Here is a 53,906-nt window from a genome sequence, read left to right as displayed (position 1 = left end):
CGGGGGAGGATCAAGTGAAAGTCGCCTCGGTCCTTATTCCCCTGCCGGTGCCGGAAGCCTTCGATTACGAGGTTCCCGAGGCGCTGACGTTGGCGCGTGGCGATCAGGTCGCCGTGCCGCTGGGGCCGCGCCTGATGCGAGGCATCGTGTCCGAGGTGTTCGAGACGACGGGGTCGAACCGGCGGCTGAAGGCGGTGGACAGTCTGCTGGACGATCCGGCCCTGCCGTCGCGCGTCGTGGATTTCGTCGAATGGGCCGGGCGCTGGACCCTGTCTCCGCCCGGCGAGATGGCGGCGACGGCGTTGAAGGGCCTGCGGGCGCCGAGGCCCCGGCCGGAACGTCGCGTGCGGCGTGTCGGCGACCGACTGCCGTCGCGGGCTACGCCGGCGCGAACGGGCGTGCTGGAGGCCCTGGGCGAGCGGTCGATGGCCAGCGCCGATCTGGCGCGGGCGGCGGGCGTGTCGTCCGGCGTGGTCAAGGGACTGATCGACGAAGGCGTGCTGGAGATCATCGAGATCGCGGCCGAGGCGGCGTTCGACGCACCCGATCCCGACCATGCGCCCGCATCGCTGAACGGCGATCAGGCGGCGGCGGCGACGGCCCTGGCGGCCGGGGTGACCGGCGGCGGCTTTCGTCCCTTCCTGCTGGACGGGGTGACGGGCTCGGGCAAGACCGAGGCCTATCTGGAGGCGATCGCGCGGGTGCTGCGCGCCGATCCGGCGGCGCAGATCCTGATCCTGCTGCCTGAGATCGCCCTGACCCAGGCCCTGATCGAGCGGATCACGGCCCGGTTCGGCGCCGCCCCGGCGGAATGGCATTCCGGCGTCGCCCCGCCGCGCCGTCGTCAGGTGTGGGAGGCGGTGGTCGCCGGCCGGTGCAATATCGTGGTCGGCGCCCGCTCGGCCCTGTTCCTGCCCTTCATCCATCTGCGGCTGATCGTGGTGGACGAGGAGCACGACAGTTCGTTCAAACAGGAAGAGGGTCTGGTCTATCACGGGCGCGACCTGGCGGTGGCGCGGGCGCGGATCGAGGGGGCGGCGGTGGTTCTAGCCTCGGCGACGCCGTCGCTGGAGACGTTATGGAACGCGCAGAGCGGGCGTTACGATTGGCTGAAGCTGGGCGCGCGGCACGGGACGGCGGTCTTGCCGGACATCGCCTTGCTGGATCTGCGTCAGAACACGCCCGATCCCCAGACCTGGCTGTCGCAGCCCCTGCGGCTGGCTATCGGCGAGACCTTGCTGCGGGGCGAGCAGACGCTGCTGTTTCTGAACCGGAGGGGGTATGCGCCCGTCGTCCTGTGCCGCGCCTGCGGGCATCGGCTGACGGCCCCGGACACGGACAGCTGGCTGGTCGAGCATCGCTATACCGGCCGGCTGGTCTGCCACCTGACCGGCTTTTCCATGGCGCGGCCCAAGCTGTGCCCGTCCTGCGGGGCCGAGGATTCGCTGGTCTCGGTCGGCCCCGGCGTCGAGCGGGTCGAGGAGGAGGTGCGCCAGCTGTTCCCCGAGGCGCGGACGGCGGTGTTCAGCTCCGACACCGCGCCGGACGCCAGGTCGGCGCGCGCCCTGATCCAGCGGATGACGGACGGCGAGATCGACATCCTTGTCGCGACCCAGGCCGCCGCCAAGGGCCACAACTTCCCGCGCCTGACGCTGGTGGGGGTGGTGGACGCGGACCTGGGGCTACGCGGCGGAGACCTGCGGGCGGCCGAACGGACCTATCAGCTGCTGGCCCAGGCGACGGGGCGGGCAGGGCGGGCGGATCGGCCGGGGCGAGCCATCTTGCAGACCTGGACGCCCGAGCATCCGGTGCTGATGGCGCTGGCGGCGGGCGACCGCGACGCCTTTGTCGAGGCGGAGATGGCCGAGCGCGAGGCGGCGTCGCTGCCGCCCTATGGCCGGCTGGCGGCGATCATCCTGTCCAGCGAGAATGCGGTTGCGGTGGAGAAGACGGCCAACGACCTGGCCCAGGCCATTCCCAACGCCGAACGGCTGGAGGTCTATGGACCCGCCGATGCGCCCCTTGCCTTGGTGCGGGGGCGACGGCGCAAGCGGTTGCTGGTGCGGGCCGACCGCGACGTGAATATCCAGGCCTTCCTTCGGGCCTGGCTGGCGCGGGTGAAGGTTCCGGCCTCGGTCCGTCTGACGGTGGACGTGGACCCCTATTCGTTTCTTTAGACCGCCATGACGGTGCCGAGCAGCACGCGGGCGCCGGGCCGGCCCAGGGTGGTGTTGGTCGCCGCCTGAAGTTCGGCCGACAGCTGGTCGATATTGGGCACGGCGCCTGGGCGGATGCCGTTGGCGAAGCGCTGGGCGGCGGTGTTGTAGGCGGCGCGAAGGCGCGGAGCGGACTGTTGGGCGCGGGTGCGAAGAGCCGCGTCGGGCACATCGACGCCGGTCTCGATGGTCAGGACGCCGCGACGGCCGCTGGCCTGGATAATCGAGGCGGTGATGACAGGCAGGCGGAAATAGGTGTCGGCGGACGGCGCGGCGCCTCCGCTCGACGAAGCGCGAGCGGTCGATGAGGCGGCGGCCGTCGCGACGACGGCGAGACCGAGAAGGGCGCGGCGTTCCATGAGATCGACCCTAGTCCCGACGGCTTAAGAAACCCTCACGCCGCGCGGCGGTGCGGGGAGCGGCCGTCATCGATCGAGGCCTCGAACCGGAAGCCCGCGATCTGACGCGCCAGGGTCTCGGCTTCTCCAGCCAGTTGGCGGCTGGCGGCGGTGGCCTGTTCGGTCATGGCGGCGTTCTGCTGGGTGATCTCGTCCAGCTGGACCAGGGCCTGGCGAACCTCGGACAGTCGGTCGGCCTGATGCCGCGAGGCCGAGGCCATGTCGCCGGCGAGGTCGTCCACCGACGCGACCCGTTCGCCGATCCGGTCCAGCGCCTGGCCTGCACGTTCGACCAGGTCCACGCCCCGCGCGACCTGGGCGGCCGAGGTGGCGATCAGGGTGCGTATCTCGCCGGAGGCTTCGGCGGAGCGCTGGGCCAGAGCGCGGACTTCGGAGGCGACGACGGCGAAGCCGCGGCCGGCCTCGCCTGCACGGGCAGCCTCGACCCCCGCGTTCAGGGCCAACAGATTGGTCTGGAAGGCGATCTCGTCGATCAGGGAGGTGAAGCGGGCGATCTCGACCGAAGACTCCTGAATGGCGGTCATGGCCTGGGTCGTTTCGCCGACCACGGCGCCGCCGTTCTCGACGTCGCGGCGCACGGCGGCGACGGCTTGGGCCGTGTTCTGCGCGCCCTTGGCGGTCTGTTCGACCCCGGCGGCGATCTCTTCGGTGGTGGCTGCGGTGCGCTCCAGCCCGGCGGCCTGGCGTTCGGTGCGGTTGGCCAGGTCGTCTGACGCGCTGGCCAGTTCGTCCGAGCCGGTCCGCACCGCCTCGGCGCTCTCGGCGACGGCGCCGAAGGCGCTCCGCAGGCTGGCTGCGGCGCTGTTGAAGTCGTCCTTCAGCGTGCGATACTCTTGGGGAAATTCGGACTGGATGGCGATGCTGAGGTCGCCGCTCGCCAGGGTTTTCAGGGCCTGTCCCAAGGCCGCCACCACCTCGGCCTGACGCGCATCGGCCTCGGCCTTGGCCGCGGCAGCGTTGTCCCGTTCTTGCTGAAGCGCGTCCAAATAGATCGAGATGGCCAGGTCCATGTCCAGCAGGGCGCGCTGGGTCAATTCGGCAAGGCCCTCGCCGGTTTCGCGGTCGTGGGCGGTGCCGGCGAACCGTTTGCGGGGCCGCGTCGCCACCGCCTTCATCACCTCGGCCAGCAGCACGCCGTAGCCCCCGATATACCAGCGCGGCTCCAGGCCGATGCGGGCGTGGGTCTGGCCGATGACGGTGACGGCGCGAGCATAGTCGGCGTCTGCGCGTCCTTCCACGATCGCATCCCAGTGGCCCACCTGGGCGGACTTGGCGCGGCCGATATGGGTTTCGTCACGGAAGAAGCGCCGGGTTTCGGGCGTGGCGCGGATGCGGTCGTAGAAGGCGTCGAGAGCGGCGGGCACGGCGCGGCGAATGGCGCCCTGGATCGCCGTGTAGGCGGACGACGGGCTGGACAGGCCGGCGAAGGTCGTTCGCTGCTGGATCGACGTCTCTGACATGCACGCAAGCCTCTTACTGAATGCCGGACGCCCCCGTCACGGTATTGTCCCCATAGTCTGTGTGGGTTTTCGAGGCGTTAACGCCGTCGCGTATCCAGATCGCATAAGGATATCTTTATGTGTTTGTTGATACTTGGCGCTCATCGGGCTAAGAGGCCCCAAACCTTCCTGCGGCTCGGAGCCCTGACATGACCGACTACATCGTTCGCGACATCACCCTGGCCGATTGGGGCAACAAGGAAATCGAGATCGCCGAAACCGAAATGCCGGGCCTGATGGCTCTGCGCGAGGAGTTCGGCGAGCAGCAGATCCTGAAGGGCGCCCGCATCGCCGGCAGCCTGCACATGACCATCCAGACGGCGGTCCTGATCCAGACGCTGGAAGCCCTGGGCGCCGAAGTGCGCTGGGCCTCGTGCAACATCTTCTCGACCCAGGACCACGCCGCCGCCGCCATCGCCGCGGCCGGCACGCCGGTCTTCGCCACCAAGGGCGAGACGCTGGAAGAATACTGGGACTACGCCCACAAGATCTTCGAATGGGCCGACGGCGGCTATCCGAACCTGATCCTGGACGACGGCGGCGATGCGACCCTGCTGACCGTGCTGGGCCCCAAGGCCGAGAAGGACATCTCGGTCCTGGCCAACCCGCAGAACGAAGAAGAGGAAGCCCTCTTCAAGGTGATGAAACGCTACATCGCCGAGAAGCCCGGCTTCTATTCGGCCATCCGCGACGCCATCGGCGGCGTGTCGGAAGAGACGACCACGGGCGTTCACCGCCTGTATCAGATGGCCGAAAAGGGCGAGCTGCCCTTCCCCGCCATCAACGTCAACGACAGCGTCACCAAGTCCAAGTTCGACAACCTGTACGGCTGCCGTGAATCGCTGGTCGATGCCATCCGTCGCGGCACCGACGTCATGCTGTCGGGCAAGGTCGCCGTGGTCTGCGGCTACGGCGACGTGGGCAAGGGCTCGGCCGCTTCGCTGCGCCAGGGCGGCGCGCGCGTGATCGTGACCGAAATCGACCCGATCTGCGCCCTGCAGGCCGCGATGGAAGGCTATGAGGTCCAGACGCTGGACGACACCGCCGGCCGCGCCGACATCTATGTGACCACGACCGGCAACAAGGACGTCATCACCGTCGACCACATGCGGCAGATGAAAAACAACGCCATCGTCTGCAACATCGGCCACTTTGACTCGGAGATTCAGGTCGCCGGCCTGAAGAACTTCAAGTGGGACGAGATCAAGCCGCAGGTCCACCATGTCGAGTTCCCGGACGGCAAGAAGATCATCCTGCTGTCGGAAGGCCGTCTGGTGAACCTGGGCAATGCGACGGGTCACCCCTCGTTCGTGATGTCGGCGTCCTTCACCAACCAGACCCTGGCCCAGATCGAGCTGTGGACCAACGCCAAGGCCTACGACAACAAGGTCTATACCCTGCCCAAGCATCTGGACGAGAAGGTCGCCATGCTGCACCTGGCCAAGCTGGGCGCCAAGCTGACCGTCCTGACCAAGGACCAGGCCGAATACATCAACGTGCCGGTCGAAGGCCCGTTCAAGACGGATCACTATCGTTACTAAGACCCTCGAATCGAGGGGCCTGTCATGACGAGGACGTCGGTCGACGTCCTCGTCATGGGGGCAGGCGCGGCCGGGATGATGGCCGCGATCGAAGCGGGACGACGCGGACGCCGGGTGCTGGTCGTCGATCACGCCGACCGGCCGGGCGAGAAGATCCGCATCTCGGGCGGCGGACGCTGCAACTTCACCAATCTGGGGTGCGGGCCGGCGAACTTCCTGGGCGAGAACCCCCGGTTCGCGACCTCGGCCCTGCTGCGCTATACCCAGCACGACTTCGTCAAACGTATCGACAAGGCCGGGATCGCCTGGCACGAAAAAACGCTGGGCCAGCTGTTCTGCGACGACAGCGCCAAGCAGATCGTCCGTATGCTGACGGATGACATGGCGGCGGCGGGCGCAGCCCTGAACATGAAGACCGGCGTGGAGCGGATCGTGCGCTCGGGCGACGGCTGGTCGGCGACCCTGTCGGACGGATCGCAGGTCGTGGCGGCGTCCCTGGTCGTGGCGACGGGCGGCAAGTCGATTCCCAAGATGGGGGCCACCGGCTGGGCCTATGAGGTCGCGCGCCAGTTCGACATTCGCGTCACCGAGACGCGGCCGGCCCTGGTGCCGCTGACGTTCGAGGCGGGGCTGCTGGAGACGCTGGTCCCGCTGGCGGGGGTGGCGTTGGACGCCTCGGTCGCCTCGGCGCCCGAAGGGGCCAAGGCGCGCAAGGCCAGCTTCAAGGAAGCGATGCTGTTCACCCATCGCGGCCTGAGCGGACCGGCCATTCTTCAGATCAGCTCCTACTGGCGCGAGGGCGAGGCCGTGGTGGCCAGCATGGCGCCCGGCCGCGACGTGTTCGAGGAGTTGAAGGCTGCCAAGGCGACGAACGGGCGTCAGGCCGTGCATACGGCGCTGGGCCATATCGTGCCGCGTCGCCTGGCCGAGAGCCTGTGCGTGCGCGAGGGCGCGTCGGGCAATCTGGCGGACCTGTCGGACAAGGTGCTGAGGCGGCTGGATCAGGCGGTGAACGCCTGGGCCGTCAAGCCGGTCGGGTCGGAAGGCTATCGCACAGCCGAGGTCACCCTGGGCGGGGTGGATACGGCGGCGCTGGATCAGCAGACGATGCAGGCCAAGGCCGTTCCCGGCCTGTATTTCATCGGCGAGGCGGTGGACGTGACCGGCTGGCTGGGCGGCTATAATTTCCAGTGGGCCTGGTCGTCGGGCTGGGCGGCCGGGCAGGTCTGCTAGGCGGACAGGTTTCAGACTCTGGCCGTGACAAAAACAGAGTGCACAGTGTGCACTTTCGAGGCCATGGATCTGTTTCCAAACGGTTTTCGTTCGAAAAAATTCAGACGGTCTCAACGCGAAACGAAAACAGTCCAGTCTGTTCCCGTCCGTTCCAATGGCGATGTCAAAGACCGAAGGGGGATCATAGCCCCTGTCGCTGGTGTGTATGGTCGATTGCCGCTGCCTGATTTCAAGTCGCTGTAAAAGCGACGCTTCATCACTGAAACCATGCCGGCTGGGGCAGGTGCGCCGCGAAATGCGACGCCTGCGGCCCCGCGACGCATGGCGGCGGGGCAGGGCGGCGCCTAGCTTGAGGGAGCGGAACGGGCCCCTCTGGCGTTGTTGCGGTCTGGCGTTCCCCCTTCCTTGCGCCGGGCTGTGCGACGCGATGTCGGACCGCACGGGTGCGTCGATGCGATGGGGCTTTTTCCCCTCCTGGCCCGTCGTATCGACCGCCCGATCCTGAATCTTTCGACCTGGAGCCCGAAATGCCTCTTCTGATGTGCCCCAACGACAATGCCGCCATGCAGACGCTGGAGCGCAACGGCGTCCAGTTCGACATGTGCCCCGACTGCCGGGGCGTCTGGCTGGATCGCGGCGAGCTGGAAAAACTGATGGCCGCCGCCGTCGAGGAAGGCCGCGCCTCTGCGCCGCCGCCCGCGCCCCAGGCCTATGCCCCGCCGGTTCAGCCGCAGCCGCACATGCAGGCCCCGCCTCAGCCGTGGGGCGGCGCGGCGCCGCAGCCGTATCGCGACGATCGGGGCTACAAGAGCGACAAATACCGCGACGGCCGCCACGGCGACGACGACTACCGCTACAAGAAAAAGAAGCGCGACAGCATCTTCGACATCTTCGACTGAGTAGCCCATAGACCCGTCACCCTCGGGACGAGCCCGAGGGTGACGGGTCTATGGGGGGATTTTACGCGGCGAGACCCGCCGCCTGCATCAGGCCTTTCAAGGCGGCGACGCTTTCCGGCGCGGCCGACAGGGCGGTGCGGACGTCCGGAGCGCGCAGCAGCTTGATGGCCTCGGACCGGGCGCGGTCGGCCGCCGGACCCAGAGGCCCCGCCTCGCCTGTCGCCAGTTTCAGCAGGGCCGCCAGCTTCTGGGGCGCCGAGACCTGAGCGCGGACGATCTGGGCGATCAGGTTGGCGTCGGCCTCCAGATTTCCGCCCACAGCGCCGATGGTCTCGGCGATCTGGGCCTGGTCGTGGTCGCCAAGATGGGCGGCGCGGACCGCGCGTTGCAGGCGCGCCAGGGTCGCCAGTTTCTGTGATGCGCTGGGGCCGCCGGGCACGGCCTGTCGCACCTCGGTCTCGAACCGCAGCGAGCCGATACAGGCGCTGAGCCAGCGGGCGGCGGCGCGCTTGTTGGCCCCGCCGGTGACGTTCTCGCACAGCCGGGTCAGTTGCTCGGCCTCGGCCAGGACGGTCGGGCAGGGGTTGACGTAGGCGCCGACGAAGTCCGCTGTGACCAGGCTCTTGGAGCGTTCGACGAAGGCGGTCTGAACCTCTTCCAGCGTCAGCAGACGACCGGCCGAGGCGGTCAGGGCCATGGCCAGAAGCCGCAGAATGTCGATCTCGCCCACCGGATCGGCGGGGCGAAGCCGGCGCGGGCTGGTCAGTTCGCGCGTCACCAGACGGGCCAGGGACGCGGCCAGCAGCGGAAGCTCGCCGGCCGCCAGATGCACGCCCAGACGCGCGGCCGGGCCGTCCACATCGGGCATCATCAAAGCGAGGCGCGGGTCCATGCGCAGAAGGCTGTCCATCTCGGCCGGCGCCACCATCCGCACGATGGCCGCCAGATTGGCGCCCTGATCCAGAGATGGGCCGAGGATTTCGGTCAGATTGGTGCGCACCGCCAGCATTTCGGCGACGATCTGTTCGATTGCGACCACGACGAGGGCGCGCGGCGGGCCGTCGGCCGGAGCTGCGTCCATCAGGTCCATCAGCGCGCCCAGCCGCTCGCGCGCGCCGCGTCTGTCCTTCAGGGCGCCGGCGACGACGCCGCCCATGCTGAAGGCGCGATCCGAAGACCCGGCCAGACGGTGCGCCAGATCGGCGATCGAGCGACCTTCCAGGGCGGGGAAACGGCCGTCGCGTGCGGCCTTGCGCAGGCGCGCCATGCCCTGTTCGACCAGCTTCTGATAATGGCGCACGACGCCGTGCACGTCCTGGCCCGTGGCCTGGCTCTCGGGGACGGCGACCTTCTGGATCGCGTGCTGAAGCTCGACGCCCGCCGCCTCCAGCCGTTCGGCCACGTCCGCGCGGTGCAGCAGTTCGAAGGCGGTGACGCCCTCGCGCTTCAGCCAGTCCTCCAGCACCCGGCCGATCAGGGCGCGGGCGTGGGGAGAATAGAACTCGGCCGGGCCGCCGCAGGCCGGGCGGATCGCCGGGTCGGCGACCTTCTTCTTTTTCTCTTCCGGCGCGCCCAGGGTCAGGATGGTCAGGGAGCTGAACTCCATCGTGTCGGGGTCCAGCGTCTCCTTGGTGACGCGCGAGGCGACGGCGAGGCGGTCGTGAAGCTGGTCCTCTGCGGTCTCGATGGCGTGTTTGCGGTCTTCGGTCGCGATCAGCAGGGTCCATGCGGACGGGGCGCTTTTGCGGACATAGACTTCGTAGTGGATCGGACCGGCCATGGCGTAACTCTGGCGGTCAAGGCTTTAAGGCGAGGTTTGCAGAGGCGAATTTGGCGCCGCGTTGAAATAGGCGGGGCGACGAACCATCTTGGGCGTTCGCGCGCTGTTGGAGATTGTGGATCGAATTCCCTTCTGCCCGCCGGGCTCCAGCCCTAATGTGACCGCGATCGAACGGTTACGCTTGTTGCGCGTTGTCGTTCGCGAGAACGCAAGTTCAGGAGAAGACAGACTTGGCCAACATCACCCTGATCGATGACGACGAGAACATCGTGGCGTCCGTGTCGCTGGCGCTGGAAAGCCATGGCCACAAGATCACCGCCTATCACGACGGCGCATCGGGCCTGGCCGCGCTGGAATCCTCGCCGCCCGATCTGGCGATCCTGGACGTGAAGATGCCGCGCATGGACGGGATGGAGGTGCTGCGTCGCCTGCGCCAGACCTCGCAGATCCCGGTCATCATGCTGACGTCCAAGGACGAGGAGATCGACGAGATCCTGGGCTTCAACCTGGGCGCCGACGACTATATCCACAAGCCGTTCAGCCAGCGTCTGCTGATCGAGCGGGTCAAGGCGCTGCTGCGTCGCACGGGCGCGGACGGCGGCGAGCCGGAGACGGCGGCCGAGGTCTCGGGACGCGCTATCAAGCGCGGCAAGCTGTCGATGGACCCTGCGCGTCACGAATCCACCTGGGACGGCAAGCCGGTCAAGCTGACGGTGACCGAGTTCCTGCTGCTGCAGGCCCTGGCCCAGCGGCCAGGCTTCGTGAAGAGCCGCGACAATCTGATGGACGCCGCCTACGACGATCAGGTCTATGTCGACGACCGCACCATCGACAGCCACGTGAAGCGGATGCGCAAGAAGTTCCGCGCCGTGGACAATGAGTTCGACGCGATCGAGACCCTGTATGGCGTCGGCTACCGCTACCGCGAGAGCTGATCTTCCGGGCGGGCGAGAGCCCGACGAGGAGCCTGTACGCCGGCCGTTGCTCCGCTTCGGCGGATCGCGGCTGGGCGGCTTCATCCTGGCCCTCAATCTGCTCAGCCTGCTGATCCTGTTCGGTGGGGCCTTGGCCCTGAACGAATGGCGTCAGGGGCTGATCGAGGCGCGCCAGGAATCGCTGAGCGTCCAGGCCGAGCTGCTGGCCAACGTCCTGCGTGAAGAAGGCGTCACGCGGGGCGAACCCACGCCCGAGCTGGACCCGATCCGTGCGTCGATCTGGCTGACGGACCGGTTCATTCCGGCGGGCCAGCGGGTGCGGCTGTACGACATCAACGGCCTGTTGCTGGTGGACAGCTATCAGGTGACCGAGGCCATCGGCGGACAGCCCTTGCCCGACGCCAATCCGGCCGGGGCGCCGACGCCCGACAGCGCGGCGGAGAGCCTCGTGTCAGAGCGCCGCGTCGCCCGCGCCGACAGCGAACTGGCCGCCGAGGTCACGGCCGCGCTGGAAGGCACGCCCCAGGCGACCCTGCGCCGCAACGAATCCGGCGACCGGGTGGTGTCCGTCTCCATTCCCGTGCGCCATGTGCGCCAGGTGCTGGGCGTGCTGACGGTCGAATCCGGTGATGTGGACGAAATTCTGAGCGCCCAGCGGCGCGCCCTGGTGCCGTTCGCCCTGGTGGCGCTGGGCGTCAATCTGCTGGCTTCGCTGCTGCTTCATCTGTTCGTGGCGCGGCCGATCATGCGGCTGTCGGCGGCGGCGGATCAGGTCAAGCTGCAACGCGCGCGCGCCATCTCCCTGCCCGATCTGGAGGATCGCAAGGACGAGATCGGCGACCTGGCCCGGTCGCTGGAATCCATGACCGACACCCTGTCGACGCGGATGGACGCCATCGAGCGGTTCGCGGCCGACGTGTCGCACGAGATCAAGAACCCCCTGACCTCGATCCGTTCGGCGCTGGAGACCCTGCCGCTGGTCAAGACGGATGCGCACCGCGAGAAGCTGACGGCCCTGCTGCAGCAGGACGTGCGGCGGCTGGATCGGCTGATCACCGACATTTCGAACGCGTCGCGGCTGGATGCGGAACTGTCGCGGGACCGGCCGCGCCCTGTGGACGTGAACCGGCTGCTGGCCGACATCGTCGGCATCTATGAGACGACGGCCAAGCCCGGCGACATTCCGGTGACCTTTACGGCGCCCGAGCAGGCGCTGCGGGTCATGGGGCGCGACGGGCCGTTGGGGCAGGTGTTCCGCAACCTGATCGACAACGCCCGCTCGTTCAGCCCGGCCGGCGGGGTGGTCAGGGTGACGCTGGAAGAGACGACCGACGACCTGCCGATCCGCGTGCGGGTCGAGGACCAGGGGCCGGGGATTCCGGCCGAGAACCTGGAGACGGTGTTCGAACGTTTCTACACCTCGCGGCCGAAAGGTGCGGCGTTCGGATCGAACTCGGGCCTGGGCCTGTCCATCGTGCGCCAGATCGCCGAGGCGCACGGGGGTCGCGTCCATGCCGAGAATCGTGCCGAGGGCGGCGCTCGGTTCGAGATCGTCTTCCCGGCGGTCGGCCGCAGGGCATGACGATGGAGCCGCCCGTCCACGCCACGACGGTCGCCGTTCGCAGACGGGGCGCGTGGCAGGGCGTGATGATCCTGGGGCCGTCGGGCGTGGGCAAGAGCGATCTGGCGCTGCGGTTGATCGCGCGGGGCTGGCGGCTGGTCAGCGACGACTACACCCAGGTCTGGGCGTCGGGCGGGGCGGTTCATGCCTCGGCGCCCGCCTCGATCAAGGGTCGGATCGAGGTTCGCGGGGTCGGAATCGTGTCCGCCGCGACACGCCCCCTGGCCCGAGTGGTGCTGGCCGTCGCCTGCGTGCCCGAGGCCGTCGAACGCCTTCCAGAGCCGCAGACACGGCGTTTCGCGGGGGTGGACCTGCCCCTTTTGGCGCTGGACCCCAGACCCGCCTCGGCCGTCGATGTGGTCGCAGTCGCGCTGGAGACGCTTTGAAACCCCGAAAGACGGGTCTATGACACGCCCCTTGCGGTCCAAAGAGGGCGGCGTCCGGCCTCCCTTGCCGGGCGGGGGAATGCCTGGGACGGTTCAGGGCGGGATGCGAGTGAAGTCCTCATGATCGGTCTGGTGATCGTCACCCACGGCGGGCTGGCGTCCGAATTTCTCTCCGCCATGGAGCATGTGGTCGGCCCGCAGCGCGGCGTCGCGGCCATCTGCATCGGGCCGGACGACGACATGGAGCGTCGGCGTCGCGACATCGTGGACGCTGCGGCGGCGGTGGACGACGGCGACGGCGTCATCCTGCTGACCGACATGTTCGGCGGCACGCCCTCTAACCTGGCGATTTCGGTAATGGAACAGACCCACGCCGAGGTGATCGCCGGGCTGAACCTGCCCATGCTGATCAAGCTGGCCAGCGTGCGCGGCCGCGAGACGCTGGAATCCTGCGTGGCCCATGCGCAGGACGCCGGCCGCAAATACATCTCCGTCGCGTCCTGGGTGCTCGCAGGCGAAAAATGACCGTCACCGCGACCCTGAACATCTGCAACACTCGGGGCCTGCACGCCCGCGCCTCGGCCAAGTTCGTCAAACTGGCCTCCAGCTTCGAGAGCGAAATCCACGTCACCCGCGACGGCGTGACGGTGGACGCCCGCTCGATCATGGGCCTGCTGATGCTGGGCGCCGGCATCGGCTGCAGCATCGACGTCTCCGCCGAAGGGCCGGACGCCGACGAGGCGATGGAAGCCCTGACCGACCTCGTCGCGCGGAAGTTCGACGAGGATCAGTAGTCGGTCGTCACCGTCGGGTTTGGGAGGCGAGAGGAGATGCAGATGGGTCTCGTTCATGACATTCCCTTCGAGGTTACGGACTTGCGGTCCTACGAGGTGGTCGGCGCCCCCGTGGTTTCCGCAAGTGGCGGCCTTGAATGGGGCGACACAGCGCCGCCGACGGGGCATGGCGATATGGGCGCCGATCAGTTCTCCTGGCTCCTGTGGGCCGACGATTATCGCATTGCGGGGCGTAGGCTGACGATCAACGTTCAGACGCACGCACCTTCGCTGTCTGCTGAAGGGGTCGGGCACATGACCAGCTTCCTGAGCGACATCGAAGCGAAGGACGCCGCGGTTCGGGGAGCGATCGTGGCAGGATTCGATGAGGTTTCGTCGCTCGCCGACTATTTGGTTCCGGAATTGCTGCGCAACGTCGAGGCGCCGTATCTGGCGATGTTGTTCGGCGACCGGCTGCGTGACGACGCGATCTCCGCCTAGGAGTTCCTTGGCGGCCTTACCCTGTGCGCCCTCGGCTATCACATAGAGGCGAGCGGGGTCGGAAGCTTCAAGATGGACTACAGACTCCTCGTGCCGTCATTGATTGACCCGGATATGCAGGATGCAGACAGGTATTTGGTTTTTGGCGGCCGCTACGACATCACCAACCAGGTCCTGGTCGCCAAATTCTCGGAGGCCGGCGAATTGCTCGATCTCTATGTCGAGAGTTGAGCCCGAACTCGACAGGGCGCGGTCCCGTCGTAGCTGAACCCATCTGATCGGCTGTTGTGGCGACGAAGCTTGGGATGCCTTGGTGAACTACCCAGATGGAACGCCGCTCAAAGTTGGAGACATCGTTGGCCTCGGCGAGGACCGAAACGGCGTGGTCGTCTGTTCGATAGACGATGACGTCTACACGGATAACTTCACCAGGGAGGATTGGGACCATCTGGAGCGGGGCGTGATGATCGCGTTCCCGATGTGGGGCCTCATCCATTACGAAGAGCCCGAGCCCGACTTGGAGTTCGTCGCGCGCGCGTGAGCGGTGTCTGCTGCCCGACCCGGAAATACATGCTGTCAGGCCCGACGGATGGCCGCCTCAGCGTTTACGGCTTTCCGGGAGTCGATGACGGCTATGCTTCAGACCAGGTCGCCCGCCCGATGGGACACATCGGTCTGGCGCTCGGTGCGCTCCAGATGCAGATAGTTCGACTCGAAGCAGGCTGCCTGTTTCAGGCGCGCGGGGTCGCGCACAAACAGCCGCTTGTTCGAGAAGTCGACCAAGCCTTCAGACCGCAGTCTTTGCAGCGTGCGATTGACGTGCACAGCCGTCATTCCGGTGGCTTCACCCAGTTGCGATTGCGTCGATGGAAACGGAAAGCTGTCGTCATCGGCCATGCCGACCAGTCGGTAGCGGATCAGCATCTCGTAGAAGAGGTGGGAAAGTCGCTCATAGCCATCCCGACAGCCCTGATCGATAATCCTGGACCGCAGCATGGCGTGGTCGGCCATGGTGCTCCACCACAGCGCACGCGTGAGCGTGGATGACTCGGTGAGAAGCTCGCGCACGATAGTCATGGGTATTACAATGCAGGTCGTCTCGCAGATGGCCACGAGATCGTGATCCATCGACGACAGGATGAAGACCTCAAGTTCGCAAAGGTCGCCCGGGATCAGAAACCCCATCGTCTGGCGATCGCCATTGGGAAGCGTTTTCCGGCGAGCGGCCACGCCCTCGACGATCAGGTAGACGCTGTTGACCTTGGCCCCTTCTTCGAAGATCGCCTGGCCGGCGGCGTAGGTTTGCCGAGGCAGTTCAACGAGCTTATCTAGCCGTGCCCGCTCAGCGACGCTGAACTTCGTGAACTGTTCCAACTTCATCGTGAGAACATTCACCATGGAAAGCCTCTATAATGGATGTTGAAAGAAGATCATAATTCGGTTCGACCCGACGGGTCACAAGCAGACCGTGGACCTCATCACAACACCGCTACAAGTCTCGACCTAATTCTTTATCCGAGCAGGAAAGGGAGCAGGCGTTTTTATTTGCGCCAAGCGTTTGTGGTTTCCCGGCCGCATCCTTGGCGGCGCGCCGAAGGCGACGGCGATCAGATTTGTTTCGAACTTTCGTATCGTATCCAAAAAATGCATCGTCTTTCCTCCCTGTCTGAAAGGTCAGTCTGGTCACGTCAGGTCACAGACGGCAGCAACATGAGTTAAGGATGCCGAAAAATGACTCATCAAATTAAAGCATAATCATCGTCGGCAAGGTTAATGAGCCAGGTAACCAGGTCTATGGCTATCAAGTAGCTGATTAGAGGGTGATATCTACAGCTTCGTCGAACCGGACTTCGCCAAGGGGCTTCTGGCCAGCGTCCACATACTCTACGCGATGATGCCCAATCAAATGGCCGTGCAGGACCGTCTCGGCAGCAAGCTCCCGAACGGCTTTGACCGCATACGCCCGAGCCGCATGCTCATCAGCCAGTTCGGCGCCCTCCTCATCCAAGGTGACGTCGTCGTTGTAAATGTTGAAATAGTAGAGGGGCATGGCGCATCTTGACCGCATTCCTGCAAGACCGCCCTAACCTAGATTATATTTCGGGCGATCTTCGAAAACGGATCATCCCACGTTCGCGACAGGTCGCGTAAAAGCGCCAGCCCGACACCGACTTTCAGACGTTCAGATCGCCGCCGTGGGCCAGTGCCGGTCTTGGTGAATTCTCGCGCGAGGATGACGGGGTGCGTCTCAGAGCCCCAGCGCCCTGCGGATGTCGCGCCAGTCGACGTATTTGAAGTTCTGGGTGCCGACGTCGTTGACGTCGTCCTGGATCACGACGACGCCCTCGGGGAAGGGGCCGACTGCGCCGCTGGCGGCGGCGAGGCCGTCCGTGCCGGTGATGCGGTCGACCGCGCCGTCCACGACCTTGAACCGGCCTTTATATTCCGGCGCCGCGCCGTCGATACGCCAGACGGGGAAGTTGGAATCGCCCTGGCTGGAGGCGATCAGGTAGCGGCCCGAGGCGTCGGTTATGGTCGTCAGGCCCTCGGCGTCGGCGACCAGAATGTCCTTGGCGATGGGCTGGATCAGGGTGCGGGCCGCGCCCGACGCCGGGTTCAGGCCATAGCGCCACAGGCCCACATTCTCCTCGGTGATATAGAGGGCATCGGTGGCCTCGTCGGCGGCGCAGCCTTCGGAGATGGTGCCGATCTCGGCGCGGCGTACCTCGCGGGCGGCGGGCTTGCCGTCGGCGCCGACGGTAAGGATGAACTGGCGCAGTTCGCCCTCATGGCCGACCAGGACGGCGTGGACCTCGGCCCCGCGACGCGCGAAGCAGAAGCCGTAGGGTTCGATCACGTCGGTGGCGACGGCGCCCCAATAGCGCACGCCGTTCTCGCCGGTCCCGGCCGGGTCGAAGGTATAGAGGGAGATGCCGGTCTTGCCCGGCGTGCGGTCGCTGGCGCCCAGCACCACCTGCGGGCGGCCGCCCACCGACAGGCCCTCGACCACGTCGACATTGTTCAGCAGGCCCTCGGGCAGGAACTGCAGGATCTGACCGTCGAAGCCATAGATATAGAGGCCGGACTTCTTGTCCGTGCCGGCGACGAAGCCGGGGGTTTGTTTGCCCATCACCGTGACCGGCGCTGCGCTGGCCCAGACGGCGGGATCGTCGGCGGCGTCCTGGCCCGCCGTACCGACCGAAGGGGTTTCCAGCACGGCCTGGACAGACGCGCCGGGGCCGACGAAGCCTTCGCCCTCGCCCTGATAATCGACTTCCGTCGTGGCGCAGGCCGCGAGCAGGGCGAAGACGGAAGCGGCGGCGGTGAAGCGGGCGGCGCGTCGGATCGGCGAAGTCATGGCAGGTTCCCGGATGTGATTTCGTCTGTGATTTCGTCGGGGCCCAGATCAAGGCCGACCGCCGACAGGTCAACGGACTTATGGTGACGGTTTGAATGCGGTTCGATGACGCATGATCGGTGTCGGGACGGATCGTCGCGCAACTGTCCTGAAACCGCGAAATCGCCGTCGTCGAAACGTCGCTTTCGCGTCGCCAGTCCCCGCTATCGGGCCGCCCATCGGCAGAGGTGAAACGTCGCCCGCCGCTGGGGATCATCGAGATGAAAATCAAACTGCTCATGGGCGCCGCGCTGGCCCCGCTCGCCTTCGCCGCTCCCGTTCTGGCCGCCGACGAGGTCGCGCCGCAGCAGACCGCCCAGACGCCGGTCACGGCGCTGGAAGAAGTCGTCGTCACCGGCGAGCCGGCCATGCGCAACCGCACCGACGATGTCGTGCCGACGCTGTCCTACGACCTGGACTATTTCCAGCGGTTCGAGCCGCTGACCGCCGGCGACGCCCTGAAGCGCGTGCCCTCGGTCACCTTCCTGTCGGACGTGCTGGAATCGGATGGCGTGCGCATGCGCGGTCTGGACTCGGCCTATACGCAGATCCTGATCAACGGCGAGCGCGTCCCCGGCGCCAACCTGGATCGCTCCTTCTTCGTGGACCGCATCCCCGCCGAACTGATCGAGCGGGTCGAAGTCGTCCGCTCGTCCTCGGCCAACCGCTCGGGCGATGCGGTGGCCGGCGCCATCAACATCGTGCTGCGTGACGCCCTGTCGCTGGACGGCGGCTATGTCCGCCTGGGCGCGCTGCACTGGGAAGACAGCGAATACGGCCAGTGGGGCGGAACCTACGGCGCCGTCTGGGGCGGTCAGGTCGGGCCGGGCCGCCTGCTGATCGGCGGCAACATCCAGGATCGCCGCAATCCCAAGCAGAAGTTCTCGGAACGCTACGAAGAGCCGAACGGCGAACTGACCGACACCGAGGCCCAGACCGACACCCGCGACGGCACCGACTATTCGGCCAACCTGTCGTATGAGATGCCGGTCGCCGGCGGAAACCTGGAACTGAGCGGCGTCTTCGTTCGCACCGACCGCGTCCAGGACGAAAGCTCGATCGAATACGACGAGGGCGACGTCAACGACGTGGCCAAGATCAATGCCAACCCGCTCGACATCCGAACCGACAACTGGGCGGTCAACAGCCGTTACGAGCGCGAGATGCTGGGCGGCGAGACGACCTTCAAGCTGGGCTACGCCACCATCGACGACGAGCAGTTCGAGCAGGAAGAGGAACTGGACGTCGGCGACGAGGTGATCGAGGGCGAACGCACCCGCACCAACGTCAAGGACGAGGAAATCCAGGCCGCCATCGAGCACAAGATCAAGCTGGGCGGCGAGCTGGAGTTGGAGTTCGGCGTCCAGTATTCGAAGAAGAACCGTGACAGCACGGTCTTCTCCGCCGAGGCCGAAGCCGAGGACGAGCCGGTCTTCCGCGCCCTGCTCGACAGCGAGTACGGCGATTTCGAAGCCGTCGACGGCGGCATCAACTCTATCGAAGAAACCCGGATCGACCCCTACATCATGCTGTCGGGCGAGAACGGCCCGGCGAAGTGGGAGGCCGGCCTGCGTTACGAGACGACCGACTTCTCGATCACGGACGAGACCGTCGCCGCCGCCGACCGCACCAACGACAAGGATTACGGCATCCTGCTGCCGTCCGCGAGCGTGCGATTCAAGCTGTCGGACAGCGACCGGATCACGGCTTCGGTGGCCCGCACTGTGCGCCGCCCGAACTTCGACTTCCTGTCGCCGGCTCTGCTGGAAGGCGAATACGGCGACAACGACTTCATCGGCAATCCCGACCTAGAGCCGGAAACGGCGTGGGGCGCGGATCTGGGCTTCGAGCGTCGTCTGGGCCGTCGCGGCGTGATCGGCGTCAACGCCTTCTATCGCGACATCACCGATCTGATCGAAATCACCAACACGGGTGAAGAAGCCCAGGACGAACCGGACGCCTTCCGCCTGACGGCCGAGAACGTCGGCGACGGCCAGGTCTGGGGCGTCGAGTTCGACCTGTCCACGCCGCTGGACTTCATCGGCATGGAGCACACGGGCGTGTTCCTGAACTACTCGTGGCTGGACAGTTCGGTCGATGACTTCCTGGGCGAGCGCCGTTTCAACTCGCAGTCGGACTATGTCTTCAACGTCGGCTTCACCCAGGACATCCCGACCTGGGGCGCGGCCTTCGGCGCCACCTATCGCAAACAGGGCGACGCCAAGGGCCGGATCGTCGGCGAGGAAGTCGTCACCTCGTACGGCGGCGATCTGGAAATCTTCATCGAGAAACAGGTCGCCTCGAACGTGGTGATCCGCTTCACCGGTTCGAACCTGCTCGATTCTTCCAAGGACGAGGTGTTCGACAAGTTCAACACCATCGCCGACCAGATCGACCGCGACTACGACGAGTTCGAGATCGAGTCCGAGAACGCCGGTCCGGTGTTCCAGCTGGTGGCGCGCATGGCCTTCTGAGGCTTCGCCTTTCCAGACGACGAAGGGGCCGGGCGGCGACGTCCGGCCCTTTTGCGTGGCGGCGCCCCTCCAAAGGTCGCAATCGCGACCCCATATGCCGGCGGGGCGGTTGACCCCGACGGGGCGGCTGCCTACAGCCCCGAGAGCCTGTATTCGCGGGGCCTCTCCCCCCGCACCGAACGATCAGAGGACACCATGGCCGAAGCTTCCTACGACGTCGTCATCATCGGCGGAGGCCCTGGCGGCTATAACGCCGCGATCCGTGCGGGCCAGCTGGGTCTCAAGGTCGCCTGCGTCGAGATGCGTTCCACCTTGGGCGGCACCTGCCTGAACGTCGGCTGCATGCCGTCCAAGGCCCTGCTGCACGCCTCGGAGATGTGGAACGCCGCCAACAGCGAATTCGCCAAGATCGGCATCGAGGTCCAACCCAAGCTGAACCTGGGCCAGATGCACAAGTCCAAAGACGACAGCGTCACCGCCCTGACCAAGGGGATCGAGTTCCTGTTCAAGAAGAACAAGGCCGACTGGATCAAAGGTCGCGGCAAGATCGTCGCAAAAGGCAAGGTCGAGGTGACCGCCGCCGACGGTTCGGTCCAGACCTTGGACGCCAAGAACATCGTCATCGCCACCGGCTCGGAGCCGACGCCGCTGCCGGGCGTCGCCTTCGAAGCCGGCAAGGTGGTCGATTCCACCGGCGCCCTGTCGCTGCCGGCCGTGCCCAAGAAGCTGATCGTGGTCGGCGCGGGCATCATCGGCCTGGAGCTGGGCTCGGTCTGGCGCCGTCTGGGCGCCGAGGTCACGGTGGTCGAGTTCCTGGATCGGATCACGCCCGGCATGGACACCGAGGTCGCCACCGCCTTCCAGCGCACCCTGACCAAACAGGGCATGAGCTTCAAACTGGGCTCCAAGGTCACGGCCGCCAAGTCGGTCAAGGACGGCGTGGAACTGACGGTCGAACCGTCGGCGGGCGGCGCCGCCGAAACCCTCAAGGGCGACGTCGTCCTGATCGCCATCGGCCGTCGTCCCTACACCGAAGGCCTGGGCCTGGAGAGCGTCGGCGTGACGCCGGACAAGCGCGGCTTCATCGACCATGACCACTTCAAGGTGGCTGATGGCGTCTGGGTGATCGGCGACGTGACCCACGGCCCGATGCTGGCGCACAAGGCGGAAGAAGACGCCGTCGCCGTGATCGACACCATCGCCGGCAAATACGCCCACGTCGACTACGCCCTGGTCCCGAGCGTCGTCTACACCTTCCCCGAAGTGGCCTGGGTCGGCCAGACCGAGGATCAGCTGAAGGCCGCCGGCGTCGCCTACAAGAAGGGCAAATTCCCCTTCACCGCCAACAGCCGCGCCAAGATCAACCACGAGACCGACGGCTTCGCCAAGATCTTGGCCGACGCCGCCACCGACAAGGTCCTGGGCGTCCACATCATGGGCCCCCAGGCCGGCGAGATGATCCACGAGGCCGCCATCACCATGAGCTTTGGCGGCGCGTCGGAAGACATCGCCCGCACCTGCCACGCCCACCCGACCCGTTCAGAAGCCGTCCGCCAGGCGGCCATGGATGTAGAAGGCTGGATGATGCAGGCCTGATCCGGCGCCGCATCGAAAGGCGCAGGCTCCAGGACAAGAAAAAGGCCCGGTCGACGGTCGTCGGCCGGGCCTTCTGCTGTTCAGAGGGGCGTCAGGCGGCCCAGGCGTTCTCGCGACTGTGGGATTGGTGGGCCGCTTCGATGCGGAAGCGCGACACCAGCTCGGCCAACTGCTCGGCCTCGTGGCTGAGGGCCTGGTTGGCGGCGGTGGTCTGTTCGACCATCGCAGCATTTTGTTGAGTGGTCTGGTCCATCTGGTTCACGGCGACGTTGACCTCGGCCAGGCCCACGGCCTGTTCGCGAGCGGAGGCGGCGATCTCGGCGGCCAGCAGGTTGATGTCCGCGACCTGGCTGATCAGGGCGGTCAGGGCGCCGCCCGTCTGGGACACCAGTCGGGCGCCTTCGCCGACGCTGGCGCTGGAGGCGGCGATCAGCCCCTTGATCTCGCGCGCGGCGTCGGCCGAACGCTGGGCTAGGGCGCGAACCTCTGAGGCGACGACGGCGAAACCGCGACCGGCCTCGCCCGCACGGGCGGCCTCGACCCCGGCGTTCAGGGCCAGCAGATTGGTCTGGAAGGCGATCTCGTCGATGACGCCGATGATCTCGCCGATGCGGCCCGAGGTGCTCTCGATCTGACCCATGGCGGCGGTGGTGTCGGCGATGATCCGCTCGCGCTCCTCGGCCCCGCCGCGGGCCTTGGCGGTGATGCCTGCGGCGGACTGGGCGCCTTCGGCGGTCTTCTTCACCGTGACGGTGATCTGATCCAGGGCCGCGGCGGTCTCTTCCAGGGCGGCGGCCTGCTGCTCGGTGCGGCGCGACAGGTCATTGGTGGCGGTGGTGACCTCGGCCGTGCCGGAGCGCATCGCCCCGACCAGTTCGATGATGTCGCCCATCGTCGCCGTCAGGGTGTCGGCGGCGGCGTTGTAATCGTCCTTCAGCTTCTTGCTGCGCTCGGCGAAGCTGGTGGTGATCCGGTAGGTGAGGTCGCCGCGCGCCAGGGCCGCCAGGCCGTCGCCCAGGGCCTCGACCACCACGGCGTCTTCGGCGGCCAGGCGTTCGCGATCGGCCTCGCCGGCGAGGCGGGCGGCGCGGGCGCCTTCGCGCATGGTCTCGGCCTCGGTCTCGGTTTCCTTCTGACGCAGGGCGGCGTCGCGGAAGGCGATGACGGCGCGCGAAATCTGGCCGATGTCGTCGCCGCGCGAGACCCAGGGAGCGTCGAAGTCGGTGCGGCCCTGGCGCAGGGCCTCCATCCGGTCGCACAGGCCCTTCAGCGGCGAGAACATCCGGCGCGACACGACCAGGCAGGCGCCCACCGTCAGCAGGGCCACGACAAGGCCGCAGGCGAACAGGGCGATCATCACATTGTTCACCGAGGCCATGAAGTCGGCCTTGGGGATGCCGACATACAGCACGCCGATGGTCTGGCCCGCCGTGGTCTTGATCGGGTCGTAGGCGACGAAATAGGGCTTGCCCAGGATGTCGGCCTGGCCGCGATAGGGCTTGCCCTCCTTGAGAACGGCGTCGAAGACCGGGCCAGGTTTCAGCCGGGTGCCGACGGCGCGCGACCCGTCGTCCTTGACCACATTGGTGGTGACCCGCAGGTCGCCCAGGAAGACGGTGGCCGTGCCGCCGACCAGGGTCTTCACCCGATCCACGGGGGCGGTGAAGTCGTTCATCGGCGTCGAGCCGACGTAGAGCTTGCCGTCGCGCGCGGTGAAACCGTCGCCATAGTCGGCCAGCACGTCCCAGGCGACCCGCATGTTGGTTTCCTGACGCTCGGCCGCTCTAGACTCGGCGTCGCGGGTCAGAAGAACGGCGGCGAGCGCCATCACGGCCAGGGTCAGGGCGCCGAGGGCGGCGATGACCATCAGGGCCGTCTTGGCCGACAGGGAAAGTGCGCTGAGCTTCATGGTCTCGTTCGGTTGGAGCGGCCTTGGAGGGCGAAGCTCAAGTCTGGCCGAATGAGGTTAAAATTCTCAATTTGTAAGGGATCTTGCGTAGTCGGCTCAGGCCAGACCCTTCAGACGGTACAAGGCTTCCAGCGCTTCGCGGGGGCTGAGGGCGTCGGGATCGACGTCCTGCATGGCCTTTTCCAGCGGCGAAGGACCGCGCATCGGTTCCGGTTCGGCGACGGCGAACAGGGGCAGGTCGTCCAGGCGGGCGGCGGCGGCCTTTTCGCCCTCCAGCCGGTTCAGAACCGAGCGGGCGCGGGCGACGACGGCGGCGGGCACGCCGGCCAGTTTGGCGACCTGGACGCCATAGGACCGGTCGGCCGCGCCGGGCGCCGCCTCGTGCAGGAAGACCAGCTCGCCGTTCCATTCGCGCGCGACCATGGACAGGTTGCAGACGTGGTCCAGCCGCGTCTCCAGCTGGGCCAGCTCGTGATAATGGGTGGCGAACAGGGTGCGGGCGCGGTTGGTCTCGTGCAGGGCCTCGGCCGTGGCCCAGGCGATGGCCAGGCCGTCGTAGGTGGCGGTGCCGCGTCCGATCTCGTCCAGCACGACGAAGCTGCGCGGCGTCGCCTGGGTCAGGATGGCGGCGGTCTCGACCATCTCCATCATGAAGGTGGAGCGGCCGCGCGCCAGGTCGTCGCCGGCCCCGACCCGGCTGAACAACCGATCCACGACGCCCAGCCGCATCGAGCGGGCGGGCACGAAGGCGCCGGCCTGGGCCAGGATCACCAGCAGCGCGTTCTGGCGCAGGAAGGTCGATTTACCCGCCATATTGGGGCCGGTGACGATGGCGAGCCGCGATCCGTCCTGGCCTGATCCATCCAGACGGGCGTTGTTGGGGGTGTAGGGCGACCCTTGGGCCTTGACCGCCGCCTCGACGACAGGGTGGCGGCCGGCCTCGACGCAGAAGCTGAGGGTGTCGTCCACCACGGGCCGGGTCGCGCCGACCTCCTGGGCCCATTCGGCGAGAGCCGCGTGGGCGTCCAGTTCGGCCAGGGCCTCGGCGACGGCCTGCAGCGGCTGGGCCAGACGGGCGGCCTCGCGTCGCCAGCCCTCGAAAGTCTCGCCCTCTATGGCCAGGGCGCGGTGGCCGGCCTGGCTGATCTTGGAGTCCAGTTCCGACAGTTCGACGGTGGTGAAGCGGACCTGGCTCGCCAGGGTCTGGCGATGGATGAAGGGGCTGTCGGGACCGGCGCGCAACAGGCCCTCGGCGGCCTTGGCGTTGGTCTCCAGGAAATAGCCCAGGACGGCGTTGTGCTTGACCTTGAAAGGCACGCCGGACTCGGCGACGGCGCGGGCTTCCAGGTCGGCGACCACCCGGCGGCTGTCGTCGCGCAGGGTGCGGGCGGCGTCCAGTTCCGGGCGATAGTCGGGCCTGACATAGCCGCCGTCGCGCGCCAGGTGCGAGGGCTCGTCCACCAGACCGTCGATCAGATCGGCCTTCAGCCGCGACACGTCCGCCGACAGGGTCAACCGGTCCAGGGCCGAGGCGATGCGACGCGGCTGGCCGGTCAGGGGATCGACCTGGCCGACAAACAGGCCGGCGACGCCCTCGGCGATCGACAGGCCGATACGCACCGCCGCGAGGTCGCGCGGGCCGCCGCGTCCCAGGGCCAGCCGCCCCACGGCGCGGGCGATGTCCGACGACGCCTTCAACGCCTCGCGCAGGTCGCGCCGCAGATCGCGCCGTTCCAGCAGCCATTCGACGGCGTCGAGCTGTTCGTTGATCGCAAGCGGATCACGCAGGGGGCGGGCGATCCGTTCGGCCAAAGCCCGCGCGCCGCCCGAGGTGACGGTGCGGTCGATGCAGGCGAGCAAAGACCCCTCGCGCTCGCCGCGCTGGGTGCGGTCGATCTCCAGACTGGTTCGGGTCGCCGGGTCGATGGCGAGGAAGCCGCTCTCGCCCAGACGGCGCGGCGGGGCCAAGGCGGGAACCTTGCCGGCCTGTGTCGTCTCCAGATAGGCGGCGATCAGGCCCAACGCCGAGACCTCGGCCTCCTCGAAGGCGCCGAAACCGTCGAGGGCGGAGACGCCGTACAGCCGCTCGACCCGCACGCGCGCCGCCTGGGGTTCGGCGATGGCGCTGGCCAGCGCCTGGACCACGCCGCCCGAACCGTCCAGCGCATCGCGCGTGGCCTCGTCCGAATACATCCGGTCGGTGACCAGAACCTCGGACGGTCGGAAGGCGGCCAGCGCCGCGCCCAGGTCCTCGATAGAACAGGCGACGGAATCGACGGCGCCGGACGACAGTTCGACCACGGCGACCGCCGCCCGCCCCTTGCGCACCGCGACCGCCGCCAGGCGATTGGCGCCGCGCGCGTCCAGCAGACTGTCTTCGGTCAGGGTGCCGGGCGTCACGACCCGCACCACGCCGCGATGGACCACGGATTTGCCGCCGCGCTTCTTGGCCTCGGCGGGGTCTTCCAGTTGTTCGCAGATGGCGACCTTGTGGCCCATGCGGATCAGCCGGGCGAGGTAGCCCTCCATCGCATGGACCGGCACGCCCGCCATCGGGATGTCCTCGCCCTGATGCTTGCCCCGCTTGGTTAGGGTGATGCCGAGCGCCGCCGCCGCGACCTCGGCGTCCTTGAAGAACAGCTCGTAGAAATCGCCCATGCGGAAGAACAGGATGGCGTCCGGCTGACCCGCCTTGGCCGTCAGATATTGCGCCATGAACGGCGTCGCGCCCTCCAGCGAAGCGGCGATTTCGGGCGGGTGAGAGACGGGCGCGTTCATGTGGCGACAGGGTGACGGATCGCGCTCGGCGGCTCAAGGCCGTTGAACGGCCCTTGCACAGGCTTGTCGCCCCTGCGATAGGCCGCGCCAGGCGGTTTAGGGAACACGGTGAGACACCGTGGCTGTGCCCGCAACTGTAGGCGGCGAGAGCGTCGTCCGTCCGGGGTCTGACGACTTCGGCGCCACTGGGAAACTGGGAAGGCGAGGACGGCGGTTTTTGACCCGCAAGCCAGGAAACCTGGCCGCCTGTGTCGCTCGCTGCTGTCCGGGACCAGACAGAGGCGCGGGGACTTAACCGTCGCAGCGACCCGACCTTGCGCCGTCCAGACCCCCGCGGTCTGGCGGGTCGGCTCGCTCATGACGGTCTCTCGCGCGCATTCGCGGGACCGAAACGGGGATCTCGCTCAATGAAGCGTTCCATTCTTCTCTCGACGGCTGCGATAGCCGCCGCCTTCGCCGCGCCTGCCTTCGCCGCTGATGATGCGACCCAGCTGGACGACGTCGTCATCACCGCCACCCGCATCCCGGCCATCGTCGCGGACACGCCCGGCGCTCGCGTCATCGACGCCAAGACCATCGAACAACGCGGTGCAATCTTCGCCGCCGACATCCTGGCCGACGTGCCGGGTCTTTCGGTGACGCGCACGGGCGCTTTCGGCGGCGTAGCCCAGGTCCGCATGCGCGGCGCGACGCCGGGCAAGACCCTGGTTCTGGTCGACGGCGCGCCCATCAACGACGCGGCCGAGCCTAACGGCGCCTATGACTTCTCCAGCTTCGAGCTGGCCGACATCGAGCGCATCGAAGTGCTCAGCGGCCCGCAGTCGTCGCTCTGGGGCTCCGACGCCATCGGCGGCGTGATTTCCTTCACGACCAAGGAGATCGACGGCGTGCGCGCCGAGGCCGAGGCCGGCAGTTTCGACACGGTGCGCGGCCGCGTATCGGCCGGCGTCGCCAACGAGACCTACGCCGTCAGCGCCTATGTTTCGCGCTTCGACACCGACGGCATCTCCGCCGCCGACGAGGCGGACGGCAATCCCGAGGCCGACGGCTTCCGCAGCACGACCCTGGGCGCCAAGGGCCGCTACGCTTTCTCGAACCTGGTCAAGATCGACGGCTCGGTGCGCTGGAACAAGTCGAAGGCCGACCTGGACGGATTCCCGGCGCCGAACTATGCGCTGGCCGACACCGACGACACGCAGGAAAGCGAGCAGTGGTCGGGCTTTGGCCGGGTGACCGCCCAGGCGTTCGGCCTGAACCATCAGTTCAGCGTCTCGGCGTCGGACATCGACCGCTCCTCGGTCAGCGGCGGCTTCGGCTCGACCTTCACCGGCGACCGTCAGGCCTATCGCTGGCAGGCCAACGGCGCGACGCAGGACATCGACTATGCGTTCGGCGTCGAACGCAACGAGGCGTCGGCGGCCCTGTCGTCGGGCCTGTCGCGCGACCTGTCGATCACCTCGGTGTTCGGCGTGGCCCAGTATGACGTCGGGGCGCTGAACCTGACCGGCGGCCTGCGTTATGACGACACTGACGACTTCGGCTCCAAGACGACGGGCCGCATCTCGGCGGCCTATGATCTGGCCGGCGGTTTCATCCTGTCGGGCGCATACGGCACGGGCTTTAAAGCCCCGACCGTCAGCCAGGCGGTGTGCGACTTCTGCTTTGCACCGCTGCCTTGGCCCGAACTGAAGCCGGAAACGGCCGACAGCGTCGAGATCGCCCTGGGCTGGGCTTCTGCCGACGGCCGGTTCGATGGCCGCGCGACCCTGTATCGCCTGAACGTCGAGGACCAGATCACCTATACGGCCGGCCGCTACATCAATGTGGCCAAGACCCGGTCGGACGGGTTCGAGTTGGAAGGCCGTGCGCTGCTGGGCGCTGGTTTCGACCTGACGCTGGCCTACGCCTGGACAGACGCCGAGGACCGCTCGACGGGCGCTCGCCTGCTGCGCGTGCCGGAGCACGCCGGTTCGGCGACGCTGGGCTGGACGGGCGACCGGGTCTCGGGCGCGCTGACGGTGCGGGCCGAGGGTGACCAGGATGATAGCGGCGGCTTCTCGACCGTGGCGCGCGACGGCTTCGTCACCGCGAACCTGAACGCGGCCTATCAGCTGACCGACCAGGTCACATTGACGGCGCGGATCGAGAACCTGAGCGACGAACACTATCAGCAGGTGTTCGGTTACGGAGAGCCGGGACGGTCCGGCTATGTCGGGATCAGGCTGCGCTACTGATCCGGGCGCGGGCGCCGGCGGTGAAGGCCGCCGGCGCTTCCAGCGCCAGGGACGCCCAGTCCAGATTGGGGCAGGGGGCGTGGGCGGCGGCTAAAATGGCGCGCAGTTCGGCGGCGGAGGCGACGCTGGCCACGACCTTGTCCACCCCTTTGAGCGCCAGGGCGTAACCCAGGGCCGCCTGCATCGGGTCGCAGCGTTGTTCCGCCAGGCGTCTGCGCGTGCGCGACAGGGCCTGGGCGTGGCTGGCCAGTTCGGCCGGAAGATCGTCGCCGCCCGCGAACAGCAGGCCGCCGGCGAAGACCGAAGACAGATGGACGGATGCGCCCGTATCGGCGATGGCCTCCAGTACGCCGTCCTGGGCCGCGCGCTGGTCCAGCAGGCTGCACGGCACCTGGACCACATCGGCTTCCAGACGGCGCGCCAGCAGGGCGGGACCGTCTTCCAATGTGGCGCAGAAACCGATGCGGCGATAAAGGCCGCGATCCTTGAGGCTGCGGGCGCGATCCCACAGGGCGCGACCCTCGGCGCCGGCCAGATCCGCCGCGTTGGAGATCAGCAGAACGTCGCCACGCGGCAGGCCCATCCGCTCCAGCGAGCGACGCGCGCGCGCCTCGACCCGGTCCAGGCCTTCGCTCAACGGCACGGTCCGCACCGTGACCTGGAAGGGCGAGGGGAAGGGCCAGGCCTGACCCAGCAGGCGCTCGCCGTCGCCCTCTGGCCGGGTGGCGATCAGTTTGACGCCGGCGTCCGCCCCCGTCTGAAGCAGGAAACGCATGGCCTCTTCACGGGCGCCCGACGGCGCGCTCATGAAGGCGCCGGGCGCGCGCTCGGGCTCTGTCACCACGGCGAGAGCCAGGCGATGGATGGGCGACGACGCCGAAGGTGTGGCGGGGGAATACGACACGCCCGCACAATGACGCCCAATGCTTAAGGGACGCTGAGCGAGACCTTAAGCGAACCCTACTTATCCACCGCTGATATGCGCAATCCGGCGAAAATCAGGCGTCCGCGTCTGGCTGGCGATCCGGGTGGGCCGAGGCGAAGGCGGGGTGGGCCTGGGCGGTCGCCTCGATGGCCAGAAGGCGGGACCAGGGCGACAGGTCCATGTTGAACCGCCGCGCCGAATAAAGCTGCGGAATCAAATAGCAATCCGCCAGCGTCGGCGCGTCGCCGAAACACCAGGCTCCGCCGTGGCGGGCGACCAGAGCCTCCAGCGCATCGAAGCCGGGCACGATCCACCCAGCGGCCCAGGCGTCGACGGTCGCCTGATCGGCCTCGAAATTCGACCTTAACGCTTTCAGCACCCGCAGGTTGTTCAGCGGATGAATGTCGCAGCCGATCAGGGCGGCCATGGCGCGCACGGCGGCGCGATCGTTGGCGCCTGTCGGCAACAGGGCAGGCTCGGGGTGGGTTTCCTCCAGCCATTCCAGGATGGCCGGGCTCTGGGTGACGATCAGGTCGCCGTCCTGAAGGGCGGGCACCATGCCTTGAGGGTTCAGCGCCAGATAGTCGGCCGTCTTCTGCTCGCCCTTGCGCAGGTCGTGGGCGGCGAGGTCGTAGCCCAGCCCTTTCAGGTTCAGGGCGATGCGGACCCTGTAGCTGGCGCCCGAACGCCAATAGCCGTGCAGGATCATGGCTGAATCTCGAAGCTGAGCGTCTCCAGACCCTCGACGGTGACGACCACGCGGTCGCCGGGGCTGACCGGGCCGACGCCGGACGGGGTGCCGGTGAAGATCAGGTCGCCGGGCTGAAGCGACCACAGGGCTTGCGCCGCCTCGACGATGCGGTCGGGGTTCAGGATCATGTCGTCCAGCGCCCCCGCCTGTTTGACCTCGCCGTTGACACTCAGGCCGATGGCGCCGGCGGGATGGGGCAGGGCGCCCAGGGTGATGGGGCCGCACGGCGCAGACTGGTCGAACCCCTTGGCGGCGTCCCAGGGACGTCCCGCCTTTTTGGCCTCGGCCTGGAGATCGCGGCGCGTCAGGTCGCAACCGACGGCCCAGCCGACGATGGTGACGCCGCCGTCCGCATCCGGCCCGATGGCCGCGACCAGTTCGGCCTCGTAATGCAGATTGGCCGTCGCCGACGGATAGGCGGGGTTCGCCCCGTCCGACACCACGGCGTCGCCAGGCTTGGTGAAGAAGAAGGGCGTCTGCTTGTCGGGGTCCGAGCCCATCTCGCGCGCATGGGCGGCGTAGTTCTGGCCCACGCACAGGATGCGGCGGACGGGAAACCGTTGGTCCGATCCGAAGATCGGCAGCGACGGGACGGGGCGGGGTGCGAACAGCCATTGGGTCATGGCCAGTGTTCTAGTGCGGCGAAAAGCCCATGGCGAGGGCGCAGGCGGGCACCCATCTGTTGGAACCTCGTCGAACATGTGGCGTTGCAACACGGGGTTCTCTATTCTACCGCCAAGCTTTCAACGGAGCGCGCATCATGGCCACCACCAAGGCCCGAGAAGACATCAAGGCCGACCTGAAGACCCTCAAGGAGGATCTGAAGACCGGCGCCCGTGAGGAAACCCAGCGCCTGCGCGAGAAGGCGGCCGAGGCCGAGGCAAAGTTGCGCGCCAAGAGCGACGAAGTGCGCGACCAGGCACGGGGCTATTATGACGAGGCCCGCGTGAAGGGCCGCGAATATTACGACGACGCCGCCGAACGCTTCGACGAGGCGCAACGCTATGTCGTCGAGCGCGTGCAGGAGCGTCCGCTTCAGTCCACGGCCGTGGCTCTGGGCGTCGGCGTCATCCTGGGCCTGCTGCTGGCTGGCCGCCGCCGCTGATGTTCAAGGGCATCGTCAAAAAGCTGGTGGCGACGGCCGTCGTCGCCGCCAGCGTGTTTCTGGCCGTCGTCTTTCTTGGCGTGTCCATTTTCTACGCGCTCAGCCTGACGTTGACCCCGCTGGGTGCGGCGGCCGTGACCTTCGGCCTGTTCGCCCTGGTCGCCCTGATCGTGACCGTCGTCTTCCTGAAGGGCGACAAGCACGACGAGAACGATGAAGAGGACGAACCGGAAGGTCTGTTGGCCAAGGTGATCCATATTGTGCGCGAGCGCCCGATCGTGGGCGCCGTCGGCGGTCTGGGCGCGGCCTTCCTGCTGCTGCGCAATCCGGCCCTGGCGGCGATCGTCGCCAGCATGGTCGCCGAGCGCAAGATGGACCAGGGCGGCTATTCGCGTCGCCGTCGTCGATAAGGCGCCCGAAAGACGGAACGGCCAAGCCGCGACGACGTTGATGTATCGGACCGACGAACGGCTCTCGGGTCGCCGACGGCAACATCAACTCAGGAGAGCCAAACCCATGATGCGTTGGGCAATTATCTTCCTGGTCGTGGCCTTGGTCGCGGCCGTTCTCGGCTTCGGCGGCATCGCGAACTTCTCGTTCGAGATCGCCAAATTCGTCGCTGTCGTCGCCATCATCCTGTTCGTCATCGCCCTTGTGGCCGGCGGACTTCGCGGACGCGGCGGCACGCCCCGACTCTAACGGGCGAGACAATCAGATTGAGGGGCGGGACTTCGCTTCCGCCCCTTTTTCTGTGCGCGAAACGGATCCTGAGAAAGAACTTTACAATACAAAGTTTGTGGGCGATGCTTTCTCATCGGATTTGAGGAGGAGAGACCCATGACCCGCGAGACCCAGGCCATTCAGGACGACATCGCCTATATGCGCAGCCTCGCGCACGAGGGGCGCCACGCGCCGCTGCTGGCGGGACCGATGCTGGTCACCGCCGCCATCGTGTTCGGAACCGCCAACCTGGGCCAATGGGCGATCCAGGCCGGGGTCCTGGACGTCAGTCCTTGGGCGCAGCTTTGGCTCTGGATCGGCGCTGGCGCTGTCTTCGCGGTCGCGCTGACGATGCTGATCGGGCGTATGAAGGGCAAGCCGGGCATCAATTCGGCCGGCAACAAGGCGGTCGGAGCGGCCTGGTCGGGCGTTGGCTACGGCATCTTCGTCACCTGGCTGGCGCTGGTGGCCTTGTCGTTCAAGACCGACAACTGGTCATGGATGGCGGTGATGCCGACGACGGTCTTGGTGGCCTATGGGTCGGCCTGGATGATCGCGGCGGCGATGACGAAGACGCGCTGGATGTCGGTGACGGCGCTGGCGGCCTATGTCGGCGCGGTCGCCGTGGCCTGGTTCATTGACAGTCCGATGATCTATCTGGTGTTCACGGTCGTTCTGATGGCCGTCGCCCTTGTTCCCGGGATCATCCTGATGCGTCAGGAACCGTCGGAGATCGTCTGAGCATGGCCGATGATTTCGACATCAGCCGGATCGACGACGTGATCCACGGGCGCATCCGGCTTGGGATCATGGCCTATCTGTCGGGTGCGGGGACGGCGGACTTCACCAGTCTGAAGGCCCGGTTGCAGACCACGGACGGCAATCTGTCGGTCCATCTGCGCAAGCTCGAAGAGGCCGGTTTCGTCGCGGTGACCAAGAGTTTCAAGGGCCGAAAGCCCCTGACCGAGGCCAGCCTGACCGACCAGGGACGCGACGCCTTCGTCGCCTATCTCGACGCGATGGCGGGCCTGCTGCCAGAGCGGTGAAATCAAGCTAGAAGCGGGTTCATGACCACCCGTCTTCACGCCTTCGAGGCCATCGACAACTTCCGCGACTATGGCGACTACGCCACGACGGCCGGGCGGCGCGTGCAGCCCGGCCGTCTGCTGCGCTCCGCCCACCATGCGCGGGCCAGCGATGCGGATCTGGAGCGGCTGCGGCGGCTGGACATCGGGGCCGTGGTCGATCTGCGCCGGCCCGGCGAACGTCGCGACCAGCCGTCGCGCCGGCCGGAGGGATTCTCCGGACTGGTGATCGAAGGCGGCGTGGACGACGGGGCCGAGGCGCCGCATATCACCTTCCTGAAGACCGCCGACCTGACGCCCGAGTCGGGTCGTCGCTTCATGGCCAAGACCTATCGGACCCTGCCGTTCGACGCGTCGCATCTGGATGTGTTCGGCCGCTATTTCCAGGCGCTGGCGGATCAAGATCGGGCGGTGGTGATCCACTGTGCGGCGGGCAAGGACCGGACGGGGTTTCTCGCCGCCCTGACGCATCATCTGCTGGGCGTGTCGCGCGACGACATGGTCGAGGACTATCTGCTGACCAATGTCGCCGTCGATCTGGCGGGTCGCGCGCCCGGCATCGCCAAACAGCTGCACAAGGTGACCGGCCGGATCGCCTCGGACGACGCCATCGTCGCCTTCCTGGGTGTCGAGGCCGCCTATCTGGAGGCCGCCCTGGCCGAGGTCGAGGCGCGGCATGGGTCGGTGGACGCCTATCTGCGCGACGCCCTGGGCGTCGATACGGCGCGGCGCGACCGGATCGTGGAGCGACTGTCGGCGTGAACGCGGTTCTGAACCATGTCGTCATACGCGATGCGCCGTGGGTCGAGCCGGTCGCGGTCGCGGCGGGACTTGGCGGCGGAGATGGCGTGCTGGCTCTGGTGTCGGACGGCGGACCGGGCGGGCGCTGGTCCCACGTCGCTACGGCGCCGGACCGTGTTCAGGTCGGTCCAGCCGATGACGCCGCGCCGTTCCAGGCGCTGAGAGACCCGGCGTTTGGTGCGGGCGTCGTCGGCCTGGCCGCGTATGACGCGGGCGCGCGGCCGGCGACGGGGCGGCGAGAAGCGACATGGCCCGACCTGATGCTGGCCCGCTACCCGGCCATGCTGACCTTCGACCATCATCAGCGCAGCGTTCGCGCGGTGGGGCGAGGGGCGACGGCGGAGCGGGCGGATGTGGCGGCAGAGGTCGCCCTCGGCTGGTTGGTGAAGGCCGCCGTCGTCGCGCCACCGTCGGCGCCGGCCGAGACCTTCGAGGCCGAAGCGCCGCCGGGCGCCTATCGCGCCGCCGTGTCGGACGTGGTGGAGCGGATCGCGGCGGGCGAACTGTTCCAGGCCAATATCGCGCAGGCCTGGTCGGGGGCGTTGAAGCCGGACGCCGATCCGTTCGACGTCTTTCTGCGACTTCAGCAGGATCGCGCCTCGCCGTTCGGGGCCTATTGGCGGATCGGGGAGCGGGCGCTGGTGTCCAACTCGCCCGAGCTGTTCCTCGCCTTCGACGCCGCCAGCCGCCGCATCGAGGCGCGACCGATCAAGGGCACCCGCCCCCGCGCCGCCGATCCGGTCTTGGACGCGGCCTTGGCGAACGAGCTGAAAGCCAGCGCCAAGGATCGGGCCGAAAACCTGATGATCGTCGATCTGATGCGCAACGATCTGGCGCGCGTGTCGCAGCCGGGGTCAGTTCGCGTCGAGACCCTGTTCGAGGTCGAGAACCATCCGACCGTGCATCACCTGGTCTCGACGGTGACGTCTCAGGCCGACCCCGGCATCGGCCCCGCCGACCTGCTGGAGGCGACCTTCCCGCCGGGCTCGATCACCGGCGCGCCCAAGCATCAGGCCATGAAGGTCATCGCGGCCCACGAACCGCCGCGCGGTCCCTGGTGCGGATCGCTGTTCCTGATCGAGGAGGGCGGGACGTTGACCGCGTCGGTCCTGATCCGAACGGCGGGTTTCGAGCGGTCGGAGGGCGTCTGGCGTTTCCGCACCCTGGCCGGCGCGGGCATCGTCGCCGACAGCGACCCGTCAGCCGAGGAGGCCGAGACCGACGCGAAGATTTCGGCGATGCGCCAGGCCTTGGTGGGGTTCTGACTTCAGCAGTCCGCGCAGGGGATGAAATTTACCGAGCGCGGGCGCAGGTAGGCTATGCGCTCAAACGTTGTGGCTACTCTGACGGCTTTGGGCAACATGTTGCTGAATGGCGACTTATATTCGTAATTGGCTTCGGCGACGATGGTCGTCTCGCCGACAGCCAGCAGATCCGCCGGAATCTTGGCGTCGGCGACGGTCATTTTGGTCGTCATGCCCTCACCGATCCCAACGCTCCAATCGACCTGGTAGGTCGTGGCGTTCACGCGGGTGACGCTGGCGACGCGCTGTCTGAGGTTGGTCGTGGGGAATGGCCCTATGATCAGATCGCCGATGTCGAGCACGTCTTCGGCCTGCTGCTTGGTTATGGCGTTCGTCCGCGACACGATATCCGCCACCATCGATGCAGTATGGCCGGTGCGCTTCAGGGCCATGTAGCCCTGACAGAATTCGACCATGCCGAAATAGAGCAGGATCAGAATCGGGACGATGAAAGCGAATTCGATCGCCGCAACGCCGCGTGTATCGCGCGCCCATGTCCTCAGACGTCCAATCATGACGAAGGTCCTGGCGGAGATGGGGATGGAAATGCTTCGTTGCGGAATGCGGTGGCGGTCGTGAGAAATACCTTGCCGTTTCCCATTCGGGAGACGGACTGCGTCAGGAACGGCGTGATCAGGGGATGCGCATACCAGACCCGCACCAGAACCAGACTGTTCGGGCCGCCGCCATTATAGGCGGTCAGATTGGGATTGGCGGTTCCGTTTATGATCGGATTGCCGAGGTTCCGTACGGCGAATTGGGGAATGACCTGCACATCGATCGTCGCCCGGTCGGTGCAGTCGCTCGCGAACAAACCCATCCTGTTGCAAAGCTCGGTCTTGAAGCGCGCCTTGTCGAAACCCTGGGCCTGAGCCTGACCTGTGCGGATCAGGCGTCCGCTCTCCATCGTCGCCGTTTCAAGAACTGAATCCAGAACGAAAATCAGACCCAGCTCCAGAATCGAGAAGATCATCGCGAAGAAGGGGATGGCGATCAGGGCGAACTCGACGGCCGCAGCGCCCTCGCGTCCGCGCCTGCGTCGCAGGCGGCGCATAAATGATCCCCGAAAGGTCATGCCTCGATCAGGGGGCGGTCGGGCCGGCCGCCGGGGCGACGCGGATGCTAGGTGCGCATGAGGCGCCGCAGGTCATTTCCGTCGCCTGGCCGCCGCGCCAGACCCTTACTGAACCGGTCGAGCCGCCGGAGACGATTATCTCGCGCTGAAACAGGGTGCGGCCCACGCCATCGACAGCAATCACTTCGGTGACGCCGTAACCTTTGCCAACGATGAACAGGGTGTTGGCGTCGACCATGGAGACATCGGCGATCTGGGGGTTGCCGACGATCACGGAAGCTGCGGCGCCGCGAAGCTGAACGCGGGCCGAACGGTCGATCTCGACATTGAGCGCACCACTCTGCGCGCGCGCAGCCATGGGGGCTGCGACGAGGGCGGCGGCCATTAGGGCGGCGGAAATGCGAGACATCGGCGGCTCTGAATAAGGGCGCGTGCAGACGCGGACGCACGCATGATGCGCCATCGATCCTCAACAAAGGCTGAAGCGGAAAGATGAGAATTTTCTTTGGTGAATCCGCGCGTAACCAAACCTCGTGACTCAGATTTAACGGGGGTCAGGCATTTTGATCCTGCGTTTGGGGGTCAAGCGGGCTACCGGCTCCCCCCGCCAAGTTGCTCGCTAGACCATTTGAAAAAGGACTACCCATGACCAAGTTCATTTCGCGCTTCGCCAAAGACGAGTCGGGCGCCACCGCCATCGAATACGGCCTGATCGCCGCCCTGATCGCCGTCGCCCTGATCACCGTTCTGGGCCTCGTCGGCGGCCAACTGAAAACGTCCTTCACCAAGGTCAAGGATGGCCTGACGACGGCGAACGCCGCTACCTAAAAATCTTCAGGATTTTGATGGGAAGGGCCGGAGCCTAAGCTCCGGCCCTTTTTTATTTCGGAAACCCAACTTTAAGCCCTGTCGGCAAAGATGCCGTCATGGACATTTTGCTGCTCATCCTTCTCGGTGCATTTCCGGCTCTCGTGATCGTTGGCGGATTGCACGACCTGATCACCATGAAGATTCCGAACTGGATTTCTCTGGCGCTCGTCGGAGCCTTCTTCCCTATCGCGCTGCTGCTAGGCCAAGCGCCGATGGATATCGCGCTGCACGTCGGGGTCGGTCTGGCGGCTCTTTTAGCAGGCATGGGCATGTTCGCCGCAGGATGGATCGGCGGCGGAGACGCCAAGCTTCTGGCGGCCAGCTGTTTGTGGATGGGCGTCAGCGGTCTTGCGCCCTTACTGATCTGGACCGGTCTGACGGGCGGAGCGTTTTGCCTGTTTCTTATGACTGCACGCCAATACTTCCCGATGGTCGCGCCGTCGGTGTCTCAGGGCTGGGTCGTCAATCTGATGCAGCCGAAAGGCGACATCCCCTATGGCGTCGCCATCGCGGCCGGCGCCTTGCTCGCCCTGCCTGAAAGCGGCCTGTTCCTGGCTTTTGCATCCGGCCGTTAAGGCTACGCTGACCGCCGTTCGCGGCGCTTAGGAAGCGTTAACCCGCAGGGCTCATGATCGTTAACGGCAGGCGTCGGGGGTTCGATCCGAGACATTGCGCCTGCTGGAGACATCCTGGATGAAGCCCGCCCGCATCGTCGTTATTTGCATCGCCGCCGTATCGGCCATTGGTCTGGCCCTTGTGGTCCGGGCCATGGGGTCTTCGTCGAACCAACCCGCCGCGCCTGCCGCCGCCGCCCAGGTCGAAGTCCGGCCGATGGCCAAGGTGCTGGTCGCTGCCAAGGATCTGGAGCCGGGCAAGCGCTTGGTCGAAGGCGACCTGGCCTGGAAGGACTGGCCGGCGGACGAGGTAAATCCCGTCTTCATCACCGACGGCTCCACGCCCGTACCGGCCAAACCTGTCGCCGAAACCACGACCGAGAAGGCCTCGAACGCGGTCGAGAGTGTCGCCAAGGCCGCGACCGATATGGCGGGGCCTGGAGCCAAGTCCGACTATATCGGCTCGGTCGTGCGCGAACCCATTCTGGCCGGAGAGCCGATCGTGGCGCGCAAGATCGTTCGCGCCGGCGACAGCGGCTATATGGCCGCCTATCTGGAGCCTGGCATGCGCGCCATGGCCATCGCTGTGACCGTGGAGTCCGCGGCGGGCGGCTTCATCCTGCCTGGCGACCGTGTCGATGTGGTGCTGACCGCCGAGACCAGTCGCAACGGCGCCGTCGAGGGCGCGACCAGCTCCAAGTTCGCCTCGGGCGTCGTTCTTCAGAACATAAAAGTCCTGGCCATCGACCAATCGACCCGCGCGGGCGACGACGAACAGGCCGTGGTCGGCGCGACCGCCACCTTGGAAGTTCGTCCACAGGATGCGGTGCTGCTGGCGCAGGCCAAGTCGGAAGGCGAACTGTCGCTGTCCTTGCGCTCCTATGCCGACACCGCCGGGCCGTCCGGCGCCACGCGTCGGCCGTCTGTGGCGGCCGCCCAACCAAAAGCCGTGCGCATCTACCGCGGCGGCGCGCCCGAAGTTGTGGCCGTGCCATGAGAGCCGTTCCGATGCGCCGATCCGTGATGCAGAAGACCGCCGCCGTCGCCTGCGCCCTTCTGGCCAGCCTGGCCGCCGCGCCCGCCGGTGTCGCCCAGACCCGCACCGCCGTGTCGATGGGCGCCGCGCCGCAACTGATCAACCTGCCGCGCGGCGCCTCGTTCGCGGTCGATCTGCCGGCCGATGCGCGTGACGTGATCGTCTCCAATCCGCAGGTGGCCGAGGCCATGCTGCACTCGCCACGCCGCATCACCGTGATCGGCATCACGCCGGGCGAGACCGACGCGGTCTTTCTGGACGCCGCAGGCCGCACGATCCTGAGCCTGCGTGTTCGCGTCGATGCGGGCACCAGTGCGCTTCAGGATACGTTGAGCCGCCTGATCCCCGGCGGTCAGGTCCGCGCCGAGGCCGTGAACGACAGCATCATTCTGACCGGTGTCGCGCAAAACCCCGCAGAGTCAGCGCAGGCCGCTCGCATCGCTGCCGCCTTCGTCTCCGCGCCGGAAAAAGTTCTGAACCTGATCACGGTGCCGGGCTCCGACCAGGTGACGCTAAAGGTCCGCGTGGTGGAGGTTCAGCGCAATGTGATCAAACAACTCGGGTTCAATACTTCGGCGGTCTTGGGCAGGCTGGGTGACACCCAATGGCTGCTTGGCAACGCTGCGACCTGGGGCGTCAACGGCGCGCTTCTCGGCGGGATCAGCACGGGTCCGTCGATCGACACGACAAAAAACTACCAGATGCAGGCGCCTTGCGGCGGAGCCTTCCCCGCTGGAGCCCTGTGTCCCATCACGGTTGATGGCAGCCCTGGCGACCCTTCCAACTGGGACACGGCCCAGCCGGGTACCGGTCCTGGTTCGGACGGTCTGAACAAGGGCGAGGCCATGCTCAAGGCCTTCGAACGCGTAGGCTTGCTGCGCACGCTGGCCGAGCCCAACCTGACCTCCGTCAACGGCGAGGCGGCCAGCTTCCTGGCCGGCGGCGAATTCCCCGTTCCGGCCAGCCGCGACAGCGAGGGCCAGATCACCGTCACGTACAAGCCCTACGGCGTCGGCTTGTCCTTCCGGCCGGTCGTGCTGTCGGGCGGCCGCATCAGCCTGCAGGTCAAGGTCGAGGTGTCCGAACTGTCCTCCCAAGGCGGGCTGACAATCGGCGCAGGCACGGCCTCTTCGATCACCCTGCCAGGCCTGACGGTCCGTCGCAGCGAAAACACCATCGAAATCCCGTCGGGAGGCTCGATGATGATCGCCGGCCTGCTCCAGGAAAACAGCCGCCAGACGGTGGATTCCCTGCCCGGCGTCACCAACCTGCCGGTGCTGGGGCAACTGTTCCGGTCGCGTGACTATCTGATGGGCGAGACCGAGCTCGTGGTGATCGTCGAACCCTATATCGTCAGCCCGACCTCGCCTAACCGGATGCAGACGCCGGCCGACGGCCTGCGGATCGCCAGCGACAGCCAGACGATTCTCTTCGGCCAGCTGAACCAGGTCTATGGCCTGCCCAATGCGCCCCCGGCCGGTTCGGTCGGCTATGTGATCGAGTGAGCGCCCCGTGACCTGCAACGTGACACGCACCATGATCCGCACCCCGATTGTCGCCCTTCTGACCACGACGGTTCTGGCGCTCGGCGCCTGCGTCGGCGGGCCGGCGAGCCTGGGCGGCGAGCCGCCGTTGACGCCGACATCACGCTATCAGCTTCAGGTCGAACCCGATCTGGACCGGATCGCCCTGGCGGTTCATGAAAACGGCCTGTCGTCCGCTCAGGGCGATGCACTTCAGGCCCTGGTCGCTCGGTATCGCAGCGTGGACGCCGTGCCCCTGGTGATCGAGGCGCCGACCGGAAACGACCCTGTCGCCTTGCAAAGGGCCTATGACGTCAAGTCCGCCCTGTCGGCCTGGGGCGTGTCGCCGGACCGCATCATGCTTGTCAGCTATGCGGCGCCCGATCCGCGCGCGCCGGTCGTGGTCGGCTATCAGACGGTTCGCGCCGTCGTGCCGCGATGCGGGACGACGTGGGGCAACCTGGGCCGTTCGGGCGACAACCAGTCCGCCTCCAACTTCGGGTGCGCGGTCACGGCCAATCTGGCGGCCCAGATCGCCGATCCGCGCGACATTCAGACGCCGCGCGCCATGACCCCTGCCGACGCCGGACGCCGGACCGTCGTGCTGGACAATTATCGGGCCGGAAGGCAGACGGCGGCCGCGGCTGAAACGCTGGTCACTCAGACAGCCGTTTCCAGTGCGGTGAACTAACCATGAGCACTGCCCCCGTCCCCCGCGAGTTCGATACGTTCGACGACGCCTTCGACGTCGATATGGATTTCGCCGAACCCTTGGTAGAGGTCGCGCCCGATCAGACGCGGGCCCCCCTCCAGTTCACGACGGCGGCGCCCGTTCAGCCCGCGCCTGTCGTCGCAGCGCCCGCCTATGTCCCCGAGGCCCCGGCTTTCAACCCGGTCGGCGACGTCGTGGCCCAGGCGCAGGCCAGCCTGATCGAGACGGGACTAGACGCCGTCGGTCTGGGCTCCACGGGGCTGGCGCCGTCAAGCTCCATAGGCGAAGTGTCGGTGCCGCGCATCGCCATCCACGTCTTCGCCGAGCGCCAGGATACGCTGGCGGCCGCCGAACGCGCGGCCCAGGATCGTCGCCTGTCGCGTGCGACCACCCAGATCCGCGTCGGTGGCGTGGCCGCTGCGGTCGAGACCTATCATCACGAACCGACGCCGCCGCTGATCATCGTCGAATGTCTGAAAGATCCCCAGACCCTGCTGTGGGAAGTCGATCAACTGGCCGAGGTCTGCGACGCGGGCACCAAGGTGATCGTCGTCGGGGCGACCAACGACATCATCCTGTTCCGCGAGTTGATGCGTCGCGGGGTCAGCGAATATCTGGTCGCGCCTTTGCAACCGCTGCAGCTGATCGCGGCCATCGGCGGCCTGTTCAACGACCCGGCCCAGCCCTTCGTCGGCCGCACCATCGCCTTCGTCGGCGCACGGGGCGGGGCGGGGGCCTCGGCCGTGGCGCACAACACCGCCTATGCGATTTCCGAGCGGATCGGCGCCAACACCGTCATCGTCGATTACGACCTGCCGTTCGGCACGGCCGGCCTGGACTTCAACCAGGACCCGCTGAGCGGCGTCGCCGACGCCCTGGGCCAGCCCGACCGGCTGGACGCGACCCTGCTGGACCGGATGATGGTCCGCTGCACCGACAAGCTGAGCCTGTTCGCCGCGCCCGCCAGCCTGGACACGGACTGGGACATCTCGACCGAGGCGTTCGAGGAGGTGACGAACCAGATCCGCGCTACGGCGCCGTTCGTGGTGCTGGACCTGCCGCACCTGTGGTCGCCTTGGATGCGCCGTACCCTGATCAGCGCCGACGAGGTGGTGGTGGTGGCCACGCCGGACCTCGCCAGCCTGCGCAACGCCAAGAACATGATCGACCTGATCCGTCAGGGCCGGCCCAACGACGCGCCGCCGCGCCTGGTGTTGAACCAGGTCGGCGTGCCGGGCCGCCCAGAGATTCCAGCCAAGGACTTCGGCGCCGCCCTGGGGGTTCACCCCAGCCTGATCATTCCCTTCGACGCCAAGACCTTCGGGGCCGCCGCCAACAACGGCCAGATGATCCTGGACGCCGGGGCCAAGACCAAGGCGGCCGAGGCCTTCCAGACCCTGGCGCAGATCGTGTCGCGTCGCGAACTGCCCATGGTCGCGGGACCGAAGGGAAAACCGGCGAAGACCGACAAGGCGTCCAAGCCGTCGGCGGCGCCGTCCAAGTCCCTGTTCGCCAACATGTTCAAGAAGCGCTGACGCGTGTTCGGCAAGCGCACAGGTCAGCCCGGCGTCACGACGGCGCCGATGCGTCCGGCGCCTGCGCCGGCCGGCGAGCCTGTGTCCGTCTTCAAGGTCGATGCGGCTAAGTCCCCGCCGGGGATGGCCGCCCAGGCCAAGGCCAAGACTGAGGCCTACGCCTTCGCCGACGAGGATCTGGAGCCGGCGGCGGAAGCCTTTGATCGCGCATCGGCCCTGACCCAGCCCGCGCCCGCCGACCGTCTGGACGCCCTGGCCTCGCGCCCCAAACCCAAGCCGGAAACGCCGCGCCCGACTGGCAATGTCGCCGGAACCGGCCCCAAGGCCACGGCCGGCCTAGAGCAGCTGAAGAAGGCCCAGGCGGTCGCCGAGATCGTCCGTGAACAGAGCGATTACTATCACGCCACGAAGACGACGATCTTCAACGCACTGATGAACACCATCGACCTGGCCCAGCTGGCGCATCTGGACCAGAAGGCGGCGTCCGAGGAGATCCGGGACATCGTCGCCGAACTGGTGGCGATCAAGAACGTCTCCATGTCGGTCGCCGAGCAGGAGCATCTGGTTCAGGACATCGTCAACGACGTCCTCGGCTATGGTCCGCTTGAGCCACTGCTGGCCCGCGACGACATCGCCGACATCATGGTCAACGGCGCAGGCCGGGTGTTCATCGAAGTGAACGGCAAGGTCCAGCTGACCAACGTCCGCTTCCGCGACAACACCCAGCTGATGAACATCTGTCAGCGGATCGTGTCGCAGGTCGGCCGCCGCGTCGATGAATCCAGCCCCATCTGCGACGCCCGTCTGCCCGATGGGTCGCGCGTCAACGTCATCGCCCCGCCGCTGGCGATCGACGGCCCGACGCTGACGATCCGGAAGTTCAAGAAGGACAAGCTGACGATGAAGAACCTGGTGGAGTACGCCTCCATCAGTCCCGAGGGCGCGCGCGTCCTGGGCGTCATCGGCGCCTCGCGCTGCAATCTGGTCATCTCGGGCGGCACGGGCTCGGGCAAGACGACGCTGCTCAACACCCTGACGGCCTTCATCGACCCGACCGAGCGCGTCATCACCTGCGAGGACGCCGCCGAACTGCAACTGCAGCAGCCGCATGTGGTGCGTCTGGAGACCCGGCCGCCGAACCTGGAAGGCCAGGGCACGATCACCATGCGTGATCTGGTCAAGAACTGTCTGCGGATGCGTCCCGAACGGATCATCGTCGGCGAGGTGCGCGGCCCCGAGGCCTTCGACCTGTTGCAGGCGATGAACACGGGCCACGACGGCTCCATGGGCACGCTGCACGCCAACAGCCCGCGCGAAGCCATCAGCCGGATGGAATCCATGATCACCATGGGCGGATACGGCCTGCCGTCGCGCACGATCCGCGAGATGATCGTCGGCTCGGTCGATGTGATCATCCAGGCCGCCCGCCTGCGCGACGGGTCGCGCCGCATCACCCACATCACCGAGGTCGTCGGCCTGGAAGGCGACGTGATCGTGACCCAGGACCTGTTCGTCTACGACATCACCGGCGAGGACGAGAACGGCAAGATCATCGGCCGTCACCGTTCGACCGGCATCGCCCGTCCCCGCTTCTGGGACCGCGCCCGCTACTATGGGCTGGAGCGCGAGCTGGCCGACGCCCTGGACGCGGCGGAGTAGAGCATGCTGCCGATCCTCGCCGCCGTTCTGGCCTTCATCACCATCGGCGGCCTGGGCTGGGTCTTCGTCGGAGGCGACGATTCGTCGGCCCAGGCGGTCAAGCGCGCCCAAAGCCTGGGCGAGGCCAAGAAGAACCCGGCGATCGCGCGCAAGGCGGCCGCCGCCAATACGCCCGAGGCGCGGCGCAAACAGATTCTGGTCCAGCTTCAGGAAGCGGATCGCCGCGAGCGCAAGGCGCGCACCACCCTGGCGGCGCGCCTGAAACAGGCTGGGCTGAGCCTGAACGTGCGGACCTTCTACATCATCTCCGCCGCGGTCGGTGTGTTGGCGGCGCTGGTCGTCTTCGTGCTCGGCCTGCCTGTACTCGCGGTGCTGGGCCTCGCCCTGGTCTTCGGCCTGGGCCTGCCGCGCTGGGTTGTCGGCTTCCTGGCCAAGCGACGGATGAAGAAGTTCTCTCTGGAGTTTCCCAATGCCGTCGACGTGATCGTGCGCGGCATCAAATCAGGCCTGCCGGTCCACGAATGTTTCAAGATCATCGGCCGCGAAAGCCCCGCGCCGCTGGGACCTGAGTTCCAGAAGCTGGTCGAGGGCCTAGGCGTCGGCCTGACGCTGGAGCAGGCGCTGGAAAAGATGTACGAGCGGATACCGACGCCGGAACTGCGCTTCTTCACCATCGTGATCGCCATTCAGCAGAAGACGGGGGGCAATCTGGCCGAGGCCCTGGGCAACCTGTCCGCTGTGTTGCGCGCCCGCCGGATGATGGGCGAGAAGATCAAGGCCCTGTCGTCCGAGGCCCTGGCCTCGGCGGGCATTATCGCCTCCCTGCCGCCGGCGGTCATGACAATGGTCTTGCTGACGACGCCGTCCTACATGATGCCCCTGTTCAATGACTTCCGCGGCAACTTCATGCTGCTGTTGGCGGCGGTTCTGATGTCCACCGGCGTCTTCGTGATGAAGCGCATGATCTCGTTCAAGTTCTGAGGCGCGGATCATGGAAGGCTTCATCCGCTTCATCACCGACCCGCAGAACCTGCTCAGCATCGGCGTGGGCGTGCTGGTCTTCGCCACCGTCCTGACCCTGCTGTCGTCGATGACCGGCGGGGTGAAGCTGGACAAGCGGATGAAGGCCGTCGCCGAACGCCGCGACGAGCTGAAGCGCCGCTCGCGCGCCAATATGGCCAGCGGCCAAAGCGCGCTGCGTCACACCGACGACGGGTTCAAGAAACGGGTCGTCGATCGACTGAACCTGACCAAGCTGCTTGAGGATCCCAAGGTCGCCGGCCAGATGGCCCAGGCCGGCTATCGCGGGCCCAAGCCGCTGACGACCTTCTACTTCTTCCGCTTCGCCTCGCCCTTCGTCTTCATGATCGTGGCGGCCTTCTACATGTTCGTGATCAAGATCGTGGACTGGCCCACGATGAACAAGCTCACCTTGGTCATGGCGGCGGCGGTCGCGGGCTTCTATGCGCCCAACCTCTATCTGAAGAACCGCATCACCAAGCGCCGCACCTCGATCATGCAGGCCTTTCCCGATGCGCTTGACCTGCTGCTGATCTGCGTCGAGTCCGGCATGTCCATCGAGGCGGCGATCACCAAGGTCAGCCAGGAAATGGGACCGTCGTCGATCGACTTAGCCGAGGAACTGTCGTTGCTGTCAGCCGAGCTTAGCTATCTGCCTGAGCGTCGCATGGCCTATGAGAACCTGGGCAAGCGCACCAATCATCCTGGCGTGAAGTCGGTGGCCACCGCCATGACTCAGGCCGAAACCTATGGCACGCCGCTGGCGACCGCCCTGCGCGTCATGGCCAAGGAAAACCGCGACCTGCGCCTGTCGGCCGCCGAGAAGAAGGCCTCGGCCCTGCCGGCGCAACTGACCGTGCCGATGATCCTTTTCTTCCTGCCGGTGCTGTTCATCGTCATCCTGGGACCGGCGATCCTGAACGTCATGGACATGATGAAAGAGGGCGGCTAGCCCGCCTCCGCCGCCGCCTTGAGCCCCTCGCCCGCGCGCTCCAGCGCCGCCTTGATCGCGGGGCGGTGCTTGTCGTGGAACAGTTCGCCGCGCAGGCCCGAGAAGCGGATGCCGACCGTCAATATGCAGTTGCCGGGGCCCAGTTCCTCGATCTGAATGTAGCGCAGGCTCTGGAACAGGAAGCCGCGTCGTTCGGCCCAGACCAGACGCATGCGCGGCTGCCATTCGACGACCTGGGCCAGGGCCTGACGCTCGGGCATGTCGGGCCAGGCCTCGGTCATCGTCAGTTGGCCGCCATAGGCGATGGCGCCTTCGACATCGGTGTCGACCGGGTTCCAGGCGCTCCAGCCCGACAGGTCGGCGATCAGATCCCAGATCCGGTCCGAGGTCGCCTGAACGCCGACGCGTTTTTCGATACGAGTGTCATCCATGGTTTCGCTCTGGCACGGCTTGTCGCCGGAAGGAAGGCGCAACCCGCCGTCTGACTTCAGTCCGGCTCGACCAACTTCAGCCGCCGCCCGTCGTCCAGCCCCAGCCGCGTCTTGACCTCGAACAGGTCCGCGCCGGCGGGAATGATCAGCAGCTTTTTGGGCTGGGCCGTATTGACCGCGACGACCGCGCCCTTGGGGCAGATGTCGAAACAGTCGGTTCCCGTCACGGTCAGCTCGCCCTTGCGCCCCTGCTTGCCCTTCTTGAGGTGCAGATATTTGCGCAGCGCCTTCTTCAGCGTCAGGTCGCCGCCGGGGCCGAAGCCGCCGTCCAGCTTCTTGGAGCATTTGCGGCACACCAGGACCACGTCCCGCCATTCCGTCTTCGCGCTCTTGAAGTCCTTCTCGGCCATGCCGACAGAGATCGCCGTTCGCGACGGCTTGCACAAGCGCTCGCGGCGCCGTCACCTGCGATCGGGCTTAAAATTTCACGGGACCTTCACATGCGCCGACTGATCGCCGCCTCCACCCTGGCGCTGCTGCTCGCGGCCGGCGCTGCAAATGCTCAGGCCGTCGATGCCGCAAGCGTGGACATCGCCGTCCAGCGCGTCCTGCCCGAGGTGGTCGAATGGCGTCGCGACTTTCACCGCCATCCCGAACTGGGCTTCGCCGAGACCCGCTCGGCCGGGGTGATCGCCGACCATCTGCGGTCCCTGGGGCTGGAGGTCCGCACCGGGGTCGGCAAGACCGGCGTCATAGGCGTCCTGCGCGGCGCCCGTCCGGGCCGGGTCGTGGCCCTGCGCGCCGACATGGACGCCCTGCCGGTGCAGGAGGCCACGGGCCTGGACTTCGCCTCCACCGCCACCGGGACCTATATGGGCAATACGGTTCCCGTGGCCCACGCCTGCGGCCACGATATGCACATGGCCATGTTGATGGGGGCGGCCGAAGTCCTGGCCGGGATGAAGGATCAGATCGCCGGCACGGTGGTCTTCATCTTCCAGCCGGCGGAGGAGGGCGCCCCTCCCGGCGAGCCCAAGGGCGGCGCCGCCCTGATGATCGCCGAAGGTGCGCTGGACGACCCGAAGCCCGAAGCCATCTTCGGCCTGCACGTCGTGCCGGGCCGTCCGGGCAGCGTCTTCTACCGGCCCGAAGGCTTCATGGCCGCCTCCGACCGGGTCGATATCGTGCTGAAGGGCAAACAGACCCACGGCGCCTGGCCCTGGCGCGGCGTCGATGTGATCGCGGTGGCCGGCCAGGTGATCGAGACGGTCAACACCCTGACCGCCCGCACGGTCGACCCGACCACCACCCCAACGGTCTTCACCATCGCCACCCTGAACGCCGGCGTCCGCTACAATATCATTCCCGACAGCGCGACCCTGTCGGGCACCCTGCGCACCTTTGACGTGGCCCAGCGCGACGCTCTGGTCGCCCGCGCCGAGACGGCCATCGACCATGTCGCCGCCGCCTATGGCGCCACAGCCGAGTTCGGCGTCAAACAGAACGCCGCCCTGGTCTTCAACGACCCCGACCTGTCCGCCTGGCTGGCCCCGGTCCTGACCGAGGCGGCGGGCGAGGGGAACGTCAACCCCGCCACGCCTCCGACCACGGTGGCCGAGGACTTCAGCTATTTCCAGCAGGCCATCCCCGGCGTCTTCTACCACCTGGGCGCCAGTCCCGACGGTGTTGACCCATCCCAGTCCGCCCCGAACCATTCGCCAGAGTTCTCGCCGAACGAGACCGTCTTGCCGCTGGGGGTGAAGACGCACGTCCTGACCGCGCTGCGGTTCCTGGAGCGGAGCTAGGCGCAGGTTGCCCCATGCCGCCTGTCCTATGTCTCGTTAGGCTCGAGTCTCCCGGAGTTTCGCATATTCTTTGAGACCCAAATGAACTTTGAAACGACTAGCGGCGCTATCCCATCCTGCTTCGGGATCTGTATATTGAAATGCCCATGAAGAGCCGCCGTAGCCACTCCTACGATCATAACCAATCACAGAAAATCTGTAGAGTAATGCTAACGCTTCCTCAGCATCAACGAGATTTTTGGAAGATTTTCTAGAACCGTATTCCTTTTCGAACTCTGCTCGCTCAAACGTTATTGTGCTGATGGCAGACAGAGCTCGAAGCGCCTCTTCCCACTCGGGCCAGTGGGAGCCGATTTCGTCGTCCAATTCCTGTTTCAGATATCTCGAATACTCGTCACGGGAGTTCACGATATCAGGATTGGTGAAATGGATTGGATCATCAGTCCGACGCTTTGCCTCAGCAAGGATAATGTTGAGGAATTGGATGATGTCTCTCGGTCTGAGAAACGTGCGCGCCAAAATGTGGTCCCACTTTTTCTGAGACCCTCTCATTAAGTCAGGCTCGGCGACGTCTGACCACGTAGCTTCAGATCCTAGTTTAGCTTTCAATCGTGTCTCTACAAGTTCAAGCAAGTTTGTGGGATTCCAGGCAATGTGGAGTGCCACGGTCTGCGTAATCTTGTTCTTGTCAGAAAATTGAAGTTCTTCCCACAAATCAGTTCTAAGATAAACAACTGGGGAGATCGATACATTCTCCGTTCCACTGTTTCTTCGAACGTCTCTGGCGGCTAGTATCAGGCCCACGAGCATGTGTGCTCGATCATCTTCAAGGCGAGACATGCCTTGGTCTAACTCGTCAAAATGTAGCGTTAGCTGCCGCTGGCCAGTGTCTTTTGCAACCTCAATGACCGCACTCATTATGGCTGAGGTTACGGCGTTTAGTTCGAGGCCGAACTCACGATCCTTGCCTTTGCGGTCAAGGTCAACGCCACCAAGAGCATTGCCCATAACCGAAGGCGCCAAAGACATCTTCGTCAGTACAAGCTTCGACGGTCGTAGAATTTCGCCTAAGTTTGGTGTGACGCCCCGTAGTTATCTTTAAGGAATTGGGCCAACGTTTTGGAGTGTAGGCTCCGGTATGAGTCCGGGTGTGCCAGAACCAGCGAGGCTAGCTCTACGGCTATGAGATACCGCCATGATGAAACGTACGCTTCGATCTCCGACGCGCCGTGATCCATCCGAACGGCATGAACCTTCCACGGATAGCCTCGAAGGTTTAGTGGCTTAGAGGACTGATGTTTTGCTTCACCCTCTGTAAAGTAACGAACCAAGGCAGTTTTTCCGGTGCCTTTCCGACCAAGCGCCATAAAAACCGAGCTGTCTTCGATGCTGCCGACAGCCTTTGTTGACAGAAAATAGTCCAAAACAGCATCGTCTTCGGCTGCGACATCACCAAATGTGTCGAAATTTCTTAGAGAGATTTGGCTGTCGGACATGGTGTCACTTTTAAGTTGAAATCGACACTTACAACGGCGATTTGACGAGAGCAACTACTCCAGGTCGTGACGTTTCACGAAACTACAACCGCTCGAACACCGTCTCGATCACCCGGCGATAGACCGCCGTCAGCGTCTCCAACTCCGCCGTCGGCACCCGTTCGTCGATCTGGTGCATGGTCTGACCGACCAGGCCCAGTTCCAGCACCGGGCACAGGGCGCGGATGAAGCGGGCGTCGGAGGTGCCGCCGGTGGTGGAGGCCTCGGGGCGGCGGCCCGCCACGGCCTCGACCGCGTCCTGAACCGCCTCCACGAAGGCGCCCGGCTCGGTCAGGAAGGCCTCGCCCGAGCACAGGTGCTCCAGGGTGATCTGAAGTCCGGTCTCGGCCTGCATGGCCCCCGCCTCGCGGTTCAGCCAGTCGATCAGAGCGTCGCCGGTGTGGCTGGGGTTGAAGCGGATGTTCAGCCGCGCCTTCGCCTCGGCCGGAATGATGTTGGTCGCCGGATTGCCGATGTCGATGGTGGTGATTTCGAGGTTCGACGGGGGGAAGTTCTCGTAGCCTTCATCCAAGACGTGGTCGTTCAGACGGGCCATCAGGCGTGCGATCACCGGGGCCGGGTTGGCGGCGCGCTCGGGATAGGCGACGTGGCCCTGTTTGCCGTGGACGGTGATCCAGGTGTTCAACGAGCCGCGCCGCCCGACCTTGATCATGTCGCCCAGCTGTTGCGACGACGACGGTTCGCCGACGACGCAGGCGTCGATGACCTCGCCCTCGGCCGCCAGGGCTTCGACCACCCGTTTGGTGCCGTGCAGCGCCGGGCCTTCCTCATCGCCGGTGATCAGGAAGGATAGGGAGCCCTCGGGTTCTCCGTCGGCCAGCACCTGGGACACGGCCGCGACCCAGGCGGCGATCCCGCCCTTCATGTCCACCGCGCCGCGACCGTACAGGACGCCGTCCCTGACCTCGGCGTTGAAGGGTTGCGACGACCACTGATCCGACGGGCCGGTCGGGACCACGTCCGTATGGCCGGCGAAACAGAGGTTGGGCGAGGCGGTCCCGCGCCGGGCGTACAGGTTCTCGATCCGCGCATGGACGCCTTGCCCGCCCGGTCCCTCGAAGGCCAGGCGGCGGCAGGTGAAGCCCAGGGCCGTCAGATGCCGTTCCAGCACGTCCATGGCCCCCTCGTCGGCGGGGGTGACGGACGGAATACGGATCAGGTCGCGGGTCAGTTCGACAGGATCGATTACGGGAGTTGATGCGCGGCTCATGCGGCTATGCTTTAGGGAAATCGTGCGAAGGCGAGAAGAGCCATGCCCAAGATCGACATCGACAGCGCGCCGAGAGGCGACGGCACGACCTATCCCGAAGAGTTCGCAGGCCCGTGCAAGCCGCGTCGCCGCTGGAAGCTGGGCGATGCGGCTGGCCTGACCCAGTTCGGCGTCAACCTGCTGCGCCTGCCCGACGGCGCCTGGTCCAGCCAGAGGCATTGGCATGCCGAGGAGGACGAGTTCGTCATGGTGGTCGAGGGCGAGGTTGTGCTGGTCGAGGAGGACGGCGAGACGATCCTGCGCGCCGGCGACTGCGCCGGGTTCGAGGCGGGCCTGCCGAATGGCCACAGAATAGAGAACCGATCCGGCCGCGAGGCGGTCCTGATTGAGGTCGGGACACGCAGCCCGACCGTCACCCCCGCCGACTATCCCGACATCGACATGGTGCTCCACGCGGGCGTCGACGGCTATTTCCACCGTGACGGCTCGCCCTATCCGAAACAATCCAGACGCACGTGACCACAGAAACCATAGATGCCGGCCCCGCCGCCCCGCCCGTTCCGCCTGCGCCCCCGGAAGGGCCGTCCAGCCCGTGGGGGATCCGCGACTTCCGTCTGTTGTGGTTCGGGCGGGTGGTCGCCGTGCTGGCGATCCAGATTCAGTCCTCGGCCCTGTTGTGGCAGGTCTATGAGATCGCGCGGCGGGATCATCCGATCGAGGAGGCCAGCCTGTATCTGGGGCTGGTCGGCCTGTGTCAGTTCCTGCCGCTGCTGGCCTTTACACTGCCCGCCGGGGCCATGGCCGACCGGCGCGATCGCAAGCGCACGGTGTGGATCTCCATCCTGGTCGAGGCCGCCTGCGCCGGTTCCTTCCTGGCCATGGCCCTGCACGGAAACCCGCCGCTGTGGGGTCTGTTGGCCGTCGCGGCCCTGTTCGGCGCGGCGCGAGCGTTTCTGGCGCCGGCCAGCCAGGCCTTCCTGCCGATGGTGGTGGGGCGAAAGGCCCTGCCGCCCGCCATCGCCGCCCAGTCCATCGCCTTCCAGACCGGGGCCATCGCCGGCCCGGCCCTGGGCGGGGTGATCGTGGGGGTGAACGTGCCCCTGGCCTATGCGGTGTCGTTGGGCATGTTCCTGCTGGCGGTCGCGGCCTTCATCCTGATCCGCACCAGCGGCAAGCCCGCGCCCCAGGCCAATCCCCTGTCGCCCATCGAATCCGTCAAGGAGGGGCTGGCCTATGTGTGGCAGACCAAGATCGTGTTGGGCGCCATTTCGCTGGACCTTATCGTGGTGCTGTTCGCCGGCGTGGCCCTGCTGACGCCGATCTTCGCGCGCGACATCCTGCATGTGGGCCCGCAGGGGTTCGGCCTGTTGCGGGCGTCGTTCGGTGTCGGGGCGATGGTGGTGGCGATCTATCTGAGCCGTTACCCCATCGTGCGGCACGGCGGGCGATGGATGTTCGCGGCGGTGGCGGTGTTCGGGATCTGCACGGTGACGTTCGGCCTGTCCAAGATCGTCTGGATCAGCGCCCTGGCCCTGCTGATCGGCGGCGGCGCGGACATGATCAGCGTCAACATCCGCCAGACCCTGATCCAGCTGGCGACGCCCGACCATATGCGCGGGCGGGTGTCGTCGGTGTCGATGCTATTCATCGGCGCCTCGAACGAACTGGGCGAGGCCTATTCCGGCGTCATGGTCCGGCTGCTGGGCGCGGTCGGGGCAGCGGTGTTCGGCGGCTTCGGCGCGCTGGCGGCCACGGGCGCCTGGTCGGCGATGTTCCCCGGGCTGCGGAAGGCGGACAAGCTGAACTGATGCTTGACGAGAGTTTTGATCGCCTTTAGGTTGTTCTTGTTGTGCCCTCGTAGCTCAGGTGGATAGAGCACTCCTTTCGCAAGGAGAGGTCGCTGGTTCGAGTCCAGCCTTGGTTTCGAGAGACGGATCAGAGTTTGATCCGTCTCTCACGCCCTCACCACACCCTGAAATGCTTCGACAGCTTCAGGCCCTGGTTCTGATAGTGGCTGCCGCTCTCGCCATACAGGCGGCTGGGGCGTTCGGTCAGGGGTTCGTAGACCAGGCGGGCGACGATCTGGCCGTGTTCCAGCAGGAAGGGAGTGTCGTGGGTGCGGACTTCCAGCACGCCTTTCGATCCCGCGCCGTGCGCCTCGTCCGTACCGAAACCGGGGTCGAAGAAGCCGGCGTAGTGGACGCGGAATTCGCCGACCGACGGGTCGATGGGGGTCATTTCGGCGGCCTGATCGACCGGGATCTCGACATCGTCGGACGAGGCCAGGATGTAGAACTCGCCCGGATCCAGCAGCAGTTCGCCGCGCCGCAGCGTCAGCGGTTCCCAGAAGTCGCGCGGGTCGTGGCCGTCGATATGGTCCAGATCGACCACCCCCGCATGGCGCCTCCCCCGGAAGCCGACGATGTCGCCGCCTTGCAGATCGACGCCGACCGAGCGGGTTTCCAGCTTGGGCGGATCGCCGGCCTTGAGCCGCAGCTGGTTCAACCGGGTGCCGGGCCGGACCAGGATGGAGAAGGTCTGGGGCGCGACCTCCATATAGAGCGGCCCGTCATAGCCTTCGGCCACATCGTCGAAACGGGCGCCCTGGTCGGTCAGCAGGCGCACGAAGACGTCGACGCGCCCGGTCGAGCTTTTTGGATTGGCGCGGGCGATCAGGCCCTTGGGCAGTTTCAGCCGTTCCTGCAGGCGCACGATGTAAACGCAGCCCTTTTCCAGCACGACGCCGGCGTCGGTGATCTCGATGGCGTGCATAGCCACATCGGCGATCCGCTCCTCGACCTTGCGATGGCCGGGCAGGAAGGAGGCGCGGACGCGCCAGGCCTGGTCGGACAGGCGCAGGTCCAGGCTGGCGGGCTGGACCTGATCGTGATCGAATCCTGTGTCGGACGTGATGGCGCCCGTGGCGATCAACGTCTCGATGGACTGGGCGGGCAGGATGCCGGGACGGGGCGCTTGGAAGGAGCTCATGGCGTCTGTCTCACACGGTTTTCGCGACTTGTCTCCAA

Annotated in this window: 54 protein-coding genes and 1 riboswitch; of the genes, 34 read left to right on the top strand and 20 right to left on the bottom strand. The window is 66.5% G+C overall.

The annotated features are described in order from the left end of the window. Positions 1 to 14: 14 nt before the first annotated feature. Positions 15 to 2,177, top strand: a complete 2,163-nt coding sequence (locus ACK4MH_RS13965) for a primosomal protein N' (RefSeq protein ID WP_409719410.1) — start codon at positions 15 to 17, stop codon at positions 2,175 to 2,177. On the opposite strand, the gene ACK4MH_RS13960 is transcribed toward ACK4MH_RS13965, so the two are convergent. After that, complete coding sequence (locus tag ACK4MH_RS13960; RefSeq protein ID WP_409719408.1) at positions 2,174 to 2,575, bottom strand: Tat pathway signal protein; 402 nt, start codon at positions 2,573 to 2,575, stop codon at positions 2,174 to 2,176. The two genes, ACK4MH_RS13965 and ACK4MH_RS13960, sit on opposite strands and share 4 nt — an antisense overlap. 35 nt (positions 2,576 to 2,610) lie before the next feature. Next, a complete protein-coding gene (locus ACK4MH_RS13955; protein WP_409719406.1) occupies positions 2,611 to 4,095 on the bottom strand; it encodes a methyl-accepting chemotaxis protein in 1,485 nt (494 codons plus the stop codon). Between the two features lie 188 nt (positions 4,096 to 4,283). Between ACK4MH_RS13955 and ahcY the strand changes: the two genes are divergently transcribed. The 3 genes from ahcY to ACK4MH_RS13940 all read left to right on the top strand — a co-directional run bounded on the left by ahcY (position 4,284) and on the right by ACK4MH_RS13940 (position 7,807). Continuing rightward, on the top strand, positions 4,284 to 5,675 hold the full coding sequence (gene ahcY, locus ACK4MH_RS13950; RefSeq protein WP_135193953.1) for an adenosylhomocysteinase: 1,392 nt from the start codon (positions 4,284 to 4,286) through the stop codon (positions 5,673 to 5,675). 24 nt (positions 5,676 to 5,699) lie between these two features. Beyond that, positions 5,700 to 6,908, top strand: coding sequence for an NAD(P)/FAD-dependent oxidoreductase (locus tag ACK4MH_RS13945; protein ID WP_409719403.1), 1,209 nt, complete (start codon positions 5,700 to 5,702; stop codon positions 6,906 to 6,908). A gap of 527 nt (positions 6,909 to 7,435) precedes the next feature. Then, positions 7,436 to 7,807 (top strand): zf-TFIIB domain-containing protein, encoded by a 372-nt coding sequence (locus ACK4MH_RS13940; protein WP_409719401.1) that lies wholly within the window; start codon positions 7,436 to 7,438, stop codon positions 7,805 to 7,807. A gap of 61 nt (positions 7,808 to 7,868) precedes the next feature. On the opposite strand, the gene ACK4MH_RS13935 is transcribed toward ACK4MH_RS13940, so the two are convergent. Then, complete coding sequence (locus ACK4MH_RS13935; protein WP_409719399.1) at positions 7,869 to 9,587, bottom strand: hypothetical protein; 1,719 nt, start codon at positions 9,585 to 9,587, stop codon at positions 7,869 to 7,871. A 230-nt stretch (positions 9,588 to 9,817) separates the two neighbouring features. Here ACK4MH_RS13935 and ACK4MH_RS13930 point away from each other — a divergent pair, with 230 nt between their 5' ends. The 8 genes from ACK4MH_RS13930 to ACK4MH_RS13895 all read left to right on the top strand — a co-directional run bounded on the left by ACK4MH_RS13930 (position 9,818) and on the right by ACK4MH_RS13895 (position 14,344). After that, the gene (locus tag ACK4MH_RS13930) at positions 9,818 to 10,522 is read left to right on the top strand and encodes a response regulator transcription factor (protein ID WP_409719397.1); all 705 of its coding nucleotides are present in this window, start codon (positions 9,818 to 9,820) and stop codon (positions 10,520 to 10,522) included. Further along, positions 10,491 to 12,104 carry an ATP-binding protein gene (locus ACK4MH_RS13925; protein WP_409719395.1) on the top strand — a complete coding sequence of 538 codons (1,614 nt, stop codon included), beginning with the start codon at positions 10,491 to 10,493 and terminating at the stop codon, positions 12,102 to 12,104. The genes ACK4MH_RS13930 and ACK4MH_RS13925 overlap by 32 nt, the downstream gene beginning before the upstream one ends. Beyond that, positions 12,101 to 12,529, top strand: coding sequence for an HPr kinase/phosphorylase (locus ACK4MH_RS13920; protein WP_409719393.1), 429 nt, complete (start codon positions 12,101 to 12,103; stop codon positions 12,527 to 12,529). The genes ACK4MH_RS13925 and ACK4MH_RS13920 overlap by 4 nt, the downstream gene beginning before the upstream one ends. 120 nt (positions 12,530 to 12,649) lie before the next feature. Continuing rightward, a complete protein-coding gene (locus tag ACK4MH_RS13915; protein WP_159848584.1) occupies positions 12,650 to 13,054 on the top strand; it encodes a PTS sugar transporter subunit IIA in 405 nt (134 codons plus the stop codon). Continuing rightward, positions 13,051 to 13,323, top strand: coding sequence for an HPr family phosphocarrier protein (locus tag ACK4MH_RS13910; protein WP_409719390.1), 273 nt, complete (start codon positions 13,051 to 13,053; stop codon positions 13,321 to 13,323). Before ACK4MH_RS13915 ends, ACK4MH_RS13910 begins: the two co-directional genes overlap by 4 nt. 42 nt (positions 13,324 to 13,365) lie before the next feature. Beyond that, a complete protein-coding gene (locus ACK4MH_RS13905) occupies positions 13,366 to 13,803 on the top strand; it encodes a hypothetical protein (protein WP_409719388.1) in 438 nt (145 codons plus the stop codon). Positions 13,804 to 13,875: 72 nt separating this feature from the next. Continuing rightward, a complete protein-coding gene (locus tag ACK4MH_RS13900; protein WP_409719386.1) occupies positions 13,876 to 14,034 on the top strand; it encodes a hypothetical protein in 159 nt (52 codons plus the stop codon). 82 nt (positions 14,035 to 14,116) lie between these two features. Next, entirely contained in the window at positions 14,117 to 14,344 is a 228-nt protein-coding gene (locus ACK4MH_RS13895; RefSeq protein ID WP_409719384.1) for a hypothetical protein, read from the top strand. Between the two features lie 98 nt (positions 14,345 to 14,442). On the opposite strand, the gene ACK4MH_RS13890 is transcribed toward ACK4MH_RS13895, so the two are convergent. From ACK4MH_RS13890 to ACK4MH_RS13880, 3 genes are all read right to left on the bottom strand, one after another. Next, entirely contained in the window at positions 14,443 to 15,201 is a 759-nt protein-coding gene (locus tag ACK4MH_RS13890; RefSeq protein ID WP_409719382.1) for a Crp/Fnr family transcriptional regulator, read from the bottom strand. 415 nt (positions 15,202 to 15,616) lie between these two features. Further along, positions 15,617 to 15,853: a DUF6894 family protein gene (locus ACK4MH_RS13885; RefSeq protein ID WP_409719380.1), complete on the bottom strand. Its 237-nt coding sequence runs from the start codon at positions 15,851 to 15,853 to the stop codon at positions 15,617 to 15,619. 198 nt (positions 15,854 to 16,051) lie between these two features. Further along, complete coding sequence (locus ACK4MH_RS13880) at positions 16,052 to 17,161, bottom strand: phytase (RefSeq protein ID WP_409719378.1); 1,110 nt, start codon at positions 17,159 to 17,161, stop codon at positions 16,052 to 16,054. A gap of 260 nt (positions 17,162 to 17,421) precedes the next feature. Between ACK4MH_RS13880 and ACK4MH_RS13875 the strand changes: the two genes are divergently transcribed. Beyond that, a complete protein-coding gene (locus ACK4MH_RS13875) occupies positions 17,422 to 19,674 on the top strand; it encodes a TonB-dependent receptor plug domain-containing protein (RefSeq protein ID WP_409719376.1) in 2,253 nt (750 codons plus the stop codon). Positions 19,675 to 19,869: 195 nt separating this feature from the next. Beyond that, complete coding sequence (lpdA, locus tag ACK4MH_RS13870; RefSeq protein WP_409719374.1) at positions 19,870 to 21,270, top strand: dihydrolipoyl dehydrogenase; 1,401 nt, start codon at positions 19,870 to 19,872, stop codon at positions 21,268 to 21,270. 91 nt (positions 21,271 to 21,361) lie between these two features. Here the strand turns inward: lpdA and ACK4MH_RS13865 are convergent, their stop codons facing one another. Together ACK4MH_RS13865 and mutS are read right to left on the bottom strand one after the other, a co-directional pair. Continuing rightward, the gene (locus ACK4MH_RS13865; RefSeq protein ID WP_409719372.1) at positions 21,362 to 23,179 is read right to left on the bottom strand and encodes a methyl-accepting chemotaxis protein; all 1,818 of its coding nucleotides are present in this window, start codon (positions 23,177 to 23,179) and stop codon (positions 21,362 to 21,364) included. Between the two features lie 96 nt (positions 23,180 to 23,275). Further along, positions 23,276 to 25,957 carry a DNA mismatch repair protein MutS gene (gene mutS / locus ACK4MH_RS13860; RefSeq protein WP_409719370.1) on the bottom strand — a complete coding sequence of 894 codons (2,682 nt, stop codon included), beginning with the start codon at positions 25,955 to 25,957 and terminating at the stop codon, positions 23,276 to 23,278. A gap of 50 nt (positions 25,958 to 26,007) precedes the next feature. Further along, positions 26,008 to 26,218: riboswitch (cobalamin riboswitch) on the top strand. 146 nt (positions 26,219 to 26,364) lie between these two features. Between mutS and ACK4MH_RS13855 the strand changes: the two genes are divergently transcribed. Then, positions 26,365 to 28,191, top strand: coding sequence for a TonB-dependent receptor plug domain-containing protein (locus ACK4MH_RS13855; protein ID WP_409719368.1), 1,827 nt, complete (start codon positions 26,365 to 26,367; stop codon positions 28,189 to 28,191). Here the strand turns inward: ACK4MH_RS13855 and ACK4MH_RS13850 are convergent. From ACK4MH_RS13850 to ACK4MH_RS13840, 3 genes are all read right to left on the bottom strand, one after another. Continuing rightward, entirely contained in the window at positions 28,175 to 29,095 is a 921-nt protein-coding gene (locus tag ACK4MH_RS13850; protein WP_409719366.1) for an aldo/keto reductase, read from the bottom strand. The two genes, ACK4MH_RS13855 and ACK4MH_RS13850, sit on opposite strands and share 17 nt — an antisense overlap. A 94-nt stretch (positions 29,096 to 29,189) precedes the next feature. Continuing rightward, positions 29,190 to 29,825, bottom strand: a complete 636-nt coding sequence (gene maiA / locus ACK4MH_RS13845; RefSeq protein WP_409719364.1) for a maleylacetoacetate isomerase — start codon at positions 29,823 to 29,825, stop codon at positions 29,190 to 29,192. Then, a complete protein-coding gene (locus ACK4MH_RS13840) occupies positions 29,822 to 30,490 on the bottom strand; it encodes a fumarylacetoacetate hydrolase family protein (protein ID WP_409719362.1) in 669 nt (222 codons plus the stop codon). Before ACK4MH_RS13840 ends, maiA begins: the two co-directional genes overlap by 4 nt. 137 nt (positions 30,491 to 30,627) lie before the next feature. Between ACK4MH_RS13840 and ACK4MH_RS13835 the strand changes: the two genes are divergently transcribed. From ACK4MH_RS13835 to ACK4MH_RS13805, 7 genes are all read left to right on the top strand, one after another. Next, positions 30,628 to 30,972 carry a YqjD family protein gene (locus tag ACK4MH_RS13835; protein WP_135193936.1) on the top strand — a complete coding sequence of 115 codons (345 nt, stop codon included), beginning with the start codon at positions 30,628 to 30,630 and terminating at the stop codon, positions 30,970 to 30,972. Beyond that, positions 30,972 to 31,382: a hypothetical protein gene (locus ACK4MH_RS13830; protein WP_409719360.1), complete on the top strand. Its 411-nt coding sequence runs from the start codon at positions 30,972 to 30,974 to the stop codon at positions 31,380 to 31,382. The genes ACK4MH_RS13835 and ACK4MH_RS13830 overlap by 1 nt, the downstream gene beginning before the upstream one ends. Positions 31,383 to 31,488: 106 nt before the next feature. Beyond that, positions 31,489 to 31,671: a DUF1328 domain-containing protein gene (locus ACK4MH_RS13825; RefSeq protein ID WP_087121113.1), complete on the top strand. Its 183-nt coding sequence runs from the start codon at positions 31,489 to 31,491 to the stop codon at positions 31,669 to 31,671. Positions 31,672 to 31,809: 138 nt separating this feature from the next. After that, positions 31,810 to 32,433 carry a hypothetical protein gene (locus ACK4MH_RS13820; protein ID WP_409719357.1) on the top strand — a complete coding sequence of 208 codons (624 nt, stop codon included), beginning with the start codon at positions 31,810 to 31,812 and terminating at the stop codon, positions 32,431 to 32,433. Positions 32,434 to 32,435: 2 nt separating this feature from the next. Next, positions 32,436 to 32,738, top strand: coding sequence for a winged helix-turn-helix domain-containing protein (locus ACK4MH_RS13815; RefSeq protein WP_135193933.1), 303 nt, complete (start codon positions 32,436 to 32,438; stop codon positions 32,736 to 32,738). A 21-nt stretch (positions 32,739 to 32,759) separates the two neighbouring features. Beyond that, entirely contained in the window at positions 32,760 to 33,539 is a 780-nt protein-coding gene (locus ACK4MH_RS13810) for a tyrosine-protein phosphatase (RefSeq protein ID WP_409719355.1), read from the top strand. After that, positions 33,536 to 34,843, top strand: a complete 1,308-nt coding sequence (locus tag ACK4MH_RS13805; protein WP_409719353.1) for an anthranilate synthase component I family protein — start codon at positions 33,536 to 33,538, stop codon at positions 34,841 to 34,843. Before ACK4MH_RS13810 ends, ACK4MH_RS13805 begins: the two co-directional genes overlap by 4 nt. A gap of 2 nt (positions 34,844 to 34,845) precedes the next feature. Here ACK4MH_RS13805 and ACK4MH_RS13800 read toward each other — a convergent pair whose 3' ends face one another. The 3 genes from ACK4MH_RS13800 to ACK4MH_RS13790 are packed head-to-tail and all read right to left on the bottom strand — an operon-like array spanning position 34,846 to position 36,366. Then, positions 34,846 to 35,397 carry a TadE/TadG family type IV pilus assembly protein gene (locus tag ACK4MH_RS13800; RefSeq protein WP_409719351.1) on the bottom strand — a complete coding sequence of 184 codons (552 nt, stop codon included), beginning with the start codon at positions 35,395 to 35,397 and terminating at the stop codon, positions 34,846 to 34,848. Further along, positions 35,394 to 35,936 (bottom strand): TadE/TadG family type IV pilus assembly protein, encoded by a 543-nt coding sequence (locus ACK4MH_RS13795; protein ID WP_409719349.1) that lies wholly within the window; start codon positions 35,934 to 35,936, stop codon positions 35,394 to 35,396. Before ACK4MH_RS13795 ends, ACK4MH_RS13800 begins: the two co-directional genes overlap by 4 nt. A 28-nt stretch (positions 35,937 to 35,964) precedes the next feature. Beyond that, entirely contained in the window at positions 35,965 to 36,366 is a 402-nt protein-coding gene (locus ACK4MH_RS13790; protein ID WP_409719347.1) for a pilus assembly protein N-terminal domain-containing protein, read from the bottom strand. 236 nt (positions 36,367 to 36,602) lie between these two features. On the opposite strand from ACK4MH_RS13790, the gene ACK4MH_RS13785 reads away from it, so the two are divergent. From ACK4MH_RS13785 to ACK4MH_RS13745, 9 genes are all read left to right on the top strand, one after another. After that, positions 36,603 to 36,785, top strand: coding sequence for a Flp family type IVb pilin (locus ACK4MH_RS13785; RefSeq protein WP_409719344.1), 183 nt, complete (start codon positions 36,603 to 36,605; stop codon positions 36,783 to 36,785). A gap of 98 nt (positions 36,786 to 36,883) precedes the next feature. Further along, on the top strand, positions 36,884 to 37,402 hold the full coding sequence (locus tag ACK4MH_RS13780) for a prepilin peptidase (RefSeq protein ID WP_409719343.1): 519 nt from the start codon (positions 36,884 to 36,886) through the stop codon (positions 37,400 to 37,402). A 118-nt stretch (positions 37,403 to 37,520) separates the two neighbouring features. Further along, complete coding sequence (gene cpaB / locus ACK4MH_RS13775) at positions 37,521 to 38,438, top strand: Flp pilus assembly protein CpaB (protein ID WP_409719341.1); 918 nt, start codon at positions 37,521 to 37,523, stop codon at positions 38,436 to 38,438. An 11-nt stretch (positions 38,439 to 38,449) separates the two neighbouring features. After that, positions 38,450 to 39,982 carry a type II and III secretion system protein family protein gene (locus ACK4MH_RS13770; RefSeq protein ID WP_409719339.1) on the top strand — a complete coding sequence of 511 codons (1,533 nt, stop codon included), beginning with the start codon at positions 38,450 to 38,452 and terminating at the stop codon, positions 39,980 to 39,982. Positions 39,983 to 39,989: 7 nt separating this feature from the next. Beyond that, positions 39,990 to 40,691 carry a CpaD family pilus assembly protein gene (locus ACK4MH_RS13765; protein ID WP_409719337.1) on the top strand — a complete coding sequence of 234 codons (702 nt, stop codon included), beginning with the start codon at positions 39,990 to 39,992 and terminating at the stop codon, positions 40,689 to 40,691. 2 nt (positions 40,692 to 40,693) lie between these two features. Then, on the top strand, positions 40,694 to 42,247 hold the full coding sequence (locus tag ACK4MH_RS13760; RefSeq protein ID WP_409719335.1) for a CpaE family protein: 1,554 nt from the start codon (positions 40,694 to 40,696) through the stop codon (positions 42,245 to 42,247). A gap of 3 nt (positions 42,248 to 42,250) precedes the next feature. Further along, entirely contained in the window at positions 42,251 to 43,906 is a 1,656-nt protein-coding gene (locus ACK4MH_RS13755) for a CpaF family protein (RefSeq protein ID WP_409719333.1), read from the top strand. Positions 43,907 to 43,909: 3 nt separating this feature from the next. Further along, entirely contained in the window at positions 43,910 to 44,887 is a 978-nt protein-coding gene (locus ACK4MH_RS13750) for a type II secretion system F family protein (RefSeq protein ID WP_409719331.1), read from the top strand. Between the two features lie 10 nt (positions 44,888 to 44,897). Then, entirely contained in the window at positions 44,898 to 45,878 is a 981-nt protein-coding gene (locus tag ACK4MH_RS13745) for a type II secretion system F family protein (protein WP_409719329.1), read from the top strand. Here the strand turns inward: ACK4MH_RS13745 and ACK4MH_RS13740 are convergent. Continuing rightward, positions 45,875 to 46,309, bottom strand: coding sequence for an SRPBCC family protein (locus ACK4MH_RS13740; RefSeq protein WP_409719328.1), 435 nt, complete (start codon positions 46,307 to 46,309; stop codon positions 45,875 to 45,877). The genes ACK4MH_RS13745 and ACK4MH_RS13740 overlap by 4 nt on opposite strands. A 56-nt stretch (positions 46,310 to 46,365) precedes the next feature. Beyond that, positions 46,366 to 46,719 (bottom strand): hypothetical protein, encoded by a 354-nt coding sequence (locus ACK4MH_RS13735; protein ID WP_409719326.1) that lies wholly within the window; start codon positions 46,717 to 46,719, stop codon positions 46,366 to 46,368. A 90-nt stretch (positions 46,720 to 46,809) separates the two neighbouring features. Here ACK4MH_RS13735 and ACK4MH_RS13730 point away from each other — a divergent pair, with 90 nt between their 5' ends. Beyond that, on the top strand, positions 46,810 to 48,114 hold the full coding sequence (locus tag ACK4MH_RS13730) for an amidohydrolase (protein WP_409719324.1): 1,305 nt from the start codon (positions 46,810 to 46,812) through the stop codon (positions 48,112 to 48,114). 36 nt (positions 48,115 to 48,150) lie between these two features. Here the strand turns inward: ACK4MH_RS13730 and ACK4MH_RS13725 are convergent, their stop codons facing one another. The 3 genes from ACK4MH_RS13725 to dapE form a co-directional block, all read right to left on the bottom strand. Continuing rightward, positions 48,151 to 49,122: a P-loop ATPase, Sll1717 family gene (locus ACK4MH_RS13725; RefSeq protein ID WP_409719322.1), complete on the bottom strand. Its 972-nt coding sequence runs from the start codon at positions 49,120 to 49,122 to the stop codon at positions 48,151 to 48,153. A 59-nt stretch (positions 49,123 to 49,181) separates the two neighbouring features. Continuing rightward, on the bottom strand, positions 49,182 to 49,610 hold the full coding sequence (locus tag ACK4MH_RS13720; RefSeq protein WP_409719320.1) for a P-loop ATPase, Sll1717 family: 429 nt from the start codon (positions 49,608 to 49,610) through the stop codon (positions 49,182 to 49,184). Positions 49,611 to 49,692: 82 nt separating this feature from the next. After that, on the bottom strand, positions 49,693 to 50,880 hold the full coding sequence (dapE, locus tag ACK4MH_RS13715; protein WP_409719318.1) for a succinyl-diaminopimelate desuccinylase: 1,188 nt from the start codon (positions 50,878 to 50,880) through the stop codon (positions 49,693 to 49,695). Between the two features lie 42 nt (positions 50,881 to 50,922). Between dapE and ACK4MH_RS13710 the strand changes: the two genes are divergently transcribed. Both ACK4MH_RS13710 and ACK4MH_RS13705 read left to right on the top strand, forming a co-directional pair. Beyond that, on the top strand, positions 50,923 to 51,399 hold the full coding sequence (locus tag ACK4MH_RS13710) for a cupin domain-containing protein (RefSeq protein ID WP_409719316.1): 477 nt from the start codon (positions 50,923 to 50,925) through the stop codon (positions 51,397 to 51,399). Continuing rightward, on the top strand, positions 51,396 to 52,688 hold the full coding sequence (locus tag ACK4MH_RS13705; protein WP_409719314.1) for an MFS transporter: 1,293 nt from the start codon (positions 51,396 to 51,398) through the stop codon (positions 52,686 to 52,688). The genes ACK4MH_RS13710 and ACK4MH_RS13705 overlap by 4 nt, the downstream gene beginning before the upstream one ends. A gap of 154 nt (positions 52,689 to 52,842) precedes the next feature. On the opposite strand, the gene ACK4MH_RS13700 is transcribed toward ACK4MH_RS13705, so the two are convergent. Then, entirely contained in the window at positions 52,843 to 53,868 is a 1,026-nt protein-coding gene (locus ACK4MH_RS13700; protein ID WP_409719312.1) for a 2'-deoxycytidine 5'-triphosphate deaminase, read from the bottom strand. Positions 53,869 to 53,906: the final 38 nt, after the last annotated feature.

Source organism: Brevundimonas sp. (genome assembly GCF_046295075.1).
Lineage (GTDB): Bacteria > Pseudomonadota > Alphaproteobacteria > Caulobacterales > Caulobacteraceae > Brevundimonas.
Note: the sequence above shows the minus strand (reverse complement) of the source record. Positions and strands in the feature narration are given on the sequence as shown.

Bases quoted from the DNA above. Each gene is read 5' to 3' on its own strand.
- ACK4MH_RS13960 (WP_409719408.1), bottom strand. From the start codon at position 2,575: ATGGAACGCCGCGCCCTTCTCGGTCTCGCCGTCGTCGCGACGGCCGCC.
- ACK4MH_RS13730 (WP_409719324.1), top strand. From the start codon at position 46,810: ATGCGCCGACTGATCGCCGCCTCCACCCTGGCGCTGCTGCTCGCGGCC.
- ACK4MH_RS13855 (WP_409719368.1), top strand. From the start codon at position 26,365: ATGAAGCGTTCCATTCTTCTCTCGACGGCTGCGATAGCCGCCGCCTTC.
- ACK4MH_RS13880 (WP_409719378.1), bottom strand. From the start codon at position 17,161: ATGACTTCGCCGATCCGACGCGCCGCCCGCTTCACCGCCGCCGCTTCC.
- ACK4MH_RS13740 (WP_409719328.1), bottom strand. From the start codon at position 46,309: ATGGATGACACTCGTATCGAAAAACGCGTCGGCGTTCAGGCGACCTCG.
- ACK4MH_RS13915 (WP_159848584.1), top strand. From the start codon at position 12,650: ATGATCGGTCTGGTGATCGTCACCCACGGCGGGCTGGCGTCCGAATTT.
- ACK4MH_RS13825 (WP_087121113.1), top strand. From the start codon at position 31,489: ATGATGCGTTGGGCAATTATCTTCCTGGTCGTGGCCTTGGTCGCGGCC.
- ACK4MH_RS13940 (WP_409719401.1), top strand. From the start codon at position 7,436: ATGCCTCTTCTGATGTGCCCCAACGACAATGCCGCCATGCAGACGCTG.
- ACK4MH_RS13885 (WP_409719380.1), bottom strand. From the start codon at position 15,853: ATGCCCCTCTACTATTTCAACATTTACAACGACGACGTCACCTTGGAT.
- ACK4MH_RS13750 (WP_409719331.1), top strand. From the start codon at position 43,910: ATGCTGCCGATCCTCGCCGCCGTTCTGGCCTTCATCACCATCGGCGGC.
- ACK4MH_RS13955 (WP_409719406.1), bottom strand. From the start codon at position 4,095: ATGTCAGAGACGTCGATCCAGCAGCGAACGACCTTCGCCGGCCTGTCC.
- maiA (WP_409719364.1), bottom strand. From the start codon at position 29,825: ATGATCCTGCACGGCTATTGGCGTTCGGGCGCCAGCTACAGGGTCCGC.
- cpaB (WP_409719341.1), top strand. From the start codon at position 37,521: ATGAAGCCCGCCCGCATCGTCGTTATTTGCATCGCCGCCGTATCGGCC.
- lpdA (WP_409719374.1), top strand. From the start codon at position 19,870: ATGGCCGAAGCTTCCTACGACGTCGTCATCATCGGCGGAGGCCCTGGC.
- ACK4MH_RS13725 (WP_409719322.1), bottom strand. From the start codon at position 49,122: ATGGGCAATGCTCTTGGTGGCGTTGACCTTGACCGCAAAGGCAAGGAT.
- dapE (WP_409719318.1), bottom strand. From the start codon at position 50,880: ATGAGCCGCGCATCAACTCCCGTAATCGATCCTGTCGAACTGACCCGC.
- ACK4MH_RS13770 (WP_409719339.1), top strand. From the start codon at position 38,450: ATGCGCCGATCCGTGATGCAGAAGACCGCCGCCGTCGCCTGCGCCCTT.
- ACK4MH_RS13700 (WP_409719312.1), bottom strand. From the start codon at position 53,868: ATGAGCTCCTTCCAAGCGCCCCGTCCCGGCATCCTGCCCGCCCAGTCC.
- ACK4MH_RS13865 (WP_409719372.1), bottom strand. From the start codon at position 23,179: ATGAAGCTCAGCGCACTTTCCCTGTCGGCCAAGACGGCCCTGATGGTC.
- ACK4MH_RS13920 (WP_409719393.1), top strand. From the start codon at position 12,101: ATGACGATGGAGCCGCCCGTCCACGCCACGACGGTCGCCGTTCGCAGA.
- ACK4MH_RS13780 (WP_409719343.1), top strand. From the start codon at position 36,884: ATGGACATTTTGCTGCTCATCCTTCTCGGTGCATTTCCGGCTCTCGTG.
- mutS (WP_409719370.1), bottom strand. From the start codon at position 25,957: ATGAACGCGCCCGTCTCTCACCCGCCCGAAATCGCCGCTTCGCTGGAG.
- ACK4MH_RS13835 (WP_135193936.1), top strand. From the start codon at position 30,628: ATGGCCACCACCAAGGCCCGAGAAGACATCAAGGCCGACCTGAAGACC.
- ACK4MH_RS13785 (WP_409719344.1), top strand. From the start codon at position 36,603: ATGACCAAGTTCATTTCGCGCTTCGCCAAAGACGAGTCGGGCGCCACC.
- ACK4MH_RS13840 (WP_409719362.1), bottom strand. From the start codon at position 30,490: ATGACCCAATGGCTGTTCGCACCCCGCCCCGTCCCGTCGCTGCCGATC.
- ACK4MH_RS13910 (WP_409719390.1), top strand. From the start codon at position 13,051: ATGACCGTCACCGCGACCCTGAACATCTGCAACACTCGGGGCCTGCAC.
- ACK4MH_RS13795 (WP_409719349.1), bottom strand. From the start codon at position 35,936: ATGCGCCGCCTGCGACGCAGGCGCGGACGCGAGGGCGCTGCGGCCGTC.
- ahcY (WP_135193953.1), top strand. From the start codon at position 4,284: ATGACCGACTACATCGTTCGCGACATCACCCTGGCCGATTGGGGCAAC.
- ACK4MH_RS13890 (WP_409719382.1), bottom strand. From the start codon at position 15,201: ATGGTGAATGTTCTCACGATGAAGTTGGAACAGTTCACGAAGTTCAGC.
- ACK4MH_RS13830 (WP_409719360.1), top strand. From the start codon at position 30,972: ATGTTCAAGGGCATCGTCAAAAAGCTGGTGGCGACGGCCGTCGTCGCC.
- ACK4MH_RS13905 (WP_409719388.1), top strand. From the start codon at position 13,366: ATGGGTCTCGTTCATGACATTCCCTTCGAGGTTACGGACTTGCGGTCC.
- ACK4MH_RS13810 (WP_409719355.1), top strand. From the start codon at position 32,760: ATGACCACCCGTCTTCACGCCTTCGAGGCCATCGACAACTTCCGCGAC.
- ACK4MH_RS13935 (WP_409719399.1), bottom strand. From the start codon at position 9,587: ATGGCCGGTCCGATCCACTACGAAGTCTATGTCCGCAAAAGCGCCCCG.
- ACK4MH_RS13925 (WP_409719395.1), top strand. From the start codon at position 10,491: ATGGCGTCGGCTACCGCTACCGCGAGAGCTGATCTTCCGGGCGGGCGA.
- ACK4MH_RS13820 (WP_409719357.1), top strand. From the start codon at position 31,810: ATGACCCGCGAGACCCAGGCCATTCAGGACGACATCGCCTATATGCGC.
- ACK4MH_RS13720 (WP_409719320.1), bottom strand. From the start codon at position 49,610: ATGTCCGACAGCCAAATCTCTCTAAGAAATTTCGACACATTTGGTGAT.
- ACK4MH_RS13945 (WP_409719403.1), top strand. From the start codon at position 5,700: ATGACGAGGACGTCGGTCGACGTCCTCGTCATGGGGGCAGGCGCGGCC.
- ACK4MH_RS13875 (WP_409719376.1), top strand. From the start codon at position 17,422: ATGAAAATCAAACTGCTCATGGGCGCCGCGCTGGCCCCGCTCGCCTTC.
- ACK4MH_RS13760 (WP_409719335.1), top strand. From the start codon at position 40,694: ATGAGCACTGCCCCCGTCCCCCGCGAGTTCGATACGTTCGACGACGCC.
- ACK4MH_RS13735 (WP_409719326.1), bottom strand. From the start codon at position 46,719: ATGGCCGAGAAGGACTTCAAGAGCGCGAAGACGGAATGGCGGGACGTG.
- ACK4MH_RS13800 (WP_409719351.1), bottom strand. From the start codon at position 35,397: ATGATTGGACGTCTGAGGACATGGGCGCGCGATACACGCGGCGTTGCG.
- ACK4MH_RS13900 (WP_409719386.1), top strand. From the start codon at position 13,876: ATGGACTACAGACTCCTCGTGCCGTCATTGATTGACCCGGATATGCAG.
- ACK4MH_RS13790 (WP_409719347.1), bottom strand. From the start codon at position 36,366: ATGTCTCGCATTTCCGCCGCCCTAATGGCCGCCGCCCTCGTCGCAGCC.
- ACK4MH_RS13745 (WP_409719329.1), top strand. From the start codon at position 44,898: ATGGAAGGCTTCATCCGCTTCATCACCGACCCGCAGAACCTGCTCAGC.
- ACK4MH_RS13815 (WP_135193933.1), top strand. From the start codon at position 32,436: ATGGCCGATGATTTCGACATCAGCCGGATCGACGACGTGATCCACGGG.
- ACK4MH_RS13710 (WP_409719316.1), top strand. From the start codon at position 50,923: ATGCCCAAGATCGACATCGACAGCGCGCCGAGAGGCGACGGCACGACC.